At 66.1% G+C, this 45,241-nt stretch carries 44 protein-coding genes and 2 pseudogenes; 34 read left to right on the forward strand and 12 right to left on the reverse strand.

Annotated features, from left to right (window positions below):
• Positions 1–166: 166 nt before the first annotated feature.
• The 3 genes from FAZ11_RS12160 to FAZ11_RS12170 all read left to right on the forward strand — a co-directional run bounded on the left by FAZ11_RS12160 (position 167) and on the right by FAZ11_RS12170 (position 2,371).
• The gene (locus FAZ11_RS12160; RefSeq protein ID WP_058760536.1) at positions 167–805 is read left to right on the forward strand and encodes a TIGR04211 family SH3 domain-containing protein; all 639 of its coding nucleotides are present in this window, start codon (positions 167–169) and stop codon (positions 803–805) included.
• A 102-nt stretch (positions 806–907) separates the two neighbouring features.
• On the forward strand, positions 908–1,495 hold the full coding sequence (locus FAZ11_RS12165) for an NUDIX domain-containing protein (protein ID WP_058773992.1): 588 nt from the start codon (positions 908–910) through the stop codon (positions 1,493–1,495).
• Positions 1,496–1,498: 3 nt separating this feature from the next.
• Entirely contained in the window at positions 1,499–2,371 is an 873-nt protein-coding gene (locus FAZ11_RS12170) for an oxygenase MpaB family protein (RefSeq protein ID WP_058773993.1), read from the forward strand.
• Between the two features lie 254 nt (positions 2,372–2,625).
• On the opposite strand, the gene dbpA is transcribed toward FAZ11_RS12170, so the two are convergent.
• A complete protein-coding gene (gene dbpA / locus FAZ11_RS12175) occupies positions 2,626–3,999 on the reverse strand; it encodes an ATP-dependent RNA helicase DbpA (protein WP_081320069.1) in 1,374 nt (457 codons plus the stop codon).
• A 127-nt stretch (positions 4,000–4,126) separates the two neighbouring features.
• Here dbpA and FAZ11_RS12180 point away from each other — a divergent pair, with 127 nt between their 5' ends.
• From FAZ11_RS12180 to FAZ11_RS12185, 3 genes are all read left to right on the forward strand, one after another.
• Positions 4,127–4,750: a glutathione S-transferase family protein gene (locus tag FAZ11_RS12180; RefSeq protein WP_058773994.1), complete on the forward strand. Its 624-nt coding sequence runs from the start codon at positions 4,127–4,129 to the stop codon at positions 4,748–4,750.
• 112 nt (positions 4,751–4,862) lie between these two features.
• On the forward strand, positions 4,863–5,006 hold the full coding sequence (locus FAZ11_RS24770; RefSeq protein WP_167371452.1) for a hypothetical protein: 144 nt from the start codon (positions 4,863–4,865) through the stop codon (positions 5,004–5,006).
• A gap of 315 nt (positions 5,007–5,321) precedes the next feature.
• On the forward strand, positions 5,322–6,161 hold the full coding sequence (locus FAZ11_RS12185; RefSeq protein WP_058773995.1) for a DUF6502 family protein: 840 nt from the start codon (positions 5,322–5,324) through the stop codon (positions 6,159–6,161).
• Here the strand turns inward: FAZ11_RS12185 and FAZ11_RS12190 are convergent.
• The 6 genes from FAZ11_RS12190 to FAZ11_RS12215 are packed head-to-tail and all read right to left on the reverse strand — an operon-like array spanning position 6,158 to position 12,640.
• Positions 6,158–6,604 (reverse strand): type IV pilin protein, encoded by a 447-nt coding sequence (locus tag FAZ11_RS12190; RefSeq protein WP_081320070.1) that lies wholly within the window; start codon positions 6,602–6,604, stop codon positions 6,158–6,160. The genes FAZ11_RS12185 and FAZ11_RS12190 overlap by 4 nt on opposite strands.
• Before the next feature lie 7 nt (positions 6,605–6,611).
• Positions 6,612–10,202, reverse strand: coding sequence for a pilus assembly protein (locus FAZ11_RS12195; RefSeq protein WP_240043553.1), 3,591 nt, complete (start codon positions 10,200–10,202; stop codon positions 6,612–6,614).
• The gene (locus tag FAZ11_RS12200; RefSeq protein WP_058774345.1) at positions 10,199–10,807 is read right to left on the reverse strand and encodes a pilus assembly PilX family protein; all 609 of its coding nucleotides are present in this window, start codon (positions 10,805–10,807) and stop codon (positions 10,199–10,201) included. The genes FAZ11_RS12195 and FAZ11_RS12200 overlap by 4 nt, the downstream gene beginning before the upstream one ends.
• Positions 10,804–11,541 (reverse strand): PilW family protein, encoded by a 738-nt coding sequence (locus FAZ11_RS12205; protein ID WP_058774346.1) that lies wholly within the window; start codon positions 11,539–11,541, stop codon positions 10,804–10,806. The genes FAZ11_RS12200 and FAZ11_RS12205 overlap by 4 nt, the downstream gene beginning before the upstream one ends.
• Positions 11,538–12,116, reverse strand: a complete 579-nt coding sequence (gene pilV, locus FAZ11_RS12210) for a type IV pilus modification protein PilV (protein ID WP_058774347.1) — start codon at positions 12,114–12,116, stop codon at positions 11,538–11,540. Before pilV ends, FAZ11_RS12205 begins: the two co-directional genes overlap by 4 nt.
• 14 nt (positions 12,117–12,130) lie before the next feature.
• On the reverse strand, positions 12,131–12,640 hold the full coding sequence (locus FAZ11_RS12215; RefSeq protein WP_137279134.1) for a GspH/FimT family pseudopilin: 510 nt from the start codon (positions 12,638–12,640) through the stop codon (positions 12,131–12,133).
• Positions 12,641–13,454: 814 nt separating this feature from the next.
• Between FAZ11_RS12215 and FAZ11_RS12220 the strand changes: the two genes are divergently transcribed.
• Positions 13,455–14,138, forward strand: a complete 684-nt coding sequence (locus FAZ11_RS12220; protein WP_058760546.1) for a class I SAM-dependent methyltransferase — start codon at positions 13,455–13,457, stop codon at positions 14,136–14,138.
• 8 nt (positions 14,139–14,146) lie between these two features.
• Here the strand turns inward: FAZ11_RS12220 and FAZ11_RS12225 are convergent, their stop codons facing one another.
• A complete protein-coding gene (locus tag FAZ11_RS12225) occupies positions 14,147–15,082 on the reverse strand; it encodes a DUF6515 family protein (RefSeq protein ID WP_058774349.1) in 936 nt (311 codons plus the stop codon).
• A 390-nt stretch (positions 15,083–15,472) separates the two neighbouring features.
• Here FAZ11_RS12225 and proP point away from each other — a divergent pair, with 390 nt between their 5' ends.
• Both proP and FAZ11_RS12235 read left to right on the forward strand, forming a co-directional pair.
• The gene (gene proP, locus FAZ11_RS12230; protein WP_058787343.1) at positions 15,473–16,924 is read left to right on the forward strand and encodes a glycine betaine/L-proline transporter ProP; all 1,452 of its coding nucleotides are present in this window, start codon (positions 15,473–15,475) and stop codon (positions 16,922–16,924) included.
• A 460-nt stretch (positions 16,925–17,384) separates the two neighbouring features.
• Positions 17,385–17,864: an Lrp/AsnC family transcriptional regulator gene (locus FAZ11_RS12235; RefSeq protein WP_058769063.1), complete on the forward strand. Its 480-nt coding sequence runs from the start codon at positions 17,385–17,387 to the stop codon at positions 17,862–17,864.
• On the opposite strand, the gene FAZ11_RS12240 is transcribed toward FAZ11_RS12235, so the two are convergent.
• Positions 17,838–18,689 carry a Brp/Blh family beta-carotene 15,15'-dioxygenase gene (locus FAZ11_RS12240; protein ID WP_058774200.1) on the reverse strand — a complete coding sequence of 284 codons (852 nt, stop codon included), beginning with the start codon at positions 18,687–18,689 and terminating at the stop codon, positions 17,838–17,840. The two genes, FAZ11_RS12235 and FAZ11_RS12240, sit on opposite strands and share 27 nt — an antisense overlap.
• A 2-nt stretch (positions 18,690–18,691) precedes the next feature.
• Entirely contained in the window at positions 18,692–19,384 is a 693-nt protein-coding gene (locus tag FAZ11_RS12245; RefSeq protein ID WP_058774201.1) for a bacteriorhodopsin, read from the reverse strand.
• A gap of 222 nt (positions 19,385–19,606) precedes the next feature.
• Here FAZ11_RS12245 and FAZ11_RS25020 point away from each other — a divergent pair.
• From FAZ11_RS25020 to FAZ11_RS12260, 3 genes and pseudogenes are all read left to right on the forward strand, one after another.
• Positions 19,607–19,918, forward strand: a pseudogene (locus FAZ11_RS25020) (globin); the annotation flags it as partial.
• A gap of 376 nt (positions 19,919–20,294) precedes the next feature.
• Positions 20,295–22,160, forward strand: a complete 1,866-nt coding sequence (locus tag FAZ11_RS12255; protein WP_058774203.1) for a 3'-5' exonuclease — start codon at positions 20,295–20,297, stop codon at positions 22,158–22,160.
• Entirely contained in the window at positions 22,157–23,587 is a 1,431-nt protein-coding gene (locus tag FAZ11_RS12260; RefSeq protein WP_137279135.1) for a P-loop ATPase, Sll1717 family, read from the forward strand. The genes FAZ11_RS12255 and FAZ11_RS12260 overlap by 4 nt, the downstream gene beginning before the upstream one ends.
• Before the next feature lie 46 nt (positions 23,588–23,633).
• Here FAZ11_RS12260 and FAZ11_RS12265 read toward each other — a convergent pair.
• Positions 23,634–24,514: pseudogene (locus FAZ11_RS12265) on the reverse strand (LysR substrate-binding domain-containing protein).
• 107 nt (positions 24,515–24,621) lie between these two features.
• Between FAZ11_RS12265 and FAZ11_RS12270 the strand changes: the two are divergent.
• The 22 genes from FAZ11_RS12270 (at position 24,622) to FAZ11_RS12375 (ending at position 43,598) form a co-directional block, all read left to right on the forward strand.
• Positions 24,622–25,899, forward strand: a complete 1,278-nt coding sequence (locus tag FAZ11_RS12270; RefSeq protein WP_058774205.1) for an MFS transporter — start codon at positions 24,622–24,624, stop codon at positions 25,897–25,899.
• A 394-nt stretch (positions 25,900–26,293) separates the two neighbouring features.
• Positions 26,294–27,016: a beta-ketoacyl synthase chain length factor gene (locus FAZ11_RS12275; protein ID WP_058760565.1), complete on the forward strand. Its 723-nt coding sequence runs from the start codon at positions 26,294–26,296 to the stop codon at positions 27,014–27,016.
• A complete protein-coding gene (locus FAZ11_RS12280; RefSeq protein ID WP_058777743.1) occupies positions 27,013–27,780 on the forward strand; it encodes a lysophospholipid acyltransferase family protein in 768 nt (255 codons plus the stop codon). Before FAZ11_RS12275 ends, FAZ11_RS12280 begins: the two co-directional genes overlap by 4 nt.
• The gene (locus FAZ11_RS12285) at positions 27,773–28,033 is read left to right on the forward strand and encodes a phosphopantetheine-binding protein (protein ID WP_058764672.1); all 261 of its coding nucleotides are present in this window, start codon (positions 27,773–27,775) and stop codon (positions 28,031–28,033) included. The genes FAZ11_RS12280 and FAZ11_RS12285 overlap by 8 nt, the downstream gene beginning before the upstream one ends.
• 10 nt (positions 28,034–28,043) lie before the next feature.
• The gene (locus FAZ11_RS12290; RefSeq protein WP_058764674.1) at positions 28,044–28,298 is read left to right on the forward strand and encodes an acyl carrier protein; all 255 of its coding nucleotides are present in this window, start codon (positions 28,044–28,046) and stop codon (positions 28,296–28,298) included.
• 10 nt (positions 28,299–28,308) lie between these two features.
• The gene (locus FAZ11_RS12295) at positions 28,309–28,881 is read left to right on the forward strand and encodes a COG4648 family protein (protein ID WP_058769070.1); all 573 of its coding nucleotides are present in this window, start codon (positions 28,309–28,311) and stop codon (positions 28,879–28,881) included.
• Positions 28,878–30,524, forward strand: coding sequence for an ApeI family dehydratase (locus tag FAZ11_RS12300; RefSeq protein ID WP_058774490.1), 1,647 nt, complete (start codon positions 28,878–28,880; stop codon positions 30,522–30,524). Before FAZ11_RS12295 ends, FAZ11_RS12300 begins: the two co-directional genes overlap by 4 nt.
• The gene (locus FAZ11_RS12305) at positions 30,521–31,258 is read left to right on the forward strand and encodes a glycosyltransferase family 2 protein (protein ID WP_058774489.1); all 738 of its coding nucleotides are present in this window, start codon (positions 30,521–30,523) and stop codon (positions 31,256–31,258) included. Before FAZ11_RS12300 ends, FAZ11_RS12305 begins: the two co-directional genes overlap by 4 nt.
• A gap of 44 nt (positions 31,259–31,302) precedes the next feature.
• Positions 31,303–32,175 carry an LpxL/LpxP family acyltransferase gene (locus FAZ11_RS12310; RefSeq protein ID WP_240043557.1) on the forward strand — a complete coding sequence of 291 codons (873 nt, stop codon included), beginning with the start codon at positions 31,303–31,305 and terminating at the stop codon, positions 32,173–32,175.
• Complete coding sequence (locus tag FAZ11_RS12315; RefSeq protein ID WP_058774488.1) at positions 32,165–33,691, forward strand: HAL/PAL/TAL family ammonia-lyase; 1,527 nt, start codon at positions 32,165–32,167, stop codon at positions 33,689–33,691. Before FAZ11_RS12310 ends, FAZ11_RS12315 begins: the two co-directional genes overlap by 11 nt.
• Positions 33,684–34,118 (forward strand): acyl-CoA thioesterase, encoded by a 435-nt coding sequence (locus FAZ11_RS12320; protein WP_058774487.1) that lies wholly within the window; start codon positions 33,684–33,686, stop codon positions 34,116–34,118. Before FAZ11_RS12315 ends, FAZ11_RS12320 begins: the two co-directional genes overlap by 8 nt.
• A complete protein-coding gene (locus tag FAZ11_RS12325; RefSeq protein ID WP_058774486.1) occupies positions 34,106–34,690 on the forward strand; it encodes an outer membrane lipoprotein carrier protein LolA in 585 nt (194 codons plus the stop codon). Before FAZ11_RS12320 ends, FAZ11_RS12325 begins: the two co-directional genes overlap by 13 nt.
• Positions 34,687–37,011: an MMPL family transporter gene (locus FAZ11_RS12330; RefSeq protein WP_058774485.1), complete on the forward strand. Its 2,325-nt coding sequence runs from the start codon at positions 34,687–34,689 to the stop codon at positions 37,009–37,011. Before FAZ11_RS12325 ends, FAZ11_RS12330 begins: the two co-directional genes overlap by 4 nt.
• On the forward strand, positions 37,004–38,251 hold the full coding sequence (locus FAZ11_RS12335; protein ID WP_058774484.1) for an NAD(P)/FAD-dependent oxidoreductase: 1,248 nt from the start codon (positions 37,004–37,006) through the stop codon (positions 38,249–38,251). Before FAZ11_RS12330 ends, FAZ11_RS12335 begins: the two co-directional genes overlap by 8 nt.
• Positions 38,248–38,742, forward strand: a complete 495-nt coding sequence (locus tag FAZ11_RS12340; protein WP_058774483.1) for a hypothetical protein — start codon at positions 38,248–38,250, stop codon at positions 38,740–38,742. The genes FAZ11_RS12335 and FAZ11_RS12340 overlap by 4 nt, the downstream gene beginning before the upstream one ends.
• Complete coding sequence (locus FAZ11_RS12345) at positions 38,739–39,923, forward strand: beta-ketoacyl-[acyl-carrier-protein] synthase family protein (RefSeq protein ID WP_058774482.1); 1,185 nt, start codon at positions 38,739–38,741, stop codon at positions 39,921–39,923. Before FAZ11_RS12340 ends, FAZ11_RS12345 begins: the two co-directional genes overlap by 4 nt.
• Positions 39,920–40,369 carry a hotdog family protein gene (locus tag FAZ11_RS12350; protein WP_058774481.1) on the forward strand — a complete coding sequence of 150 codons (450 nt, stop codon included), beginning with the start codon at positions 39,920–39,922 and terminating at the stop codon, positions 40,367–40,369. Before FAZ11_RS12345 ends, FAZ11_RS12350 begins: the two co-directional genes overlap by 4 nt.
• Positions 40,366–41,103 (forward strand): 3-oxoacyl-ACP reductase FabG, encoded by a 738-nt coding sequence (fabG, locus tag FAZ11_RS12355; RefSeq protein WP_058769082.1) that lies wholly within the window; start codon positions 40,366–40,368, stop codon positions 41,101–41,103. The genes FAZ11_RS12350 and fabG overlap by 4 nt, the downstream gene beginning before the upstream one ends.
• Positions 41,103–42,335, forward strand: coding sequence for a beta-ketoacyl-ACP synthase (locus FAZ11_RS12360; RefSeq protein WP_058774480.1), 1,233 nt, complete (start codon positions 41,103–41,105; stop codon positions 42,333–42,335). The genes fabG and FAZ11_RS12360 overlap by 1 nt, the downstream gene beginning before the upstream one ends.
• Positions 42,336–42,361: 26 nt before the next feature.
• Positions 42,362–42,760 (forward strand): hypothetical protein, encoded by a 399-nt coding sequence (locus tag FAZ11_RS12365; RefSeq protein WP_137279136.1) that lies wholly within the window; start codon positions 42,362–42,364, stop codon positions 42,758–42,760.
• A 92-nt stretch (positions 42,761–42,852) separates the two neighbouring features.
• On the forward strand, positions 42,853–43,302 hold the full coding sequence (locus tag FAZ11_RS12370; RefSeq protein ID WP_058764704.1) for a hypothetical protein: 450 nt from the start codon (positions 42,853–42,855) through the stop codon (positions 43,300–43,302).
• 59 nt (positions 43,303–43,361) lie between these two features.
• On the forward strand, positions 43,362–43,598 hold the full coding sequence (locus FAZ11_RS12375; RefSeq protein WP_058774479.1) for a hypothetical protein: 237 nt from the start codon (positions 43,362–43,364) through the stop codon (positions 43,596–43,598).
• Between the two features lie 236 nt (positions 43,599–43,834).
• On the opposite strand, the gene ilvA is transcribed toward FAZ11_RS12375, so the two are convergent.
• Positions 43,835–45,241, reverse strand: a 1,407-nt coding sequence (gene ilvA, locus FAZ11_RS12380) for a threonine ammonia-lyase, biosynthetic (protein WP_137283164.1), incomplete at its 5' end; no start/stop codon positions are given.

Raw genomic sequence — 45,241 nt, forward strand, 5'->3', positions numbered from 1 at the left:
CTGACCGTCGCTTTCCGCCGCCAAAGCTTGAACTGTTTCACCGTCTCGCACAGAGAGCGCTACGGGTTGGCGGATAGATCGCGCCAGCTTGCTAGGGTACTGCCCCACAATAATCCGGCTTGTTCACCACGGCCTTCATCTTTTCAGCTCATATACAGACCCGACCATGCCCAAGTCCCCTTCTCGCCTGCTGTCCCGCCTCCCGTGCCTCGGCCTTTGCCTGATTGCCTCCTTCGCCGGCACCGCCAGTGCCCAGGAAAACAACACCCGCTGGGTCAGCGACAGCCTGACCACCTATGTCCGTAGCGGCCCCACCGATGGCTACCGCATCGTCGGCACCCTCAAGTCCGGGCAGAAGGTCGAATTGATCAGCACCCAGGGCGACTACAGCCAGGTGCGTGGCGAAGGCGGCAGCACCGTCTGGATTCCCAGCAGCGACCTGCAGACCAAGCCCGGCCAGGCCGAGCGCCTGCCACAACTGGAACAGCAGGTGGCCGAACTGAGCGGCCAGCTCAAGACCATCGACGACAGCTGGAAGACCCGCGTCCAGGGCATGCAGGAGACCCTGGATTCGCGCAAAAAGCAGATCGACGAACTCGAGGCCCGCCGCAAGGACCTCGACGCCCAACTCACCCAGGCCCAATCGGACCTGCGCAGCACCCAGGCCAAGCTCGGCAACGAGAACAAGCAGGCGCTGATGCAATACATGGTCTATGGCGGCAGCATCGCCGGCGCGGGTCTGCTGGCGGGGCTGATCCTGCCTTCCCTGACCCGGGGCCGGAAGAAGAACGACCGCTGGTTTTAACCTCGTCCTGGCGGCCGTGCGGAACCTGCGGCGGCGCTCCGTGCCTCAAGGAGGCACGACTTCTGCTACCGTGGCCCGACGCCTTCCGCCAAGACGAGTCCCATGGCCGACACCTCCCGCTTCCGTATCCAGCAGGTCGAGATCCTCTCCGATGACTGGGGCCTGCTGAAGAAGACCACCTTCGACTACCTGCGCCGCGACGGCAGCTGGCAACGCCAGACCCGGGAGACCTACGACCGCGGCAACGGCGCCACCATCCTGCTGTACGACCGCGAGCGGCGCACCGTGCTGCTGATCCGCCAGTTCCGCCTGCCCACCCTGGGCAACGGCCTGGACGATGGCCTGCTGGTGGAAACCCCGGCCGGCCTGCTGGACCAGGCGGCGCCCGAAGCCCGCATCAAGGCCGAGGTGGAGGAAGAGACCGGCTACCGCCTGGACAATGTGCAGCACCTGTTCGACGCCTTCATGAGCCCCGGTTCGGTGACCGAGCTGCTGCACTTCTTCGCCGGCGAATACCGCGCCGACCAACGCATCGCCGAGGGTGGCGGGCTGCAGGAGGAAGGCGAGGACATCGAATTGCTGGAATTGCCCTTCGACGAGGCCCTGGCCATGGCGCGCGATGGTCGGCTGGTGGATGGCAAGACCATCATGCTGCTGCAGTACGCCGCCCTCTATCTGTTGCCGCGCTAGCCCATGGAGGCGATCCGTAGCCGCATCGAGCGGCAGGTGATGAGCCTTACCGGGCTGTCGCTGGGCGAGGTCGACTACGAGCAGCCCCCGGGCGACCCCGGCCTCTTCGGTCCGGGCAGCATGCCCTGGCGGGTGCACAGCGACTTCACCTGCATGCTGATCGGCGGTATCGCCGCCCTGCTGATGCAGACCCTGCACCCGCTGGCCCTGGCCGGCGTCTGGGATCACTCGAAATTCCGCGAGGACATGCTCGGCCGTCTGCGGCGTACCGGCCAGTTCATCGCCGCCACCACCTTCGGCAGCCGTGGCGACGCCGACCGGCTGATCGAGCGGGTCAAGGCCATCCACAGACACATCCAGGGCCAGGCCGCCGACGGTCGCCCCTATCGCGCCGAGGACCCCGCCCTGCTGACCTGGGTGCACGTGGCCGAGGTCAGCCATTTCCTGGCCGCCTACCTGCGCTATTTCGATCCGCAGCTGCCGGGCGCGGAGCAGGATCGCTACTACGCCGAGATCGCCCTGGTTGCCGAGCGCCTGGGCGCTACCGAGGTCCCCCGCTCGCGGGCGGAGATCGCCGCCTATTACCAGAAGATCCGCCCCGAACTGGTCTGTGACCAGCGCAGCCGCGAGGTCTGCCGGGTGCTGCTGCAGGCGCCCGCGCCTAGCGCCCTGGCCAAGCCCTTCGGCAAGCTGATGATGAGCGCCGGTATCGACCTGCTGCCCGATTGGGCCAGTGCGGAACTGGGTTTCCAGCAGAGTCCGCTGCAACGACGGCTGATTCGTACCGGTATCGGCGCGACCGCCCCGGTGTTGCGCTGGGCGGTGCGCAATGGCTCGTCGCATCGGGCCAGACGGCGGATGGGGATCGAGGGTTGATCGCGGCCATGGCAGTCCGCCGATGCAGCCGCTCTTCCGAAGGCTAATGGAAACGAACACCTGCTCGGACAGCCCCTCTCCCCTTGGGAGAGGGTTGGGGTGAGGGCACGCCTCGCGACGAAGTCTCAGTGGAAAAGGCTGCGCCGTTTTCCACGCTACGGCTCTACACCGCGTAGGTTGGGTTGAGACGGCTCCATCGTCGAAGCCCAACAGCCCGGATGTCAGAGGTGCCAGCGGACGATATCCGCCCTGTCCTACAACATCCGCACCTTGATCGACCGCCCCTTGATCTTGCCCTCGCTCAGCCGCTGCAGGGCCTGGCGGGCGATGTCTCTTTCCACGGCGACGAACGCCTGGTGGTCGAACAGGGTGATCTTGCCAATCTTGGCGCCGGGCAGGCCGGCGTCGCCGGTCAGGGCGCCGAGGATGTCGCCGGGACGCAGCTTGTCCTTCTTGCCCGCCGCCAGGGCCAGGGTGTGCATCGCCGGCACCAGCGGCTCGGGGGTGTCGCGTAGCGCGCCGAGCGGTTGCCAATCCAGCGGCGCACCCTGCTGGGTCTCGATGGCCTGGGCGCGGCTGGCCTCGGCCGGCGCCACCAGCGACAGCGCCATACCCTGTTCGCCAGCCCGACCACTGCGGCCGATACGGTGTACGTGCACCGCCGGATCGCGGGACAGCTCGACGTTGATCACCGCCTCCAGGCCTGCCACGTCGATACCGCGGGCGGCCACGTCGGTGGCCACCAGCACGCAAAGGCTGCGATTGGCGAACATCGCCAGCACCTGGTCACGCTCGCGCTGCTCCAGATCACCGTGCAGGGCGGCGGCGGAGATGCGCTGGGCGTGCAGTGCCTCGACCACCTCCTGGCACTGCTGGCGGGTCTGGCAGAAGGCCACGGCGCTGGCCGGACGATAATGCCGCAGCAACCGCACCACGGCGGCCAGGCGGTCCTGGGCGGCGATTTCGTAGAAGCGCTGGCGGATCTGGGTCTCGCTGTGCTGGCTTTCGACGCTGATGCGCAGCGGTGCCCGCAGGTAATCCTGAGCCAGCCGCTCGATACCGTCCGGGTAGGTCGCGGAAAACAGCAGCGTCTGCCGACGCTCCGGAGTCTGCCGCAGGATGTCGGCGATGGCGTCGATGAAACCCATGTCGAGCATGCGATCGGCTTCGTCGAGCACGGCGACGTTGAGGCCGTCGAGCACCAGGGTGCCTTTGCGCAGGTGCTCCTGCACCCGGCCCGGGGTACCGACGATCACCTGGGCGCCGTGCTCCAGGGAGGCGATCTGCGGCCCCAGCGGCATGCCGCCGCAGAGGGTCAGGATCTTGAGGTTGGCCGTGGCCCGCGCCAACCGGCGCAATTCGCGGGCCACCTGGTCCGCCAGCTCGCGGGTCGGGCACAGCACCAGTGCCTGGCAACCGAAATAGCGTGGATTGAGACCGGTCAGCAGGCCGATGCCGAAGGCGGCCGTCTTGCCCGAACCGGTCTTGGCCTGGGCGATGAGGTCCTGGCCCTTGAGGATGATGGGCAGGCTGGCCGCCTGGATGGGCGTCATGTCCAGGTAGCCGAGATCGGCCAGGTTGGCCTGCATGGCATCGGCCAGTGGCAGGGTATCGAAGGATGCGGGCACGGGAGTCCTGTGAAACGGCTCGTAAAGGTTTGCCAGTCTAGCAGAAGGGCACCCGCGTACCTGCGCGTGGACGCTGGCGGGGAGCCTACCTATGCTAAGGAGGACGCCCACTCAAGGAAGCCTCTCCATGTTCGACCGGCCCCTACTCTATACCCACCCCATGTCGCGCGGACGTATCGTGCGCTGGCTACTGGAGGAGCTTGGCCAACCCTACGACGTCCAGCGGATCGACTATGGGCCGGCGATGAAATCGGCGGCCTACCGGGCGATCAACCCCATGGGCAAGGTGCCGGCGTTGCGCCATGGCCCCGTGGTGGTGACCGAAACCCCCGCCATCTGCGCCTATCTGGCCGATGTCTTTCCCGCCGCCGGCCTCGCTCCGCCGCTGAACGATCCCGCTCGCGGTACCTACTATCGCTGGCTGTTCTTCGCCGCCGGTCCGCTGGAAGCCGCCACCACCAACCAGGCCTTGGGCGTCACCCTGCCCGACGATCCGCAGAAGCGTGGTGCGGTGGGCTATGGCAGTCTCGCCGAGGTGCTCGATACTCTCGACGCCGCCCTGGCACCCGGCGAATACCTAGTCGATGACCGCTTCACCGCCGCCGACGTCTACGTCGGCGCCCATCTCGCCTGGGGTATGGCCTTCGGCACCGTCGAGAAGCGGCCTAACTTCGAGCGCTATGTCGCCGGCCTGGTAGCCCGCCCCGCCGCCGTACGCGCCCGCGAACTGGACGACGCCGACCTCGACTGACGCCTGCGTATCGGCGTCCGAGGGCGCGGTATCGACTTCCGCCGTTCGCCCCGGCGCGGGAACGGGTCCGTCTAGTAGGGCTCAATATCTCCGATGACCACCGGAGAACACCATGAGCGACGCCGACCAGAAGACCTACGACAACCCCAGCAACACCCCGCCGCCGGACGAGCTGCCCTATGCGGACATGGAGCCGGAGGAATTTCCCGATGATCCCGACGTGGCCGGCCAGACCGAATCGGGCACTCCCGGCTGAGTCTTAGGTTCTATACGAAAAATCGCCGAGCGACGGTCAGGCGAGGCGAAAAGCGCTGAGGAAGCGGACCGGGCTCGCGAACGAGTTTACGGGTGGTAAATGAGCATTGCGACCGGGCTGGCGATCCAGGCGTTTTTCAACGAAGCATCACCGAGCGCAGGCATTTTTCGTACAGAACCTAGTCCAGAGACCCGAGGACGAGGCCCCTCGTCCTCGGTCGTCCTAGATACAGTGCCTTGAGCAACTGCATAGGTTTGACTGTGTCTCTGGCTGCCGCGAAGATGGCCGGGCGTTTTCGCGTCGGGCCCCTTTCGCATGCTTTCCACCAAGGTTCCTTTACTTCTGCGCAGCCTGCTCGGTCGGCTGGTACGTATCGCCATCGCCTCGGGCGTGACCTATCAGGCCTTCGATCGCCTGCTCCGCCAGACCTACTTCGAGGTGGCGCGCGATTTCGAGCCGCTGCGCGACAAGCCGAATTCGGACAGCCGCATCTCGGTGCTGACCGGCTTGCCACGCCGCGAGGTGCGCGCCCTACGCGACGCCAAACCCGAGCAATCCTGCGGTACACCCAGCCTGGAATGGCAGGTGCTCAGCGCCTGGACCTCGCGCCTGGACCTGCTCGATGCCGACGGTAATCTACGGCCCTTGCCACGGACCCAGCGCCGGGGCGGCGAGCAGAGTTTCGATGCGCTGGTGGCCAGCGTCGGCAGCGACGTCCGGGCGCGTACGGTCTTGGACGAATGGCTGCGCAAGGGGTATGTCCACCTCGACGAGGACGACCGCGTAGTGCTCACCCCGCGCTCACTGCTGCGCGGTACTGAAAGCCAGGAAGGTGCCGGTCGCCTGTTGGCCCATTTCACTGGTGACCTGCTGGCCGGCTTCGAACGCCGCTACCTGCAGGATCGCGCAGCCCCCGACTTCACCTTCCACGTGGTCTACGGCCATGGGCTGACCGAGGATTCGGCGCTCACGCTGTACCAAGCCGCCTACGATGAATCCATGCAGCTCCTCAACCGCCTCAATCGCCTGGTCGTCGAACACGAAGCCCGCGACGCCGGCGAGGCCGATGCCACCCAGAGGGTCACGCTGGGCTTCGGCGGCTATCGGGTGGAACAAGACCGGGATGCGGGACTGGTGCTGGGGCGAGAGGATTAGCGCCAGCAGTCGGTGACCTCACCCTTGGACACCTTCTTGACGCCCTGGGCATTGAGGCTCAGGTTGCCACAGACGTCATTGGCCTGGGTGCCCTTGGGCTGTGCGGTCAGCACATAGGGGCCATCGCTGGTATAGCCCGGGCTCCCGGCGGCATTGGTCGCCAGGCTCAGCTCGTAGTAGCCACTCGGCGACAGCACCGTCTGACTGCCTGCGGCCGTCTTGCTGTTGACGATATTGAGATCGCTGACCTTGTTCGTATAGGCGTTGTTCTGCGCGTAGTAACGCTCCATCCGCGCCGCCGCCTCGTTGAGCAGCGCCTGCCCTTCGCTGCGATGGGAGCGCAGCACGTAGCTTTGATAGCTCGGATAGGCAATGGCCGCCAGGATGCCGACGATCGCCACGGTGATCATCAGTTCGATGAGGGTAAAGCCTCGTGCTCGCATCGCTACCTCAGGGTTCCGGATTCTGGTTAGACAGAGTACGCCAGGTTTGGCGCTCTTGGAGTCTATTCAACGGTACGCCCCCGCCGCCACCACCACCACCACCACCACCACCAGCGCCGCTATCAGCTTGTGATCCCTCGTTACTGCCCGGCAGTACGGTACCCCCCACACTGATAGGACCGCTGCCGTACACAAAGGCATTCAGTCCGCCCAACAGCCCCGCCATTTGCAGGCGCGCGTAGCGCAGCTGGCTGCCGAGCTGCAGGTGATCGGTGCCTCCGCCCGTATAGGGATCCACTGCATAAAGGTAGGTAACGGCGCCCGAATCGCAAGGATTATCGTTGGGCACCAGCGAGGCGGCGAGCAGGGTATCCGCCAGATAGCGCGGTGTGGTGACGATCATCTCTCCCGTCGGCGGCAGATTGAGGTACCAGCCGTACTTGCCGCTCTTGTTGCTATCGCTATACCAGTCCACCGCGTTGGTGCTCAAGGTATTGGCCGTCGTGGTGATCGAGGCCTGGGACGTGCTGGTATAGGTGATCTGGGTATCGCTACCCAGGGTCTGTACCTGCAGATTCGCCGTGGTCAGGGTGGGCGTGCTGCTGGCGGTCTCCCCCGCGGTCTGGCGATCCCAGATGCCGTAGAGACTCATGGTCTTGTCGGTCACGGCCGTGGCGTCCCCCGTCTCCAGGTACTTGCCGGTGCCAAAGAGCAGCAAATGACCAATGCCCGAGGGATGCCGCAACGGAATGGGCGCCGCGGTGATGGCCTGGACCTGATTGGCATCGCCACTGGTGTAACGAGAGGCACGAGCGCGGTACAGCGGTGCGCCGCCAAAGGCTATCTTGAAGTTACTCAGGGTAGCGCTGGCCTTGAGTTCGGTACCGATCAGATCGAAGCGCCACAGATTGCCATGCAGATCGCCAGCGTAGACATAGTCGACGATCAGATCGCCATCGACGTCCACCGCTGCCGGTGCGGCCAGGCCGTTGGGCGTGGTCACGCCGTCGTTAGGCTCAGGCGTGAGCGCAGCGAGGCGTCGGCCGGTCTTGACGTCCAGGGCATAAAGCACCGCCTTGTCGTTGGCGCCGTTATAGCCGTTGGCGAGCAGCACGGCCCAATTGCCGGTGTGCAGGCGAACGATCTCAGGTTTGCCGTAGGTCAGGCCCAGCTCGCTGAAATCTGGGTCACTGGCACTGCGTTCCCAGAGCACCTTGGGATCGGCGGGGTCGGTGATGTCCAGGGCGAATACCGCCTTGCCGCCACCGCGCAGGGTACCGATCAGGACCGTGTGCCAGGCATTGTCGTAGTAGACATCCTGTACCGCTGGCGAGCCGTCCACGTAGAACTGGTGGGTGCTGCTGGTATAACCCGGATCGGTGAGCTTGTAGAGATTGGGAATCACGGCGCTCGGCACGAAGGCGAAAGCCTCGTCACCGTTGTCGTCGAAGGCGTGCAGCATGCCATCGTTGGCGCCGACGTAGATACGCGTCGCCCGCTGGGCCCACTGCTGCCGGAAGGCGTTGTAGCTGCCGGGACTGCCGAGTGCATTCATCCTGGCCGTGGGGCTGCTGGGAGTGCTAACCAAGGCTGGCGTGGAATTGATGATATCCCCGAGCAGATGGTTGCGCAGGCGCAGGAACGGCGTTGCCGTCTGGCTCTCCTTGCTGCGATCGCCGCGTAGATAGTTGAGCCGGGCCTCGCCATAGGTATCGCGGGTGCCATTCGCGTTGCGATTCAGCGCCGCCTTCTGGTCGTCACTCAGGTTGCTCCAGAGGAACGGCTGACGCACGCCGCCAACGCTCATGTACACCTTGCGAGTGGCCTGGTTGCCCGTACCGTAGGCAGCATCCAGGCGACTCTGGGCGCTCCAGACCCGGGTAGTGCCGGTAGCGGTGCGCAGATTCTTGGTGAGGTTGCCACTCCAGTCGCTGCTGGAAAAGCTGGGCACATAGGTGTAGTTGGAGCTCTGGGTGCTGTCCAGCAGAGGCGACGACGCCTGGCCGGCGCTGGCCGTGTTGGTCTGGGCGATGCGATTGACCACCTGATTCAGGGAATCGACCAGGCCATTGGCATCGTCGGCACTGAAGAAATCCCCGCGGGAATTGATCGCCGCGTGCCAGAGGTCGTAGACGTTGTTGTCGCTGTCGCTGCTGGCCGGAGGCCAGGTCATGCTGGGACTGTAGCCGCCAGCAAAGGTACTGCCGCCCCAGGCGGGATTGGTCAGCGACGAACTCAGGCCGAAGCCGACGGTATAGGTGACCAGGTGCTGCCAGGTCGCCGGGTCGTTCTTCGGATTCCAGTACTGGATTTTCGTGTTGGCATTGGCGTCGCGAAGGTAAGGCGCCAGCTTGTTCGGGATGTTGGGTTGGGCATCGCTGGCCCAGTATTTGAACGCCAGATCGGCCAGGGTATTGCCGGTATTGTCGGTGAACGGCCCCTGGTCCGATGCGTACTCCACGCCATCCGGCAGGGTTCGACCGCTGCCGTCCACGTTCCCTACGTTGAAGCTGTCCGAATTCCACTTACCGTCGGTCATCATGATCTGATAACTCGGCCGGCAGGCGTATTCGGGACTCTGGGTCACCCCGGGATTCTTGGCATAGGGCCCTTCGCTACCGCCGACCTGCAGAAAGCGACCAGCACGATCCATGGCGCTGCGCAGGGGCGTACCCGTGTTGAAGTTGATATCGCCCAACCACTTGAAGAAGTTGGCGCGGGCCTGGCCGTCGAAGGTGCGCAGCAGGTTGCTGCCGCGATAGCTGATGCCCGAGCAGTCGTTGCTGGAATTGAGGGTGGTGCAGTTGCTGAGGTCCTGCCAGGTCACCCGTACCGTATTGGAAAATTGCGAGAAGGCGAGATTGGCCGACGACTGCATGCTCAGCGCGCGATTGCGGTAGAAGGCATACCAGATGGCGAAGTTCTGTCGGTCGGCGGCAGAGCTGGGATTCACCAGGGTGTAGCAGGCGTCGTTCGAGGTTCTACAGCTGGTGTTATCGCTGTTGAACACATAGTAGTAGGCCGGCACGCCCGTCTCGGTTTTATCACTTCCCCAGCTATAGAAATCCGCTCTGGGGTTTTCCGCCAGATAATAGATCGTCCCGGTAGCGCCGCCGTAGTTGGTCCCGGCGTTGTAGTTCGTATCCTGGCCACGCGCGGTGTCGTATTCCCAGGCCACGCGATAGTCCCTGCTCAGGTCCACCGTGCCGGCCCCCGGCCGGAAGCCATTCACGTACACCTTGGTGAAGTCGAAGCCGCTACCACTGCTGACCGGATAGTCCGCAACCGTCAGCACACCATTGCTGAAGGTGACCTTCTTCGGCACGGCATAGGTCACCGCCGGGTTGTAGTACATGGCATTGAAGGCCGACGACTTGACCCGTCGCGTGACGCGCAGGTTGTTGGCGCTGTAGCCCAGCGAGTCGGGAATGAAGCCCCACTTCATGCTGTTGGAGTTGTCCAGCGTCACGATGATGTTGGGATCGACACCCGTCGTGAGAAACAGCGGTTGCTGGCCGATATTCAGGTTGCTGGCGCTGGCGCCGCCGGCTGCACCGAGCAGGGCCAGCAGCGCCAGGCGGGAGGACGAAAGGTTCATTGGACCTCCAGCTTGACGATGCTCTGCAGGATGACCGGGAAGCGCGCTCCGCCACTGCGGGCTACCGCCGTGACCCGGTAGTAGTAGGCGCCGCTGCCCTGGTAGGCAGCGGCGAGGCTGGGGTTGCTGCTCTCGGCGATCACCGTGACCACCCAACGCGGCGCCAGGCGATAGCGGGATTGGCCATCGAAACCCTGGTAGCCCAGGGAGGTATCGGCCGGCAGTTCGGTGAGTGTTTGCAGCGCGGTCTTGGCCCAGCTCTGCACCTTGGCCTGGGTATCCAGGTCATGCTCCTCGCTGAGGATGCACAGATTCGCGGTGGTGGCCGCCAGGGTGGTCGCGCTGGTCTTGCAGGAGTCGAAACCGGCACTGGCGCTGGCGAAGGCCGCCGTGCCACGCAGCACGCTCAGGCGCCGCTCGGCCTCGCGAAGGGCGGACTCGGCGGCGTTGTAGGCACGCTTCTGCTCGGAAACGTTGCCGCCCACGCGATTCTGCAGGGTGGTTTCTCTCATGCTGGTGATGGCCAGCAGGGTAAGCAGCAGCAACATGACCAAGGCGACCAGGAGGACCGCGCCCCCTTGGCGGTGGGCTGAAAGAGGCTTCATGGCATCAGATTCCGCAAGGTGACACTGCCCTGGACGATCTGCAGTACCTGGCCGCTGGCGCCCTCGGGAGGCTCGCGTCCCGTCAGGGTCTTCCAGTTCGCCGCCATGGTATTGGCGATGCCGTCGGTCACCGCGCGACTGGAAAACAGCGCGGCATAGCGAATCGCCTGGCTCTGCGCAGCCGGTGACGGCGGCTTGAACCAGACGAAGTCCGCCAGGCCCGCGGCGATGACCTGGGCCGGCTTGCCCTGGGCGCTGCATTGCAGACTGCCGCGTCCGGCAATCCCATTGGGATCGGCGACATAGCTGATGCGGGTCAGGACCTCGGTGCCGTTAGGGCCAGCGGCAGGGATAGGATTACCAAGGCAATCGGTATCGGTGCCCTTCACGTCTCCCCGGTAGCGAAAGCACAGGCCAGTCTTGTCGCTGGTGAGGGCGACCGCCTGCCCAGGGTCCATGGCCGGGCAACCATCACCGGCCGCCCGTGCTGAAAAGGCGAACGCCAGGGTCGTCTGGCTGATGGGATTGGCGCGAAAGCCCGCCCGCGCCAGTTGCTGGTCGAGCAACAGCAGCGCGGTCCGGCCGTTTTCCTCGTTGCTGACCTGGCCTTCCTGGAACAGCGCGTGTCTCTTGTTGTTCAGGTACAGCTGGGTCACCGCCAGGATGAGAAAGGTACTCAGAGTCAAGGCCACCATCAGCTCGATGATGGAGAGGCCCCCTTGCCTTGCCTTCATAGCTCACCCCTCAGGGTGTAGAAGCACACGCCACCGCTGCAGCTCGCGCTATTGCCGGTATTGTCCTGCCAGGCGAGGACGATCATCACCATGGAAGCACTGGGCGACACGCAGGCATCGGTATCGTTGTAGGGCGCGGTGCTGCCCAGTTGGGGGGGCTTGCGCGTCGGGCAGACTGCGAAGTTGGCCTTGATCAGGGCATCGGTCACCGGCAGCAGCGTCTTGACCTGCTGCAACCAACAGCTGAGGTCCTTGCCGGCCAGGCTGCTGCCGCCCGCACTGCGGTCGAGCGTGGCGCAGGTGCCATCGGCCGCCTCCAGCGCCACGCTGGCGAAGTCCCCGCCGGCCTGCTTGGCGTAGGGGCTCGCGGTGTTGAAGCTGTCACCGCTCAGGGCCGCGGCCGGATTGCTACGCATCAGCTCCAGCAGCTCGCTGGCCAGCATGATCGCGTTGTTGCGCTGGATGGCATCCTGGGACAGCACCAGGCTGCGCGATTGCAGCGCCACCAGGCCCAGCACGCCGATGCAGATGATCACCAGGCTGACCAGCACCTCGATCAGGCTGAAGCCCGCCATGGGGGTCTTGCACCTTAGCTGCATCCGCGCGTGCTCGCCGACGTGGGAGTGAAGTCGCTCACCGCGGTATAGCCGCCCTGGCTGATGGTGAGTGCCTTGCCTGAGGTGTGGGTGTCATTGGTGGCGCAGAGCAGGATGGTGAAGGGCGCGGCCAGGGTGCCATTGGGCCTGAAGGTCAGGCGGGTGGCGGTGCCGACACTGCTGATGCCGCTGGGTGCGAGGCCACTGCCTTCGAAGGCCCGCAGCGTTTCCACGTCGCCCACGACGGTGCTGCTGGCCGTGGTGACCTTGAGCGCGCCGGACCAGTTGTTGACGCTCGGCGCCTCCACACTGACGTTCAGGCCCCGCGTCAGGGCTTCGCTGCGCGCGTAGTTGAGCAGATTAGTCAGCTCATTTGCCGCCACGGTCACACGATTGGACCGAGTCAAGGCGCCGAAGCCAGGCGCAGCGATGGCGACCAGGATGCCCACCAAGGCCATGACTATCATCAATTCGGTAAGAGTAAAGCCTGCAGCCTTCTTCACGCCAGGTCTGCCTTGTGTCTATCGAGGAAAGCGAGATGCTGCGCCTGACCTAGAGCAAAATCAGCATCAGAGGGATGTTCGGCCGTATGGGCGGGATGACTGGCCGGGCCTTGAGGGCGAATCCCGGATGAGCGAGTCGCCACTGATTAGCTTCATTTTAGGTAAATAAAGCCACCTACTAATATGCCATCTAACGTTATGAAAACCGCCCCGAGCGCTCTACCTCAATGGTTTCAGCCGTTTTACACGGAAAAATGGTCACTCTAATGATGAGCAGGCAGGCCCTGTGACCCGCAGAAATGATCCGTCGCTACGGCGCTTCTTCAGCGACTGTCGGCCGGTCCAGCCGCCCCGTTCTCCAGGGTCACTACAGGACCATCCGGACCTGAAGTGCGCCTCGCCTGAGCAAGCACGTCGTCGATTACCTAGCTCCTCCGAATTCATTGATTGAATGAACAACCAATAAACTTATATTGAAGTTTTTTAATTGAAGCCCCAAACAATAAAAGCCCTTTCAAGCACCAACTTCTCATTCATGGCGGAGCAAGTCACCCATAACTAGCCAAACCGGGTGTTATTGTTCTAAAAAGAACAAGCCTATTTCTCCGCACCGCGCCGGGATGAGCGCTCCACCTGGCCTACAGGCCGCGGACGCCAAGGCACCGAGCAGCCCCTGGGCCGCATTGGTCATGCATCAGCGATAACGCAGCGGGTAACGCTTCGTTATCGAAGTGCACTTTTCCTTCATCGGACTCTGCGCCGAATTAGTTTCGTATCGCCGCTGCTTTCCTCTACCGACAATGACAAGGCCGCTATGCACGACTCGAAGAAAATCGATTATTCGCTGAATGACACCGACACGTCCGCGCCCCATTCCGCTCTGGATAACGCCGCCATCATTTCCGCCTATCGGCGCTGGGCCAATGTCTATGATCGGGTGTTCGGTGGTGTCTCGGCGCCCGGACGCAAGCGTGCAGTAGCGGCGGTCAACGCCCTGGCGGGCACCCGGGTGCTGGAGGTCGGCGTGGGCACCGGTCTCGCCCTGCCCCACTACGGCGCCGACAAGCGTGTCACCGGCATCGACCTGTCACCGGACATGCTGGCCAAGGCCCGGGAGCGCGTCGCCCGTGATGACATCACCACCGTGGAGGCCCTGCTCGAAGCCAACGCCGAGGACACCGGCCTGCCCACCGGCTCCTTCGATATCGCCGTGGCCATGTTCGTGGCTTCCGTCGTGCCCAATCCGCGCAAGCTGATGCAGGAGATGCGCCGAGTGGTGAAGCCGGGTGGCCACCTGCTGCTGGTCAATCATTTCCAGGCCGAAAGCGGTCTGCGCCTGCTGGCGGAAAAGGCCCTGGCGCCGGCCTCGCGCAAGCTCGGCTGGCACCCGGATTTCGCCATGGCGTCCATACTCTCCCGCGAAGACCTGCGCCGCGCCAGCCGCAGCAGCGTGCCGCCGTTCGGGCTGTTCACCCTGGTGCAGCTGACCAACGACTAGCCGGCGCCCTACTCCACCCGATACCCCCGCCCCGCTAGGCAGGCGGCCAGCGCCTGGCGAAAACGCTGGGTCAGATAGGGATCAGCCACCGCTCCGGGGCGTTCGGGATCGAAACCCGAATCACCGGCGGCGTAGCGGCGGCAGTCATATCTGTCCGTGGCATAACGCTGGGGTGACTGGCCCTGCAGGGGATAGGCGGTGACGTCATAGGCGTCGTAGCTTGCGGTGGGCGGCGCGCTCGGAACCGACACGGGTACCGGCGCGGTGGGATCGGCGACGGTGACGAAGCCGCCACCCGGATCAGTACGGTAGTAGCTGCCGGCCGCGAAATAATAGGTGGTGCCGCCCATCCACAGCGTCTCGGCGAAATCCGGCAACACGCTGACCCTGACCCCGGTCGGCGGCAGAACCACTACGTAACGCGGGCCCTGGGGGCGATACCAGTAGCCGTCGGCATAGTAGTACTGGCTATCCCGGTACCAGACGCGGGTGAAGCCGGCGGGTACGCCCGGCACCTCGAAGCCGGGGCGCCACTGCGGATGCCGGCCCCAACCCGGTCGGCCAGCTTGCCAGTCCTGGCCGTAGTCGGGCCGTGGTGGCGGCGGATAGCCGGGCGCGGCATAACCCGGACGTGGCGGAGGAGCCGGACGCTGTTGCCAGGTCGGCGGTGGACCCGGTGGCAAGTCGTTACGCCGCCAGTCATCCAGGGCTGGCCCAGCAGGCCTGGCCACCGGCGGGCGACGCTCCGGAGGCGGTCCGTTCCAGCGGCCAGGGCCCTGGTCAGCCGGGCCACGTCCCGGCGCGGGAGGAGCTCCGGGTGGCGGTCCAGCCGGAGCACCGGGAGGCGTGACGTAGCCACCGCCCAGGCGGATGTCGTCGGCCTGGGCCAGCGGCACGATCAGACAGCAGGCCAGGGCCGTCGCCAGCAGGGTCTGGGGCTTCATGGATGCCTCCTCGACGGGACCGTCCCATCGTCTCGACCAGTATCGCATGGGTGCCCCGGTCCTCCCTGTCGATTACCTGTCGCGCCGCCGTTCCAGGGTCTGGCGCTGCTCAGGAAGGATTGCTCGGCCAGGTCCAGCCGATCCAGCTCGGTGACGCTACGGTACCAAGAGGCACACAGCGGCTCGCGCCCACCTACTGGCAGGGTGCCGAGGACGAGTTGGGAAACCAGCAAGCCCGGTATGGCCGAGCGGACGATACTGCACGACGCCTGCACGGATCTCTGTACGTGAAGGGTCGACTTAGGACGCGGCTGGCAAGTTTCAACCGCACAAGAATCGCACTTCTAGCGGTCCGCCTGGGTCTATGGCCCCACGCAAGGAGGAAAACACATGTCGAAACATCATCATCACGTCGGCTGGTTCAAGCGCCGCCATGAGGTTAAGCCGGACGACCTCACCATCGTCGACAACTCCCTGGTCAAGCGCGCCGTCGGCGCCGCCGCCCTGGGCAACGCCATGGAATGGTTCGACTTCGGCGTCTACGGCTACCTGGCCGTGACCCTGGGCAAGGTCTTCTTTCCCGACGGCGATGCCGCGGCGCAACTGATCGCCACCTTCGCCACCTTTACCGTGGCCTTCCTGGTCCGCCCGCTCGGCGGCATGGTGTTCGGCCCGCTGGGCGATAAATACGGTCGCCAGAAGATCCTCGCCCTGACCATGATCATGATGGCCCTGGGCACCTTCAGCATCGGCCTCATCCCCAGCTACGAGAGCATCGGTATCTGGGCGCCGGCCCTGCTGCTGCTCGCGCGGGTGGTACAGGGCTTCTCCACCGGTGGCGAATACGGCGGCGCGGCGACCTTCATCGCCGAATACGCCACCGACAAGACCCGCGGGCGCATGGGTAGTTGGCTGGAATTCGGCACCCTGGCCGGCTATATCGCCGGGGCCGGGACGGTCACCGCCCTTACCGCGGCGCTCAGCCAGGAACAGTTGCTCGACTGGGGCTGGCGCGTGCCCTTCTTCATCGCCGGCCCGCTCGGCCTGCTCGGCCTCTATATGCGCCTGAAGCTGGAAGAGACACCGGCGTTCAAGGCCCATGCCGAAGCCAACGAAGGCAAGGCGGCGGAAGGCCCGGCGCACAGCCTGCGCGAGCTGTTCACCCTGCATCGCGTCGCCCTGCTCAAGTGCGTCGGCCTGGTGCTGGTGTTCAACGTCACCGACTACATGCTGCTGACCTACATGCCCAGCTACCTGGCCGTGACCCTGGGCTATGCCGAGACCAAGGGCCTGCTGCTGATCCTCATCGTCATGCTGGTGATGATGCCGCTCAACATCCTCGGCGGCTTCTTCAGCGACCACCTGGGCCGCAAGCCGATGATCATCGGCGCCTGCCTGGCGATCCTGCTCCTGGCGATCCCCTGCCTCAAGCTGATCGGCAGCGGCCAGGACTGGTTGATCTTCCTCGGCCTGATGCTGCTGGGCATCGCCCTGGCTTGCTTCACCAGCACCATGCCCTCCACCCTGCCGGCGCTGTTCTACACCCCGATCCGCTACAGCGCCCTGTCCATCGCCTTCAACATCTCGGTCTCGCTGTTCGGCGGCACCACCCCGTTGGTCACCGCCTGGCTGGTGGAAAAGACCGGCAACCCGCTGGTACCGGCCTATTACCTGATGGTGGCAGCGGTGATCGGCATCCTCACCATGCTCACCGTGCGCGAAACCGCCGGCAAACCCCTGCGCGGCTCGCCGCCCTCGGTGGCCAGCGCAGAGGAAGCCAAGGAATTCCTCGCCAGCGACGCGCCGCTGACCGTGGACAAGCAGCCGCCGGGGCATGCCTGAGCCTCGGGCTTGATCGCGGCCATGGCGGACCGCCATGGCCTCTCGATGGCCTTCTCCCCACCACCCAACCTCCCCCAGACGCCCCCTCTCCCCCTGGGAGAGGGCCGGGGTGAGGGCCCGCCCAACCTCTAAACCTCCAGCCAAAAGAAAAGGGGAGACCTGGCGGCCTCCCCTTGAATTCGTTGTCCTCTCGCACCGCTCGTGACGGTGGCTGCGATCGACCAGGAATGGTGACCTGGGCGGGCCCGGGCGCGGCGGACGGGATACCGTCGTTGGCGATACGAAAGCCCCTCCTGGGGCGCCTTCGTTGGACAGCTCTACCGGGCTATCGAAGTTGAGTTCAGCTTACGCCCCTGGGCCCAGCAGGGGTTTGCGTTGTTTGCGCTTTTTACCGCCCCTTGCGCAATCCTTCGCTAGAAAACTAGCATTGCACGCTTCTGGCTAGCGCAAGGTATGCAAAATGGACAAACTCGACCGCTTCGATCTAAAAATCCTGGCAGAACTGCAACGGGATGCGCGCCTCTCCAACCAGGAACTGGCCGAACGCATCGGGTTATCGCCCTCCCCCTGCTCGCGGCGGGTCAAGCAACTGGAAGACGCTGGCTACATCACCCGCCAGGTTGCCCTGCTGGATCGCAAGAAACTCGGCCTGTCGCTGACCGCCTTCGTGCTCATCGGCATGGACAGGCACACCCCGGAGCGCTTCGAGAATTTCCAGGCGGTCATCGCCCAGTGCCCGGAAGTGCTGGAGTGCTGCCTGGTCACCGGCATGGACGCGGACTACCAACTCAAGGTGGTGGTACCCGACATGGAGCACTACCAGCAATTGCTGCTGGGCACCCTGACCCGTATCGAAGGCGTCTCCAGCGTGCGGTCGAGCTTCGTGCTCAACCAGATCCTGGCCAGTACCGAACTACCGCTCAACCACCTGCGCCCCTGAAGGGGGCTCGGCCTCTGCGTCGGCGGCGAGAAAGCGCGGCAGCACCAGCATGTGCGGCACGGCGAAGGCCGCCAAGACGGCGAACAGCGCGCGGATACCGGTCCGCTCCTGCAGCAGGAACACCAGGCCACCGGCCAGGGTGAAAACCGCCGCGCCCAGCAGGATCGGCCAGGTCAGCCAGAGATAGGCCTCGAGGCTGGCGGCCCCCAATAGCCGCTGCCGTACCCCGGTCTGGGGCGCGGCGTGCAGCAGATAGAAGCCGAGGGCGAAGCCCACCAGCGGCGGCGCCAGCACCACGGCGAATAGGGTGACCGCGAGCCAGGGACAACGCCGCTGCCAGGCAGCCAGCAGCAGAACGGGCAGCGATAGCGCGCCGCCAAGGACGAGCAGCCAGGTCAGCCACTGCGCCAGAGCTAAAGAAGCCGCGGGCCCCATGGCCAGGCCCAGCAGCCGGGCGACGGCTGCAGGGTGCAACAGCGCCGGGCCGCCGACGATGAACAGCCCAAGCGCCAGCGACGTTAGCCGACCGGCGAACAGCTCGTCCTCATGGGCGAAATGCCAAGCCGAGAGCAGCAGGAACAGCGCCAGGGCCAGCGCTCCGGCCAGTTGCCAACACAGCAGGCAGGCCAGGGCCGTCGCCAGATAGCAGCCCAGGAAGGCGGGGCGGCGTGCTGGAGAGACCAGGCAGAGGTCGCTGGCGCCATGCAGCAGTCCCAATCCCAGGCCTACCACCAGGGCGAAGGCCAGTTGCCCTGCCCCGCCCACCAGGCTGGCGAGCCCGGCGGTCAGCAGCAGCGCCAGCCAGCCCCGCCCGCTTAACGTCATGACTAGACGCCAGTCCGCGCCAGGGCCGCACGCAGATTACGCTCCGAGGTGAAGGCATAGACCACCTTGGCCAGCACATCGAGGATCAGGAAGGCCCAGACCGTAGCCGCATCGCTCACCGCCCAGACACCTTCGGGCCCCACGGCGAATACCACCGGATAGATCAGCCACAGCACGCTGAGAAAGCCGACGTTCTTGCGGTAGGCCGCGCCGACGGCGGCGTGCTGACCGGCCAGGGTCGCCAGCGGCTTCCACAGCAGATAGAGCACCCCGGCGAAGGCCGCGCAGGACCAGGCGAAGAACACCCACTTGAGGGTGCCGTAGGGCGCCAGGGAAGCGACCAGACCGGTCACGATCATCACCACGTCCAGGGTGACGATGGAGGCCACGAAGCCGGCCTGGCCTTCCTGCTCACGCGCGCCCAGGTAGGCCGAGCTCACCACGCCGGCCAGCAACAGCGGGGTGGTGAAGGTCCAGTCCAGGTAACGGGCGACATAGGTGACACTGCCGTCCGGCTTGATCAGATTGCCGACGCCCAGGTACATGGCCAGATAGGCCGTGGCGGCGATGAAGGGCACGGCGGCATGCACCAGGGTATGGCCGCGCAACGGGCCGTGGTGCGCGCCCTTGGCATAGATCGCCAGGGACGCGAGCGACATGATGATGAAACCGATGAGCAGGGGCGTCTGAATCATGAAAGTCTCCAGGGGTCGATAGGGGCGGACCGGTACGACCAACCCCTCTGGAAAAGGGGTTCTCGACAACCGCTGCGCTTAAGGTAGAGAAGCCGCCGCGAGAATTGGTTCAAAATGTTTCAGAACCACTGGGCAGCTGGCACAGCCGTCTTGAGCGAGGTCAAGCACCGCTCTCGAGCGCTCAGGCAGGCTGCGTCTTTTCGTGCCCGCCCGGAAATCCGCATGCTGCCAGCCCAGAACGTGATGCTGAGCTAAGGGCGCTGCTGCGCCAGCCCCACCCTCTTCGACGACTTCTTCCGGCTGCTGCGCCACGGCATCCGGAACCTGGTCCTGGTCGCCCACAGCCTGCCCGCCACCCGGCTGTGCCAACTCGGCGAAAATCACTGCCGCATGCGGCTGGACATAGGCCCAGAACTCTACGAAGGCTGGATCGACTGCTTGCTGGCCACCCTCGCCCAGCACGATCTCGCCTTCGACGAAGCCTTGCGCGAGGAATGGCGTGACGTGCTGGAAGCCGGGATCGCGGTAATGCGTCGTCGAAGCCCTGTCTCCGTTGGGCTTCGCTGCGCTCAACCCAACCTACCCAGCCGCTCAGGTTGGGCTGAGACGGCTCCACCGTCGAAGCCCAACACCCCACACACAACTCCCCAGCCAACCGCCCCCTCTCCCTCAGGGAGAGGGCCGGGGTGAGGGCAATCCTCGCCCAGACCTCCTCCGACTCCTACCGCTCAAAAGCCCGCAATACCGGCCATCTGCCAGCCACCATCGGTCGGTTATCCCAGCCAATCGCTCAAGAGCCCTGCCTAGACGCTTTACCCACCTCACTTAGATGACTAAGGTATGACGAAAGGACTTTTGTGCAGCAGATCACGGTTATTCCGCCCTGCCCGCACCTCGGAATGGATGACCGATGGCCCGCTTTTTCCCCGCTCGCAGCCAATGCCAGTTCGATACGCCCGGTGAACGCCGCTTCGCCGAACGCCTGGAAAAGCTGCTCGAAGACGACTACCTCTGCTGGAGCAACGTTCCGGTCGGCCCCAAGGCCCGCTATCCGGATTTCGTCGTGCTCCATCCACGGCGAGGCATCCTGGTGCTGGAGGTCAAGGACTGGAAGCTGGCCACCTTGGAATCCGTCACCCCCGGCAAGGTGCGGCTGCATACCCAGGACGGCCTCAAGACCGTCGCCAATCCCCTGCTGCAAGCCCGCTCCTACATCCTCGAAGTCGACCTGCTGCTGAAGAAGGACCCGCTGCTGCGCCAGAGCGCCGGCTCGCCGCATCCAGGCCAACTGATCATGCCCTGGGGCTGGGGCGTGGTACTCACCGGCATCACCCGCCGCCAGTTCGAGCAGACCGATCTCGCCGACGTCTTCGATCCCCAGCGGGTGCTCTTCCAGGACGAGATGACCGAATCCGCCGACCCGGAAGCCTTCCAGCAGCGCCTCTGGGACATGTTCCCCCACGTCTTCCCCTGCGCCCTCACCCTGCCGCAGATCGACCGGGTGCGCTATCACCTCTACCCCGAGGTGCGGGTCAACAGCCAGCCCGGCCAGTTCGGGTTGTTCGACGCCGCCGAGGCGCCGCTGCCCAGCCTGATCAAGGTCATGGACCTGCAGCAGGAACAACTGGCCCGCTCCCTGGGCGATGGCCACCGCGTCATCCACGGCGCCGCCGGCAGCGGCAAGACCATGATCCTCGGCTATCGCTGCGCCCACCTGGCCAAGGTCTCGGTCAAACCCATCCTGGTGCTCTGCTACAACAAGTCCCTGGCCGGCCGGCTGCGCCAGGTGATCGAACAAAAGGGCCTAGGCGAGCGGGTGGTGGTGCAGAACTTCCACGCCTGGTGCGCCGAAATGCTCACCGCCTACCAGGTGGACAAGCCGGATCACCGCCTCCCCGTGGCGGCCAAGATGGAGCAGTACGTGCTGCGTACCATCGATGCCGTCGATCGCGGCCAGATTCCTCGCGGCCAATACAGCGCCGTACTGATCGACGAAGGCCACGACTTCGCCCCCGAGTGGTTCAAGCTGGTGGTGCAGATGGTCGACCCCAGCACCCAGTCGCTGCTGGTGCTCTATGACGACGCCCAGGCCATCTATCGCGGCAAGGGCGGCAAGAAGGCGCTGGACTTCAGCTTCGCCAGCGTCGGCATCCAGGCCCAGGGCCGCACCACCATCCTCAAACTCAACTACCGCAACACGGTGGAAATTCTGTCCGTGGCCCGCGCCTTCGCCACCGAACTGCTGGCCAGTCGCGACGCCAGCGAAGACGGCGTGCCCCTGATCGCCCCGGAAAGCGCCGGCCGCCGCGGCCCCTTCCCCGAACTTATCCAGTGCGGCAGCGACCGCGAGGAGTGGGACCTGCTCATCGCCCGTATCCGCGACGAACAGGCCAATGGTCGCCCACTCAGCGACATGGCCATCCTCTATCGCAGCAGCAGCCAGGCCTACCAGGCCGAATACGAACTCCAGAAGGCCGCCCTCCCCTACCGCTCCGGCGCCAGCGACAAAGGCCGCGCCCAACTCTACGACGCCGAGGACAGCGTCAAGATCGTAAGCATGCACTCCAGCAAGGGGTTGGAGTTCGGCTTGTTATTGATTCCAGGACTAGGCGAAATGCCCAAGCAGGGCGAGCCGGAAGAGGATGAGGCGCGATTGCTGTATGTGGCGATGACGCGGGCGATTGATCGGTTGGTGATGACTTATAAAGAAGCTTCAAAATTTACGAAAAAGCTAAATAAAGCGCAACTAAAACCAAGCAAGCGAGATGACAAATGAGCACAGAACTAATTCGAGAAGTTTCCGAATGGAAGCTAGAAGCAAAACTTGAAGATACCGCAAGATATTTTTTTCACACCAACTTAGTTGATCGAGTCTCCAATGGATCAAAGGCTTTCGTTATTGGAAGGAAAGGCACTGGAAAGACCGCAATCACCGAACATTTAACAAAAGACTCAAGCTATTCTAGATTTGCCAAAAAACTTTCCTTCAAGAATTTTCCATTCCAAGAATTGTACGCACTTAAAAACGATAGCTATACCAACCCAAATCAATACATCACCTTATGGAAGTACCTGATATATAGCTCAGTCGCCAAGCTAATGGCTAAAAATGAAAATATAGACTCTGCCATCCGCGAAAGCTTGAGAAAAATTTATGCAGAAGACATTGAGCAATCACTATCGAGGAGCATAAAAAGATGGGTCAGCGGGGGTTTTAAAATATCAATCCTCGGAAGCGGCGTCGAAGCAAGCGGCACAAACTCGACAATTGCAAACAATGCAAGCTGGATTGAACGAGTAGAAGTATTAGAAGATCTACTACTAGCAAACTTAGACACGGCCGAATATTTAATTGTATTTGATGAATTAGACGAGGACTACAGGGACGTATTAGACCCCAGCAACTACAAGAGATACACAGACCTTTTAACTAGTTTATTTAAGGCCGTCCAGGACGTTCGCTCTGTTTTTCAAGGCAGAAAATTATTTCCTGTAGTTTTTTTAAGAGACGATATATACGACGTATTAATGGATCCAGATAGAAACAAATGGCACGATTTAAAAATCGCTCTCGAATGGGATGAAAGCTCAATAAAAGAGCTATTGGCATTCAGAATATCAAAAGCCGACCCAAAAAAATCAGGAATAGACCCCTTCCCAAAAGCTTGGAAAAATCTCTTCGCCTCAGTACCTGTTAAATACGGCCACAAACAACAAAAACAGATGACCATATTTGATTATATAACACGCAGCACTCAGCTTAGACCAAGAGACTACATCCGATACATACAAGCATGTGCCGAGCAAGCCTTAAAAGAAAACAAAACCGTCATAACCCCAAACATAGTAACAAAAATCGACAAGGCATTCTCCAACTATCTAAGAAGCGAAATTGAAGATGAGATCAACGGCATACTACCTGAAATAAAATCCACTCTGAATATTTTTTCCATAGTCAGAAAACAAACACTCTCGATAGAGGAATTTGAATCTGCATTTAAAGAGGCGGTTTCCCAAGGAGAGCTACAGGACAAAAGCACAGATTTTATACTTAGAGTACTATTCAACTTCTCCGTAATAGGAAACCAGCCCAGCCAAATAAACAAACACGTCTTCAGATACATAACACCAGAAGCAAACTTCAATAGAAAAGAACCGATCGTGCTGCACAGAGGCCTATTTAAATCCCTGCAAATCATATAAAGCACGTATACCCTTATTGCAAAATAATGGGTATGCAGTTTGCTCCTTATTCGAGCAACAACCCCACAAACGCCTCCGCCTGCGGCGACACCTCATCCCTCCTGCGCAGCAACCACACCGCCGACGTCGCTTCCGGATCATCCAGCTCGCGATACACCAGCCCTTCCATCTGAGTACGCTGGTAGGTGGCGGGCAGCACGGTGACGCCGAGGCCGGCGGCGACCAGGCCGAGGATGATGAGGACTTCACTGGCCTCCTGGACGATGCGCGGGGTGAAGCCGGCGCGGGCGGCGAGGCTGTGGAGCTGTTGGTAGAGGCCGGTGCCGAAGCTGCGCGGGAAGTAGACGAAGGGCTCTTCGGCGAGTGCAGCCAGGGGTAGCGGTGCGCTGCCCTGCTGGGCCAAGGGGTGGTCGTGGCGCAGGGCGACCACCAGGGGTTCGCGGAAGAGTTCGACCGCCACCAGGGCGTCAGGCAATTCGATGGGGCGGATCAGGCCGATCTGCAGATTGCCGGCGAGCATGGCGTCGATCTGTTCGCGGCTGCTCATTTCCTGCAGTTGCAGGCGCACCTCGGGGTAGGCACGGCGATAGGCGAATAGGGTCTTGGGGATGGTGGCGACGAAGGGCGAAGAGGCGCTGAAGCCCACCTGCAGTTGCCCGGTCTCGCCACGGCCGGCGCGGCGGACCCGTTCGGCGGCGCGCTCGCTGGCGGCGAGGATCTGCCTGGCTTCGTCGAGAAACGCCGGCCGGCGTCGGTGAGGGCGACACGTCGATTGGTGCGCTCCAGCAGGCGGGTGCCCAATTCGGCTTCCAGGGCCTGGATCTGCTGGCTGAGCGGCGGCTGGGAGAGATTCAGCCGCTGGGCCGCGCGACCGAAATGCAGCTCTTCGGCCACGGCCACGAAGTACCTCAGGTGGCGCAATTCCATACCGCCTCCAATGAGTCGTAAAACCTATCAATCGAGACGGACAATATATTGGATATATGGCAGCCGCCAGCCTAGGGTAATGAGGTCAGACCTGCCCTGAGGTACCCGTGAACACGTCCCGGTCGTCCGCCACGCCACCTACCCCTGCCCTGGCCACCCGGCCTGCCGCCAACGAAGCCCACCACCAACCGGACGCCTTCATCGAAAAGGGCACGCCGCAATTCCTGCGCACCGCCCTGGCGCTGTTCTGCGGCGGCTTCGCCACCTTCGCCCTGCTCTATTGCGTGCAGCCGTTGATGCCGATCTTCTCCCAGGCCTTTGGCCTCACGGCGGCGGCCAGCAGCCTGTCGCTGTCCCTGGCCACGGGTCTCATGGCCTGCGGCCTGCTGGTGACCGGGCCGATCTCCGATGCCATCGGGCGCAAGTCGGTGATGGTCTATGCCTTGTTCGCCGCCGGTGGCTTCACCCTGCTCAGCGCCCTGATGCCCACCTGGGACGGCATCCTGGTGACCCGCGCCCTGGTCGGGCTATCGCTGGCCGGCGTGGCGGCGGTGGCCATGACCTATCTGGCAGAAGAGGTACACCCGGAGCACCTGGGCTATGCCATGGGCCTCTATATCAGTGGCAACGCCCTGGGCGGGATGTCCGGTCGGGTGATCAGCGGGGTGCTGGTGGACTTCGTGTCCTGGCGCATCGCCCTGGGCGCCTTGGGCGTATTGGCGCTGGTGGCGGCGGTGCTGTTCAAGCGCAGCCTGCCGGCCTCGAAGCGGTTCCAGCCGCGCCCCTTGCGGCCGCGTAGCCTGCTCGCCGGCTATGCGCTGCACTTTCGCGATGCCGGGCTGCCCTGGCTGTTCCTGGAGGCCTTCCTGCTGATGGGCGCCTTCGTCACCTTGTTCAACTACATCGCCTATCGCCTGCTGGCCGAGCCCTATCATCTGAGCCAGGCCTGGATCGGGGTGCTCTCGCTGGTCTATCTGGCGGGCATCTACAGCTCGGCCAAGTTCGGCAGCCTGGCCGATCGCTTCGGCCGGCGGCGGGTGTTCAGCGCGGCCATCGTGCTCAAGCTCGGCGGTCTGCTGCTGACCCTGTTCACCCCGCTGTGGCTGGTGCTGCCGGGGATGCTGCTGTTCACCTTCGGCTTCTTCGGCGCCCATTCAGTGGCCAGCAGTTGGGTCGGTCGTCGGGCGCGCCAGGCGCGCGGCCAGGCGTCGTCGCTGTATCTGTTCAGCTACTACGCCGGCTCCAGCGTGGCCGGCACCCTGGGCGGCTTCTGCTGGCACCTGGGCGGCTGGACCGGCGTCGGCCTGTTCATCGGTGCCCTGCTGCTGGCCGCCCTGGCGGTGGCCATGCGCCTGGCGAAGTTGCAGCCGCTACCGGCGCGCTGAAGCCGCGGTCTGGCTGATCGCGGCCATGGCCGACCTTCGTCGGTTGGGTTGAGACGGCTCTATCGTCGCAGCCCAACACTGCCCAATGCTGGGCTGCGCGGTGCTCAACCCAACCTACCGTATATCGCCGCCACAGGCCGTCATTTCCTCGTCTGATTGCCACTCGTCGCGCGGAGCGGCGTTTCGTTCCCCCGAAAGCGGCTCTCACGGCCCCGCCACGCTAGCCTGTTCCTCATTAAACGCAGGCGACTGCAGCCCCTTCGCAACGTTCAGACAAATGTTTGCCTAGGTGTGTAGCCGCTTGGATAATGCGCGGCGAACGCTGCAGTACCCTGCTCATCAGGGATAGATGAACGGCAAGCAGGTAGGCTCCGGGGTAGATTCAGCCGTGAACATGCATTTCCAGATCAGCGATTGGCGCGCCTGGGCACCGGGTCTCACCGACCAGGACGCCTGGCGGCAGTGGTGCGCCGCGCCCTGGAGTCCGGCGGACGATGGCAGCCAACCCGATGCCAGCTTTCTACCGGCCATGCAGCGCCGCCGCCTGAGCCGCCTGGCACGCATGACCTTCCAGGTGGCCTGGCCGCTGGCCGACGCCCACGGCGCGCCGCTGCCGCTGATCTTCGCCTCGCGCCACGGCGAGACCCCGCGCACCCTGGCCATCCTCCAGGAGCTGGCTCGCGGCGAACCGCTCTCCCCCACCCAGTTCAGCCTCTCGGTGCACAACGCCATCATCGGTCAGTGGTCGATCCTGCGCGGCGACCACAGCGAGATGAACGCCCTGGCCACCGGCCGCGACGGCCTCGAACACGCCGTGCTGGAAGCCTGCACTCTGCTGGCGGAAGGGGCGACCGGGGTGCTGGTGGTGATCGCCGAGGAAGCCCCGCCGACGCTCTATGCGCCGCAAATCGACGACGTGCCCTTCCCCTATGCCGTCGGCCTGCTGCTCACCCCCGGCAGCGACTGCAGCCTGCAGGGCGAGCCGGCGCCCGCCGAGGCCGTGGGCAGCGCCTGGCCCCATGCGCTGCAACTGCTGCGCCTGCTGGAAAGCCGCGGCGCCCTGCACCACGCCTACGCCGGACGCGCCTGGCGCTGGCAGGCGGAGGCCCACGGATGATCAGCCGGCTGGACTACGCCTACCGACTGCTGGCCACGGGGCTGAACTTCGTGGTGTTCGGCTGCGGCGCCCTGGTCTTCCGGCTGCTGATCCTCCCCATACTGCTGGCGCTGCCGGGCGATGCCCTGCAGCGCCGCCAACGCGCCCGCCGCGCCAATGCCCGGCTGTTCCGCTGCTTCGTCGCCTTCATGGTGCTGACCCGGGTGATGAAGCTGAGCATCCAGGGCCGCGAACGCCTGGGGCGCCCCGGGCAATTGATCATCGCCAACCACCCCTCGCTGATCGACGTGGTGGTGCTCATCGGCTTGGTGCCCGACGCCAATTGCGTGGTCAAGCAGGGCCTCTGGCAGAATCCCTATCTCAAGCGGCAGATCCAGGCCGCCGGCTACATCAGCAATGACGGCAGCGCCGAGATGCTCGATGCCGCCGCCGATTCCCTGCGCCAGGGCCAGACGCTGATCGTCTTCCCCGAGGGCACCCGCACCACCCCCGGCGAGCCACCCCGCTTCCATCGCGGCGCCGCCGCCATCGCCCTGCGCGGCGCCCGCTGCATCACCCCGGTGATCATCCGCGTGGTGCCCAGCACCCTGACCAAGGCCACGCCCTGGTATCGCATCCCCGCGCGGCGCTTCGACTTCCAGTTGGAAGTCGGCGCCGACCTCGATCCCACCACCTTCGCCGGGCGGCCGTTGCCGCTGGCGTCGCGTGAACTCAACGACCAGCTGCACCAGCTCTACCTGAAGGAAACCGGCAACCATGACTGATCTCAACCTCGAGCTCAAAGGCCTGATCATCGAGGCGCTCGGCCTCGAGGACGTCACCGTCGACGACATCGGCGACGACCAGACCCTGTTCGGCGAAGGCCTGGGCCTGGATTCGGTGGACGCCCTGGAGCTGGGCCTGGCGATCCAGAAGCGCTACGGCATCCGCATCGACGCCGAAGCCAAGGACACCCGCACCCATTTCGCCAGCGTCAACGCCCTCGCGGCCTTCGTCGCCGCCCAGCGCGCCGCCTGAGGAGACCGTCATGCAAAGCCGTGAAGCCATCTTCGACACCCTGCGCAGCGCCCTGGTCGAGCTCTTCGAGCTGGAACCCGAGCGGGTGACCCTGGCGGCCAATCTGTACGAGGACCTGGAGATCGACAGCATCGACGCCGTCGACCTGATCGACCACCTGCGTCGCCAGACCGGCCACAAGATCGCCGCCGAGCAATTCCGCCAGGTGCGCACCGTGGGCGACGTGGTCGAGGCCGTCCATCGCATCAGCCAAGCGGAAGCCTGATCCGCCGCTTATGAGTGCCCTGCCTTCCCGCTCGCCCCTGGGCCTGGTCGCCGGTGCCCTGCTGCTCCTGCTCGGCCTGGCCTATCCCTTCGCCGTCTACTTCGGTCTGCAGCACCTCTCACCACGGCTGTTCGCCGCCGGCCTCGGCGCCCTCTGGGGCCTGCGCCTGCTGCAACCCGGCCTCAACGGCCTGCAGCGCGGCACCGCCCTGGTCGCCCTGGGCTTCTGCCTGCTGCTGGCCCTGAGCGACGCCGCCGTCCTGCTGCGCTGGTACCCGGTGCTGCTCAGCCTCTTCCTCCTGGCGGTGTTCGGCCTCAGCCTGCTGCGCGGCCAGCCGGTGATCGAGCGGCTGGCGCGGCTGCGCGAACCCGAGCTGCCGCCACGGGCGGTGCGCTACACCCGCCGGGTGACCCAGGTCTGGTGCCTGTTCTTCCTGGGCAATGCCGCCACCGCCGCTGGCCTGGCGCTCTGGGCGCCGCTGGCCTGGTGGACGCTCTATACCGGCGTGATCGCCTATGGACTGATGGGCCTGCTGTTCGCCGGTGAATGGCTGGTCCGCCAGCGCGTGCGGAGGCAGCCATGAGCTTCACGCCCCTGGCCGAGCTGCTCGGTGCCACGAGTCCAGTGGACGCCGCGCTCAAGCAGCGCGCCCTGCACCTGGCAGCCGCCTTCCAAGGTCGTGGCCTCCAGCGCCTGGCCCTGCACCTGGACGATGCCGAGGACCTGGCCTGCGCCCTGCTCGGCGCCTGGCGCGCCGGGATCGAGGTCGTTCTGCCGGCCGACGCCCAGCCCGCTACCCGCGTTCGCCTCATGCCGACCCTCGATGCCTGGCTCGACGACCTCGACGGCTGGACCGCTGCCGAGCCCCTGACGCCCGCCCTGCTCGATCTGCAGGCGCCACTGCTGACCCTGAGCACCTCGGGTTCCAGCGGCGAACCCAAGCCTATCGCCAAGCAGCTGTTCCAGCTGGCCAACGAGGTCGCCGCCCTGGAGCGGCTGTGGGGCGCGTCCCTGAGCGAGGCGACCGTCCTCGGCAGTGTCTCCACCCAGCACATCTATGGCCTGCTGTTCCGCGTGCTCTGGCCGCTCTGCGCCGGGCGCCCCTTCGCCCGCCAGGCGTTGCCCTTCACCGAGGAATTGCAACGCGAGACCGCCGCCCTGCTGCGCCAGGGTCGGCGCGCGGTGTGGATCAGCAGTCCGGCGCTGCTCAAGCGGCTGGGCGAGAATCTCGACGATGCCGTCCTCGGCCAGGTGGTGCAGGTATTCTCTTCCGGCGGCGTGCTGCCGGGAGCGGCCGCCAAGGCCTGTCAACAACGCTTCGGTCGTTATCCCACCGAGGTCTATGGCAGTTCCGAGACCGGCGGCATCGCCTGGCGGAGAGGCCCGCAACCCTGGCAGGCCTTTGCCGACATCGAGCTGGGCCAGGATGCCGAGGGCGCCCTCTGGCTGACCTCGCCCTATCTGCCCCGGGACATGCGCGAGCAGACCATGGACGAGGTGCGCCTGCTGGGCGACGGCCGCTTCGAGTTGCTCGGCCGCCTGGATCGCATCGTCAAGCTGGAAGAAAAACGCATCGCCCTGCCAGCCCTCGAAGCACGGCTGCTCGGCCATCCCGCCATCGCCGATGTCCGCCTGGGCGTGGTGCAGCAGGGTCGCGCCCTGCTCGGCGCGCTGGTCGCCCTCAGCGAGAACGGCCTGCACCAATTGCGCAACGGCGGTCGCCGCGCCCTGGTGGCCGAGCTGCGCGAACACCTGGTCGGCCATTGCGAGGCCATCGCCCTGCCACGCCGCTGGCGCCTGCTACTGGCGCTGCCCTACAGCGCCCAGGGCAAGCTGGCCCAGGCCGAGGTGGAGCGCCTGCTGGCCCAGCCACGACCGGTGGAGATCGAGCCACTGAGCGTCGAACGCACCGCAGACGGCTGGCGCCTGGAATTGGAAGTCGCCCCGGACCTGGCGTTCTTTTCCGGCCACTTCCCTACGGCGCCGGTGGTGCCCGGGGTGGTGCAGGTCGGCTGGGCCCAGCGCCTGGCCCGCCAGCACCTGGAGCTGCCTGCCGACTTCGCCGGCATGGAGGTGCTCAAGTTCCAGCAGTTGCTGCGGCCGGGTGATCGGGTGACCCTGACCTTCCACTTCGATGCCGCCCGCAGCAAGTTGCACTTCGCCTTTCGCCAGGGCGAGGCGGCCTGTTCCTCCGGGCGCATCCTGCTCAAGGAAGCGCAGCCATGAGCTTTCGCGCCTGCGCGGTGATCCCGGTGTTCGACCACGAGCACGCCCTGCCGCTGGTGGTCCAGGCGCTGCGCCAACGTGCCCTGCCCTGCGTGCTGGTGGACGACGCCTCCAGCCCGGCGTGCGCCCAGGTGATGGACGAACTGGCCACCCAACCCGACATCCATCTGCTGCGCCTGCCGGTCAACCAGGGCAAGGGCGGCGCGGTGATGGCCGGGCTCGCCGAGGCGCAGCGGCTGGGCTTCACCCACGCCCTGCAGGTGGACGCCGACGGCCAGCACGACCTGGCCGATGTGGCCGCCTTCCTGGCCGAGGCCCAGGCGCATCCAGACGCGCTGATCTGCGGCTATCCGCGCTTCGATGAATCGGTGCCCAAGGGCCGGCTCTATGCCCGCTACCTCACCCACGTCTGGGTCTGGATCAACAGCCTGTCGCTGGAGATCCGCGACAGCATGTGCGGCTTTCGCGTCTATCCGCTGGCACCGACCCTGGCGGTGATCCAGGCCGGTGGCCTGGGCAAGCGCATGGATTTCGACCCGGAGATCCTGGTGCGCCTGGCCTGGCGCGACCAGCCGATGCGCTGGCGCCCGACCCGGGTGCACTACCCGCTGGATGGCCGCTCCCACTTTCGCCTCTGGCAGGACAACGTGCTGATCTCGCGCATGCACACCCGGCTGTTCTTCGGCATGCTGGTGCGCGCGCCGCGCCTGCTCTGGCGGCGGGTGCGCCGGTGAGCGGCCACTGGGCGCAGCAGCGCGAGCGCGGCAGCCCGCTGCTGATGCGCCTCACCGCCTGGCTGGCGCGCCATCTGGGCCGCCGCGCCATCGCGCCGCTGCTGCGGCTGATCGTGCTGTACTTCTTTCTGTTCGGCGCCCGCGCCCGCCGTGGCATCCGCGAATACCAGCAGCGCCTGGCGGAGTGGAGCGGTCGTCCTGAGCTCAAGCCCAGTTGGCGCAGCGGCTATGCCCAGTTCATGGCCTTCGCCGAAGCCCTGCTGGACAAGCTCGACGCCTGGAACGGTCGCCTCGGCCTGGATCAGGTGCGCCTGCACGACCCGGATCAGGTGCACAGTCGCATGCACGGGCCGCGCGGCGAGATCCTGGTCACCGCCCACCTGGGCAACCTCGAAGTCTGCCGCGCCCTGGCCCAATTGGGGCGGCGGGTGCGGCTCAATGTGCTGGTGCACACCCGCCACGCCGAGGCCTTCAATCGCCTGCTGGAAGAAGCCGGCGCCAGTGACCTGCGGCTGATCCAGGTCAGCGAACTGGACCCGGCGGTGATGCTGCAACTGAGCGAACGCCTGGAGCGCGGCGAATGGCTGGCCATCGCTGGCGACCGGGTGCCGCTGCACGGCGGCCGCACCGTGGCGGTGGAGTTCCTCGGCGCCCCGGCGCCCTTTCCCCAGGGCCCCTGGCTGCTGGCCCACCTGCTGCGTTGCCCGACCAACCTGCTGTTCTGCCTGCGCGAAGCCGACGGCTACCACCTCTACCTGGAGGACTTCGCCCCGGCGCCGAGCTGGCGCCGCCAGGAGCGTGCCGCCGGTATCCAGGGCCTGGCCCAGGCCTATGCCGAGCGCCTCGCCGCCCATTGCCTGAAAGCCCCGCGGCAGTGGTTCAACTTCTACCCTTTCTGGAGTCGCGATGAACGCTAGTGTGCGCTTTGGTAGCCAGGCTCTCGTCCTCGAAGACCTGGTCGCCCTGGCCGAAGGCCGGGCCCAGGCCGAATTGCAGGACGATTCCGCCTTCCGCGACGGCATCGCCCGCGGCGCGCGCTTCGTCGATTCGCTGCTGGCCCAGGAGGGCTCGGTCTATGGCATCACCACCGGCTACGGCGATTCCTGCGTGGTCGCCGTGCCCCTGGCCCAGGTCGAGGCGCTGCCACGCCAGCTCTATACCTTCCACGGCTGCGGCCTGGGGCGCCACCTGGACCCGGCAGCGACCCGCGCGGTGCTGGCGGCACGGCTGCAGTCACTGTGCCAGGGCGTCTCCGGGGTAAGGGTCGAATTGCTCGAACGCCTCACCGCCTTCCTGCGCGAAGACATCCTGCCGCTGATTCCCGAAGAAGGCTCGGTGGGCGCCAGTGGCGATCTCACCCCGCTGTCCTACGTCGCTGCCGCCCTCTGCGGCGAGCGCCAGGTACTCTGGCGCCATGAGGTACGGGACGCGGCCGACGTCCATGCCGAACTGGGCTGGACGCCCCTGGTGCTCAGGCCCAAGGAAGCCCTTGCCTTGATGAACGGCACCGCGGTGATGACCGGTCTGGCCTGCCTCGCCTTCGCTCGCGCCGAGTACCTGCTGCGCCTGGCCACCCGCATCACCGCCCTCAATGTGGTGGCCCTGGCCGGCAATCCCGAGCATTTCGACCAACGCCTGTTCGCCGCCAAGCCCCATCCGGGCCAGGGCCAGGTGGCCGCCTGGCTGCGCGCGGACCTGGCCGCCGAAGGCCCGGCCGCGCCGCTGCACCGCCTGCAGGACCGCTATTCGCTGCGCTGCGCCCCCCATGTGCTGGGGGTGCTGGCCGACAGCCTGCCCTGGCTGCGCCAATTCATCGAGACCGAACTCAACAGCGCCAACGATAATCCGCTGATCGACGCCGAGGACGAGCGGGTGCTGCACGGCGGCCACTTCTATGGCGGCCACATCGCCTGTGCCATGGACAGTCTCAAGACCCTGGTGGCCAACGTCGCCGACCTGCTCGACCGCCAGCTCGCCCTGCTGGTGGACGCGCGCTACAACCACGGCCTGCCGGGCAATCTCTCCGGGGCGCCGGCCGAGCGGGCCATGCTCAACCACGGCTTCAAGGCGGTGCAGATCGGCGCCAGCGCCTGGACCGCCGAGGCGCTCAAGGGCACCCTGCCGGCCAGCGTCTTCTCCCGCTCCACCGAATGCCACAACCAGGACAAGGTCAGCATGGGCACCATCGCCGCGCGCGACGCCCTGCGCGTGCTGGAACTCACCGAGCAGGTGGCCGCCGCGACCCTGCTGGCCGCCCAGCAGGGCGTCTGGCTCAGGGGCCAGCAGGGCACGGAGCCGCCCGCGCCCCTGGCCGCCATGCACCGCGAGCTGGCCGAGACCTTTGCGCCGCTGCGCGAAGATCGCGCCCTGGAAGCCGAATTGCGCCAGGCCCTGGGCCTGATCCGCGCCCGCCACTGGAGGCTCTATGCGTAAGACCGGTGCCCTGCAGGTCGAGGTGGAGATCCAGATCCCCTTCTTCGACGTCGACATGATGGAAATCGCCTGGCATGGCCATTACGTGAAGTACCTGGAGGTGGCGCGCTGCGCGCTGCTCGACCGTCTCCAGCACAACTATTTGCAGATGCGCGAATCCGGCTATGGCTGGCCGGTGATCGATCTGCAGATCCGCTATATACGTCCGCTGCTGTTCCAGCAGCGCGTCCGGGTACGGGCCGATCTGGTGGAGTGGGAGAATCGCCTCAAGCTCAATTACCTGATCACCGACGCCGCCACCGGCGAGCGCCTGACCCGCGCCAGCACCGTGCAGGTGGCCGTGGACATGGCCAGCCGCGAGATGCAACTGGCCTCGCCCAAGGTCTTCATCGACGCCGTGGAGAGGGCCCTGGCATGCGCAAGCTGATCGCTCTGCTGCTCATCCTGGCCGCGCCCCTGGCCCAGGCCTTTAGTCTCGACGACCTGGCCACCCAGCTCGCACGGCCGGCGGTGGTCGCGGGCAGCTTCGTCCAGCAGCGCTATCTGCGCGCCCTGCCGCAGCCGCTGACCAGCAGCGGCCACTTCACCTTGGCCCGCGGCCTGGGCCTGCTCTGGCGGCTGGAAAAGCCCCTGGCGCAGACCTATCGCATCACCCCCGGCGCCATTGCCAAGCAGACGCCGGCCGGCTGGACGCCGCTGCCCGGCAGCGACCTGGCCGCCCGCCAGAGCGCCCTCTTCCTCGCCGTGCTCGGCGGCGATCGCAGCGGCCTGGAGCGCGACTTCGAGCTGGCCCTGAGCGGTGACGCCGGGCACTGGCAGTTGCGCCTGACCCCGCGCGGCGCCCTGCTCAAGCAGGTGTTCGACGGCATCCTCATCCAGGGCGGGGCCCTGGTGGAGCAGGTGGAAATCCGCGAGACCCAGGGCGACCGCAGCCTGCTCACCTTGGACGGCACGCCCAGCGACGCCCTCACCGCCGACCAACGCGCGGCCTTCCAGTGACCCGCCTACAACGCCCCTTCCTGCTGTTCCTGCTCGCCCTGCTGGCGCTCAGCGCCTGGCAGTGGCGCCATGGCCCGCCGGTGGCCGCCGATCTGCTGGCGCTGTTGCCCCAGGGCGCGGGCGATGCCCTCACCCAGCAGGCCGAGGCGCGCATGGCAGAGCCGCTCAATCGCGAGGTGCTGCTGCTGGTGGGCCATCCCCAGCGCGAGCGGCTGCCGGCCCTGGTCGAGCGCCTGGGGAAAGACTGGTCCCGGGAGCCGCTGTTCGAGCGGGTACAGTGGCAACTCACGCCGGATCTGCCCGGCCTGCGCCAGCAACTCCTGGCCAGTCGCCTGGCGCTGCCATTGGGTCCGGCCCGTGACCAGCTCCTGCACGACCCGGACAGCTATCTACAAGCCCGCGCCGCCGCCCTCTTCGATCCCTTCGCCGGCGCCGGCGCCCTGCCCCTGGAGCAGGACTGGTTCGGCCTCGGCCTGCTCGTGCAGCGCCAACTCACCCCGGCCAGCAAGGTGGACTTCGACGCCGGCAGCGGCCTCTTGCTGACCCAGGGCGATGGCCTGACCTGGGCGCTGGTCCGCGCCCGTACCCGCGCCGATGCCTTCGACTTCGATGCCCCGCCGCGGGTGGAGGCCCTGATCGAGGCCGCTCGCCGCCAGGTGGTGGCTGACGGCGGTCAGTTGCTGGCTGCCAGCGGCCTGAGATACGCCGCCAACGGCCAGGCCACCGCCAGCCGCGAGATGTCCTTGATCGGCGGCCTGGCCACCTTCGGTACCCTGGCCCTGCTGCTGGGGCTGTTTCGCCGCTGGCGGGTGCTGCTCAGCCTGCTGGCGGTGGGGGTGGCCCTCTTGGCGGGCAGTGCTACCTGCGTGCTGCTGTTCGGCCAGATCAACGCCCTCACCCTGATCCTCGGCGCCAGCCTGACCGGGGTGGCCGCCGACTATCCGTTGCACTATCTGAGCAAGAGCTGGAAGGGCGGCCCCTGGGACGCCACGGCCATCCTGCGCGAGACCCTGCCCGGCCTGTCCCTGAGCCTGGCCACCAATCTGCTGGGCTATCTGGCGCTGGCCTGCACACCCTTTCCGGCGCTGACCCAGGTGGCGGTATTTTCCGCCGCCGGCCTGATCGGCGCCTACCTCACCACCGTCTGCCTGTTGCCGGCCTGGTGGCAGCGCCTGGACCTGGCGCCGCCCGCCGCGCCGCTGCGCGTCATGCAGCGCCTGCTGGACCTGCGCCTGCGCCTGCTGGCGCGCACCGGCAGTCTGCCGCTGCTCTTGGCGCTGCTGACCTTTTGCGCCGCCGGCCTCTGGCAGCTGCACACCCAGAACGACCTGCGCCTCTGGCTCGGCCAGGACCCGGCGCTGACCCGCGAGGCCCAGGCCATCGCCCGCCTCACCGGCCTGCAACCCACCAGCCAGTTCTTCCTGGTGCGTGGCGCGGATGCCGATGAGGTGCTGCAACGCCAGAGCGCCTTGGGCCGGCGCCTGGAGGGATTGGTCAAGGCGGGTCAGCTACAGGGCTATCGCGCCCTCAGCGGTCTGGTCGCCCCCGCGGCGGCCCAGGCCGAACTGCGCCAGGCCCTGGCCGGTTGGGGCGAACGTCTGCAGCCGCTGCTGGCGGTGGGTATCCCGGCGGAGGCGCTGGAGGCCGAACTCAAGCAAACGCAGCAGCTGCCCGACCTGAACCTGGACCAAGCCCTGGCCGGCCCTCTGGGCGAACCCTGGCGCCCGCTCTGGCTGGGCCGCACGGCCGATGGCAGCGCGGCCGGGCTGGTCAGCCTGCAAGGCCTGGGCAATGCTCAGGTGCTGCAACGGGTGGCCGACGGCCTGCCCGGCGTGCAACTGGTGGATCGCCTGGGCGAGCTGCGCGGGCTGTTCGTCCATACCCAGCGCCTGGCAGTGGAGCTCAAGCTGCTGGCCTCAGGCGCCATCTTCCTGCTCTTGCTCTGGGCCTTCGGCCGCCGCGCGGCGCTGCGCATCGTCTGCCTGCCGCTGCTGGCAGCCCTGGCGGCCCTGGCCTGCCTGGGTTGGCTGGGCCAGCCGCTGACCCTGTTCAGCCTGTTCGCCCTGCTGCTGATCACCGCCATCGGCGTGGACTACGCCATCCTCATGCACGAGGCCATCGGCGGCGCCGCGGTGAGTCTGCTCGGTGGCTTACTGTCGGGCGTCGGCAGTTGGCTGTCCTTTGGTCTGCTGATGCTCAGCAGCACCCCGGCCATCGCCAACTTCGGCCTGGCCATCAGCCTGGGGCTGGTGTTCAGCTTCCTGCTGGCGCCCTGGGCCTCTCCACCCCTCTCCCACGAAAAGGAATTTCGTCATGGTTGAACACCATCCCCTGGTCGTCATCGGTGCCGGCCCGGCTGGCGCCGTGGTCGCCGCCCTGCTCAAGCGCCGCGGTCATGAGGTGCTGGTGCTGGAAGCCCAGCATTTCCCGCGCTTTTCCATCGGCGAGAGCCTGCTGTCCCACAGCCTGGACTTCATCGAGGAAGCCGGGATGCTGCCGGCCGTCGAAGCCGCGGGGTTCCAGACCAAGATCGGCGCGGCCTTCGCCTGGGGCGAGCGCTACACCGACTTCGACTTCCGCGACACCTATAGCGGCGGGCGCAGCACCTTCCAGGTCCAGCGCGGCCCCTTCGACAAGCTCCTCGCCGATGACGCCGCACGCCAGGGCGTGGAGATCCGCTACGGCCAGCGCGTCACCGCCGTGACCCTGGGCGAGAACGGTGCCAAGACCCAACTCGAGGTGCAGGGCGACGACGGCCAGGCCTATGCGCTGACCACCGACTTCCTGCTCGATGCCAGCGGCTATGGCCGGGTCCTGCCACGGCTGCTGGAGCTGGAAGCCCCGTCCAACTTCCCGGTGCGCCGCGCCCTTTTCACCCATGTCGAGGATCGCATCGACGATCCCGGCTTCGACCGCCAGCGCATCCTCATCACCACCCATCCGACCCTGCGCGACGTCTGGTTCTGGACCATCCCCTTCAGCGACGGCCGCACCTCGGTCGGCGTGGTGGCCGCCGCCGAGCGCTATGCCGGACGCGCCACCGATCTCGCCACCGGTCTGCGCGACTGGGTGGCCGAGACCCCGAGTCTGGCCCGGGTGCTGCACAATGCGGTCTGGGATACCCCGGTGCGCGAATTGGGCGGCTATGCGGCCAACGTCAAGCGCCTGCACGGCCCCGGCTTCGCCCTGCTCGGCAACGCCGCCGAGTTTCTCGACCCGGTGTTTTCCTCGGGCGTCACCATCGCCCTGCGCTCGGCCAGCCTGGCCGCGCCCCTGGTGGATCGCCAGTTGCGCGGCGAGGCGGTGGATTGGGAAGCCGAATTCGCCCAGCCGCTCAAGGCGGGCGTCGATACGTTCCGCGCCTATGTGGAGGGCTGGTACGATGGCAGCTTCCAGGACGTCATCTATTTCGAGCACGCCCAGCCGGAGATCCGCAGCATGATCTGCGCCATCCTCGCCGGCTACGCCTGGGACGTCCGTAACCCCTTCGTCAAGGAACCCAAGCGGCGCCTGCGCCTGCTCGTGGAGCTTTGCCAGCTGAATTCGGCCCATCCCGCATGACCTCGCTTCGTCCGCTCCTCTTCCTGGCTGGCCTGCTGCTCGCCGCCTGCGCCAGCCAGCCGCCGCTGCCCAGCAGCCCGCCACCGCTGGCGCACGCACTCGTCTACCAGGTGGAGCGCCAGAGCGCGGAGGGCCATGACGTCCTGCTGCTGGCCATCCAGCCGGAAGGCGCCAACCTGCGCTTCTCGCTGTTCGATCCCCTCGGCGTGCCCCAGGCGCGCCAGCAATTCATCCAGGGCGCCTGGCAGGCCGACGGCCTCTTGCCGCCCAATCCCCAGGCGCGAGCCTTCTTCGCCGTGCTCTTGTTCGCCCTCACGCCCGCCGAGCAGTTGCCATGGGCCTATGCGGCGGGTGACTGGCGGCAGGCCGCCGATGGCAGTCGTACCCTCGGGGATTGGCAGGTGCGCTATCCCAGCGCCGACCGCCTGGAGCTGCGGGCGCCGGATCGGCCGAGCTATCGCTTGACGCTGCTGCCGGAGTCCGCCCCTTGAGCGCCTATCTGAATGCCCTGGGCCTGCTCTGCGCCCTGGGCCAGGGCAAGGCCGAGGTGGCGCGCGGACTGTTCGCCGGTGACACGAGCGGCATGCAGCCGACCCCGGGCTGGATTCCCGAGCGCCAGCCGCCGGTGGGCACCGTCACTGCCGCCCTGCCGGCCTGGCCCGCGGACTGGACGCCCTTCTTCAGCCGCAACAACCAGCTCTTGCTGGCCGCCCTGGGCGAGATCGAACCCCAGGTGCGCCAGGTCATCGAGCGCCACGGGCCCGCGCGCATCGGCGTGGTGCTGGGCACCAGCACCTCGGGCATCCACGAGGCCAGCCAGGGCATCGCCGTGCACCAGCGCAGCGGCCAGTTGCCCGAGGGCTATCAATACGCCCAGCAGGAACTGGTGGCGCCCGCCGACTTCCTTGCCCGCTACCTGGGGCTGAACGGCCCCTGCTACGGCCTCTCCACCGCCTGCACCAGCAGCGCCCGCGCGCTGCTCAGCGCCCGCCGGCTACTGGTGCAGGGCCATTGCGACGCCGTGCTCTGCGGCGGCGTGGACAGCCTCTGCGGCCTGACGCTGAACGGCTTCGCTGCCCTGGAAGCGGTCAGCGAGTCGCTGTGCAATCCCTTCTCGGTCAATCGCTGCGGTATCAACATTGGTGAGGGCGCGGCGCTGTTCCTGCTGACCCGCGAACCGGGCCCCATCGCCCTGCTCGGCGGCGGTGCCAGCTCCGATGCCCACCACATCTCCGCCCCCGATCCCAGCGGGCGCGGCGCCGTCCAGGCTATGCAGGCGGCGCTGCGCGCCAGCGGCCTGCAACCGGGAGACATCGGCTATCTCAACCTGCACGGCACCGCCACGCCGCACAACGACGCCATGGAAAGCCAGGCCACCCACCAGGTGTTTCCGGCCGGGGTGCCCTGCTCTTCCACCAAGCCGCTGACCGGCCATACCCTCGGCGCCGCCGGCGCCCTGGAAGCGGCCTTCGCCTGGCTGACCCTGGACCCGCAGCTCAACCCCGCCGGCCAGTTGCCGCCGCAACGCTGGGATGGCCAGGCCGATCCAGCCCTGCCGCGCCTGGCGCTGACCGCGGGCGACAGCCGCCTGGACGGCCGTCGCCACGCCATGAGCAACAGCTTCGCCTTTGGCGGCAGCAACGTCAGCCTCATCCTCGGAGCCACGCCATGATCCCCTGGACCCTCGCCGAACTGGTGCCCCACGCCGGCGACATGCTGCTGATCGACGAGATCCTCGTCTGTGACGAGAGCGGCATCGAGACCCGCTTGGTGGTCAGGCCCGGCCTCTTCACCGATGCCGACGGCGCCCTACCGGCCTGGATCGGCGTGGAGCTGATGGCCCAGAGCGTGGCCGCCTTCGCCGGCTGCCAGGCGCGCCGCCGCGGCGAGGCGCCGGCGCTGGGCTTCTTGCTCGGCACCCGCCAATTTAGTTGCGATGTGTCGGCCTTTCCCGCCGGTGGTGAATTGCGCATCCGCGCCCAGTCGGCGCTGGAGAACGACGATGGCATGGCCATCTTCGATTGCCACCTGCAGGGTCCCGGCTGCCAGGCCAGTGCCCGGCTGAACGTCTATCGTCCACCCCAGGTGGATCTGTACCTAGAGGAGCCCGCGCCATGAGCGTCGCCCCCGCTCCGGTCCTGGTGACCGGTTCCAGCCGCGGCCTGGGCCGCGCCATCGCCCTGCGCCTGGCCGCCGCCGGCCATGACCTGGTGCTGCACTGCCGCAGCCGCCGCGAAGAAGCCGAGGCGGTACGCGCCGAGGTCGAGGCCCTGGGCCGCACGGCGCGGGTGCTGCAATTCGACGTCGGCGACCGCGCCGCCTGCGCGGCCATCCTCGAAGCCGATACCGAGGCCCACGGCGGTTACTACGGGGTGGTCTGCAACGCCGGCCTGACCCGCGACGGCGCCTTTCCCGCGCTCACCGGCGAGGACTGGGACCTGGTGCTGCGCACCAACCTCGACGGCTTCTACAACGTCCTGCACCCGGTGATCATGCCGATGATCCGCCGCCGCGCGGCGGGACGCATCGTCTGCATCACCTCAGTCTCCGGGCTGATCGGCAATCGCGGCCAGGTCAACTACAGCGCCTCCAAGGCTGGCCTCATCGGCGCCGCCAAGGCCCTGGCCGTGGAGCTAGCCAAGCGCAAGATCACCGTCAACTGCGTCGCGCCGGGACTGATCGATACCGAGATCCTCGACGAGCACGTGCCGGTGGAGAAGATCCTCGAGATGATCCCGGCCGGACGCATGGGCACCCCCGAGGAAGTGGCCCACGCCGTGGCCTTCCTGCTCGCCCCCGAGGCCGGCTACATCACCCGCCAGGTGCTGGCGGTCAACGGAGGACTGTGCTGATGAATGGCCGTCGCGTCGTGATCACCGGGATGGCCGGCGTCACCGCCCTGGGCAGTGACTGGCCGACCATCCGCGCCAACTTCCTCGCTGGCCAGAGCGGCATCCGCCGCATGGACGCCTGGGATCGCTATACCGAGATGAACACCCGCCTGGGCGGGCCCATCGTCGACTTCCAGGTGCCGGGCCACTGGACCCGCAAGCAACTGCGCAGCATGGGCCGCGTCTCCCAACTGGCGGTGGCCGCCGGCGAGCGCGCCCTGGCCGATGCCGGGCTGCTGGATGACCCGCGCATCACCGACGGCCGCATGGGCGTGGCCTGCGGCTCCTCCACCGGCAGCACCGACGACATCAAGGCGCTGGCCAACATGCTGCTCAGCGATACGGCCGTGGGCCTCAACGCCAACACCTATGTGCGCATGATGCCGCACACGGCGGCCGCCAACCTGAGTCTGTTCTTCGGCCTCAAGGGCCGGCTGATCCCCACCTCCAGCGCCTGCACCAGCGGCAGCCAGGGCATCGGCTACGCCTACGAGGCCATCAAGTTCGGGCGCCTGCCGCTGATGCTGGCCGGCGGCGCCGAGGAACTCTGTCCCAGCGAGGCCATGGTCTTCGACACCCTCTATGCCACCAGCCTGCGCAACGACGCGCCCCAGACCTCGCCACGGCCCTACGACCGTGGCCGCGACGGCCTGGTGATCGGCGAAGGCGCCGGCATCCTGGTATTGGAAGAACTGGAGCACGCCCTGGCGCGCGGCGCCCACATCCACGCCGAAATCGTCGGCTTCGGCAGCAACGCCGACGGCCAGCATTCCACCCGCCCCGAACAGGCCACCATGCAGCGCGCCATGGAGCTGGCCCTGGAAGACGCCGGGCTGACCCCGGACGCCATCGGCTACGTCAACGGCCACGGCACCGCCACCGAACAGGGCGACATCGCCGAGACCCAGGCCACCCAGGCGCTGTTCGGTGCGCGGATGCCCATCAGCTCGCAGAAGAGCTACCTGGGCCACACCCTCGGCGCCTGCGGCGCCCTGGAGTCCTGGTTCAGCATCGCCATGATGAACGAGGAGCTGTTCGTGCCCACCCTCAACCTCGACGAGCTGGACCCCCAGTGCGGCGAGCTGGACTATCTGCGCGGCGCGCCGCGGCAACTGAGTACCGAGTTCGTGATGAACAACAATTTCGCCTTCGGCGGGGTGAATACCTCGCTGATCTTCCGCCGCTGGTCCTGATTCAATCTGGAAAAGGAGTCTTCCCGATGCTACGCCGCCTGCTGCTCGCCCTTGCCCTCCTGGCCCTGGTCGCCTGTACCACCAAACCGATCCAGAATCCCCGGGAGGTATTTCCCACCGACCACCCGTTCGCCGCCGCGGATGTGCGCGAAGCCATCCTCACGGCCCTGCAGCAGCGCGGCTGGGCAACCCGCAGCGAAGCACCTGGCCAGATCACCGCCAGCATCGACGTACGCGGCCGGCACCAGGCCTGGATCGATATCCCCTACAGCACCCAGGGCTACCAGATCCGCTATCGCGACAGCGCCGGCCTCGACTACGACGGCCAGCACATCCATCGCAACTACAACAGATGGGTGCATCTGCTCGACGTCGCTATCCGTCGGCAATTGCAGCTACCGGCGCCCACAGCTGCCGCGGACTGACAGACCCTGCGCTTGCGCAATGTCGCAGAATCTAGCTGACGGCACAGGTGTTCTGCGTTAAACAATCAGCCACCAACCACAAGGAAGTCATCATGCGTAATCTCGCCCCGAAACTGGCCCTCGCCCTGAGCCTGGCCGCCCTGCTGCCCGCCGCCGCCCAGGCGCGCGACACCACCCTCCAGTTGCCCTTCGCCGAAGTCGTCCAGGAAGCCCTGGCGGCCAAGCGCCTGGATGGCAGCGTAAAGTTCTACCTGGCCGGCAACCCGGTGCCGGGCAAGGCCACGGTGGTCAACTCCAGCATCACCACCAACCAGAAGACCAACGCCTTCAACAAGACCGATGAAGTCGCCTGCCGCTGGGTGCTGCAATCGGCGCTGATCCGCCTGCAGGAAGCCGCCAAGGCGGCCGGTGCCAATGCCGTCACCGACATCACCAGCTACTACAAGAAGAACGAATGGAGCGATCCCACCCGCTACGAGTGCCACGCCGGCGCCCTCATGGCCGGTGTCGCCCTCAAGGGCAAGCTGGTGATCCTCAAGTAGATCGGAACGGCGGTGCGCCCGGGTGGGTCTGTCTGGAGACCTACCCAGAGGCTGCCGCCATGCCCCAGTTCCGCCTCCACTACCGCAAGGACGGTGAGTCCCGCCAGCTCGATCTCGAGCATCCTCAGGCGACCCTCGCCCCGCATGAAGCGGCCCTCGCACTGCTGGAACACCTCCGCGCCGACGCCGAGAACAGCCTGGCCCTGCCGCCCGCCGAGGCGCCAGCGGAGGCGATTCTGCGGCAGGCTGAGGTGCATGGGTTGACGGATATCCAGGTGGAGCCGCTGGTTTCGTAGGTTGGCGCTGAGCGCAGCGAAGCCCAACGAGCGGAGCTAGCGGTCAGCTGGCCACCCTCACCCCAGCCCTCTCCCGGAGGGAGAGGGGGCGGTCTGGTTCAGCGTGGGCTTGTGGGCTCATCGCCGTAGCGTGGAAAACGGCGCAGCCTTTTCCACTGACGAGCTGCGGTACCAACGGTGGATAAGGCTGCGCCGTTATCCACCCTACCTGCAGCGAAGACCGACACCGCCAGACCTCAGCCCAGGAACAACCGATACGCCGGATTCTCGGTTTCGTCCCAGTAGCGATAGCCGATGGCGTCCAGGGTCGCCAACAGCTCGTCCCGCTCGGCATGACTGGCTTCCAACGCCGCGAATACCCGCCCATCCGCCGCGCCATGGTTGCGGTAATGGAACATGCTGATGTTCCAGCGCCCGCCCAGCCGTTCGAGAAAGTCGAACAGCGCTCCGGGCCGCTCGGGGAATTCGAAGCGGAACACCTGCTCCTGATCCACCCGCGCCGCATGGCCGCCCACGGTGTGGCGGATATGCAGCTTGGCCAGTTCGTTGTCGGTCAGGTCCAGCACCGGAAAGCCCTGGTCGCGCAGCCCCTGCAGCAGCGCCTCGCGCGGATCGCGCTGGGGATGGGTCTGGACGCCGACAAAGATGTGCGCTTCCTGGCCGGTGTGATAGCGGTAGTTGAATTCGGTGATCTGCCGCCGGCCCAGGGCCTCGCAGAAAGCGCGGAAGCTGCCCGGTCGCTCGGGGATGGTCACGGCGATAATGGCTTCGCGCTGCTCGCCCAGTTCGGCGCGCTCGGCCACGTGGCGTAGCCGGTCGAAGTTGACGTTGGCGCCCGAATCGATGGCCACCAGCACCTGGCCACCTGAGCCCGCGCGCTCGGCGTACTTCTTGATCCCGGCCACGCCCAGGGCGCCGGCCGGTTCGGTGATGGAGCGGGTATCGTCGTAGATGTCCTTGATCGCCGCGCAGATCTCATCCGAGCTGACGGTGATGACTTCATCCACATAACGTCGGCAGATCTCGAAGGTGTGATGGCCGATCTGGGCCACCGCCACGCCATCGGCGAATAAGCCAACCCGTGGCAGCACCACCCGCTCCCCGGCGGCCATGGCCTGTTGCAGGCAATTGGAATCGTCCGGCTCGACGCCGATGACCTTGATCTCGGGGCGCAGGTATTTCACGTAGGCCGCGATACCGGCGATCAGACCGCCGCCGCCGACCGGGACGAAGATGGCGTCCAGCCGACCGGGGTGCTGGCGCAGGATCTCCATGGCCACCGTGCCCTGGCCGGCGATGACGTCCGGGTCGTCGTAGGGCGGCACGAAGGTGTAGCCCTGCTCCTCGACCAGCCTGAGCGCCTCGGCCAGGGCGTCGGGAAAGGCGTCGCCGTGCAGCACCACCTCGCCACCGCGGGATTGCACGCCGATGACCTTGAGCTCCGGCGTGGTCCGCGGCATGACGATGATCGCCCGCACACCCAGCTCACGGGCCGCCAGGGCCAGGCCCTGGGCATGGTTGCCGGCGCTGGCGGCGATCACCCCGCGAGCCTTTTCCTCGGTCGAAAGGCTGGCCAGCTTGGTGTAGGCGCCACGGATCTTGAAGGAGAACACCGGCTGCAGGTCTTCGCGCTTGAGCAGCAC

The organism is Pseudomonas rhizoryzae (assembly GCF_005250615.1).
GTDB classification, from domain to species: Bacteria; Pseudomonadota; Gammaproteobacteria; order Pseudomonadales; family Pseudomonadaceae; genus Chryseomonas; species Chryseomonas rhizoryzae.

What these genes read in the sequence shown, in the direction of transcription:
- FAZ11_RS12225 (WP_058774349.1), bottom strand. Translation starts at nt 15,082, where the DNA reads ATGAAGCCCCAGACCCTGCTGGCGACGGCCCTGGCCTGCTGTCTGATC.
- pilV (WP_058774347.1), bottom strand. Translation starts at nt 12,116, where the DNA reads ATGGCGGGCTTCAGCCTGATCGAGGTGCTGGTCAGCCTGGTGATCATC.
- FAZ11_RS12200 (WP_058774345.1), bottom strand. Translation starts at nt 10,807, where the DNA reads ATGAAGCCTCTTTCAGCCCACCGCCAAGGGGGCGCGGTCCTCCTGGTC.
- FAZ11_RS12255 (WP_058774203.1), top strand. Translation starts at nt 20,295, where the DNA reads ATGGCCCGCTTTTTCCCCGCTCGCAGCCAATGCCAGTTCGATACGCCC.
- FAZ11_RS12335 (WP_058774484.1), top strand. Translation starts at nt 37,004, where the DNA reads ATGGTTGAACACCATCCCCTGGTCGTCATCGGTGCCGGCCCGGCTGGC.
- FAZ11_RS12185 (WP_058773995.1), top strand. Translation starts at nt 5,322, where the DNA reads ATGCTTTCCACCAAGGTTCCTTTACTTCTGCGCAGCCTGCTCGGTCGG.
- FAZ11_RS12365 (WP_137279136.1), top strand. Translation starts at nt 42,362, where the DNA reads ATGCTACGCCGCCTGCTGCTCGCCCTTGCCCTCCTGGCCCTGGTCGCC.
- FAZ11_RS12325 (WP_058774486.1), top strand. Translation starts at nt 34,106, where the DNA reads ATGCGCAAGCTGATCGCTCTGCTGCTCATCCTGGCCGCGCCCCTGGCC.
- FAZ11_RS12245 (WP_058774201.1), bottom strand. Translation starts at nt 19,384, where the DNA reads ATGATTCAGACGCCCCTGCTCATCGGTTTCATCATCATGTCGCTCGCG.
- FAZ11_RS24770 (WP_167371452.1), top strand. Translation starts at nt 4,863, where the DNA reads ATGAGCGACGCCGACCAGAAGACCTACGACAACCCCAGCAACACCCCG.
- FAZ11_RS12310 (WP_240043557.1), top strand. Translation starts at nt 31,303, where the DNA reads ATGCGCCTCACCGCCTGGCTGGCGCGCCATCTGGGCCGCCGCGCCATC.
- FAZ11_RS12290 (WP_058764674.1), top strand. Translation starts at nt 28,044, where the DNA reads ATGCAAAGCCGTGAAGCCATCTTCGACACCCTGCGCAGCGCCCTGGTC.
- FAZ11_RS12235 (WP_058769063.1), top strand. Translation starts at nt 17,385, where the DNA reads ATGGACAAACTCGACCGCTTCGATCTAAAAATCCTGGCAGAACTGCAA.
- fabG (WP_058769082.1), top strand. Translation starts at nt 40,366, where the DNA reads ATGAGCGTCGCCCCCGCTCCGGTCCTGGTGACCGGTTCCAGCCGCGGC.
- FAZ11_RS12305 (WP_058774489.1), top strand. Translation starts at nt 30,521, where the DNA reads ATGAGCTTTCGCGCCTGCGCGGTGATCCCGGTGTTCGACCACGAGCAC.
- FAZ11_RS12180 (WP_058773994.1), top strand. Translation starts at nt 4,127, where the DNA reads ATGTTCGACCGGCCCCTACTCTATACCCACCCCATGTCGCGCGGACGT.
- FAZ11_RS12205 (WP_058774346.1), bottom strand. Translation starts at nt 11,541, where the DNA reads ATGAAGGCAAGGCAAGGGGGCCTCTCCATCATCGAGCTGATGGTGGCC.
- FAZ11_RS12350 (WP_058774481.1), top strand. Translation starts at nt 39,920, where the DNA reads ATGATCCCCTGGACCCTCGCCGAACTGGTGCCCCACGCCGGCGACATG.
- FAZ11_RS12300 (WP_058774490.1), top strand. Translation starts at nt 28,878, where the DNA reads ATGAGCTTCACGCCCCTGGCCGAGCTGCTCGGTGCCACGAGTCCAGTG.
- FAZ11_RS12275 (WP_058760565.1), top strand. Translation starts at nt 26,294, where the DNA reads ATGCATTTCCAGATCAGCGATTGGCGCGCCTGGGCACCGGGTCTCACC.
- FAZ11_RS12295 (WP_058769070.1), top strand. Translation starts at nt 28,309, where the DNA reads ATGAGTGCCCTGCCTTCCCGCTCGCCCCTGGGCCTGGTCGCCGGTGCC.
- FAZ11_RS12315 (WP_058774488.1), top strand. Translation starts at nt 32,165, where the DNA reads ATGAACGCTAGTGTGCGCTTTGGTAGCCAGGCTCTCGTCCTCGAAGAC.
- FAZ11_RS12320 (WP_058774487.1), top strand. Translation starts at nt 33,684, where the DNA reads ATGCGTAAGACCGGTGCCCTGCAGGTCGAGGTGGAGATCCAGATCCCC.
- FAZ11_RS12260 (WP_137279135.1), top strand. Translation starts at nt 22,157, where the DNA reads ATGAGCACAGAACTAATTCGAGAAGTTTCCGAATGGAAGCTAGAAGCA.
- FAZ11_RS12280 (WP_058777743.1), top strand. Translation starts at nt 27,013, where the DNA reads ATGATCAGCCGGCTGGACTACGCCTACCGACTGCTGGCCACGGGGCTG.
- FAZ11_RS12370 (WP_058764704.1), top strand. Translation starts at nt 42,853, where the DNA reads ATGCGTAATCTCGCCCCGAAACTGGCCCTCGCCCTGAGCCTGGCCGCC.
- FAZ11_RS12240 (WP_058774200.1), bottom strand. Translation starts at nt 18,689, where the DNA reads ATGACGTTAAGCGGGCGGGGCTGGCTGGCGCTGCTGCTGACCGCCGGG.
- FAZ11_RS12170 (WP_058773993.1), top strand. Translation starts at nt 1,499, where the DNA reads ATGGAGGCGATCCGTAGCCGCATCGAGCGGCAGGTGATGAGCCTTACC.
- FAZ11_RS12165 (WP_058773992.1), top strand. Translation starts at nt 908, where the DNA reads ATGGCCGACACCTCCCGCTTCCGTATCCAGCAGGTCGAGATCCTCTCC.
- FAZ11_RS12190 (WP_081320070.1), bottom strand. Translation starts at nt 6,604, where the DNA reads ATGCGAGCACGAGGCTTTACCCTCATCGAACTGATGATCACCGTGGCG.
- FAZ11_RS12160 (WP_058760536.1), top strand. Translation starts at nt 167, where the DNA reads ATGCCCAAGTCCCCTTCTCGCCTGCTGTCCCGCCTCCCGTGCCTCGGC.
- FAZ11_RS12375 (WP_058774479.1), top strand. Translation starts at nt 43,362, where the DNA reads ATGCCCCAGTTCCGCCTCCACTACCGCAAGGACGGTGAGTCCCGCCAG.
- FAZ11_RS12340 (WP_058774483.1), top strand. Translation starts at nt 38,248, where the DNA reads ATGACCTCGCTTCGTCCGCTCCTCTTCCTGGCTGGCCTGCTGCTCGCC.
- FAZ11_RS12195 (WP_240043553.1), bottom strand. Translation starts at nt 10,202, where the DNA reads ATGAACCTTTCGTCCTCCCGCCTGGCGCTGCTGGCCCTGCTCGGTGCA.
- FAZ11_RS12360 (WP_058774480.1), top strand. Translation starts at nt 41,103, where the DNA reads ATGAATGGCCGTCGCGTCGTGATCACCGGGATGGCCGGCGTCACCGCC.
- FAZ11_RS12285 (WP_058764672.1), top strand. Translation starts at nt 27,773, where the DNA reads ATGACTGATCTCAACCTCGAGCTCAAAGGCCTGATCATCGAGGCGCTC.
- proP (WP_058787343.1), top strand. Translation starts at nt 15,473, where the DNA reads ATGTCGAAACATCATCATCACGTCGGCTGGTTCAAGCGCCGCCATGAG.
- FAZ11_RS12220 (WP_058760546.1), top strand. Translation starts at nt 13,455, where the DNA reads ATGCACGACTCGAAGAAAATCGATTATTCGCTGAATGACACCGACACG.